This window comes from Bradyrhizobium denitrificans (genome assembly GCF_013179005.1).
In the GTDB taxonomy this organism is placed as follows: domain Bacteria; phylum Pseudomonadota; class Alphaproteobacteria; order Rhizobiales; family Xanthobacteraceae; genus Bradyrhizobium; species Bradyrhizobium denitrificans.
In genome coordinates this window covers 1-55,915 of record NZ_JABFDP010000019.1, presented here as the reverse complement: position 1 = coordinate 55,915, position 55,915 = coordinate 1, and the positions used below count along the sequence as shown (strand labels likewise).

54 protein-coding genes and 1 pseudogene are annotated in these 55,915 nt (G+C 65.6%); 36 read left to right on the top strand and 19 right to left on the bottom strand.

The genetic code is table 11. The features are described 5' to 3' along the window. Window positions 1-244 precede the first annotated feature (244 nt). Together HL671_RS21605 and ftsH are read left to right on the top strand one after the other, a co-directional pair. Window positions 245-1,198: a lipid kinase gene (locus HL671_RS21605; RefSeq protein ID WP_172238371.1), complete on the top strand. Its 954-nt coding sequence runs from the start codon at window positions 245-247 to the stop codon at window positions 1,196-1,198. Between the two features lie 63 nt (window positions 1,199-1,261). After that, window positions 1,262-3,109 (top strand): ATP-dependent zinc metalloprotease FtsH, encoded by a 1,848-nt coding sequence (gene ftsH, locus HL671_RS21600; protein ID WP_012045299.1) that lies wholly within the window; start codon window positions 1,262-1,264, stop codon window positions 3,107-3,109. A 127-nt stretch (window positions 3,110-3,236) separates the two neighbouring features. Here the strand turns inward: ftsH and HL671_RS21595 are convergent, their stop codons facing one another. Further along, window positions 3,237-3,779, bottom strand: a complete 543-nt coding sequence (locus HL671_RS21595; protein ID WP_172238368.1) for a cytochrome b — start codon at window positions 3,777-3,779, stop codon at window positions 3,237-3,239. A gap of 309 nt (window positions 3,780-4,088) precedes the next feature. Here HL671_RS21595 and HL671_RS21590 point away from each other — a divergent pair, with 309 nt between their 5' ends. Then, window positions 4,089-6,527 (top strand): DUF2235 domain-containing protein, encoded by a 2,439-nt coding sequence (locus HL671_RS21590; RefSeq protein WP_148221499.1) that lies wholly within the window; start codon window positions 4,089-4,091, stop codon window positions 6,525-6,527. Window positions 6,528-6,532: 5 nt separating this feature from the next. Here HL671_RS21590 and purB read toward each other — a convergent pair whose 3' ends face one another. Further along, on the bottom strand, window positions 6,533-7,840 hold the full coding sequence (gene purB / locus HL671_RS21585) for an adenylosuccinate lyase (RefSeq protein ID WP_012045296.1): 1,308 nt from the start codon (window positions 7,838-7,840) through the stop codon (window positions 6,533-6,535). A gap of 272 nt (window positions 7,841-8,112) precedes the next feature. Between purB and HL671_RS21580 the strand changes: the two genes are divergently transcribed. Further along, complete coding sequence (locus HL671_RS21580; protein ID WP_012045295.1) at window positions 8,113-8,286, top strand: hypothetical protein; 174 nt, start codon at window positions 8,113-8,115, stop codon at window positions 8,284-8,286. Further along, on the top strand, window positions 8,283-8,870 hold the full coding sequence (locus tag HL671_RS21575; RefSeq protein ID WP_012045294.1) for a TetR/AcrR family transcriptional regulator: 588 nt from the start codon (window positions 8,283-8,285) through the stop codon (window positions 8,868-8,870). Before HL671_RS21580 ends, HL671_RS21575 begins: the two co-directional genes overlap by 4 nt. 218 nt (window positions 8,871-9,088) lie before the next feature. Here HL671_RS21575 and HL671_RS21570 read toward each other — a convergent pair whose 3' ends face one another. Continuing rightward, window positions 9,089-9,736, bottom strand: coding sequence for a response regulator (locus tag HL671_RS21570; protein ID WP_012045293.1), 648 nt, complete (start codon window positions 9,734-9,736; stop codon window positions 9,089-9,091). Window positions 9,737-9,745: 9 nt separating this feature from the next. Further along, complete coding sequence (locus HL671_RS21565; protein WP_012045292.1) at window positions 9,746-11,104, bottom strand: sensor histidine kinase; 1,359 nt, start codon at window positions 11,102-11,104, stop codon at window positions 9,746-9,748. A gap of 196 nt (window positions 11,105-11,300) precedes the next feature. On the opposite strand from HL671_RS21565, the gene HL671_RS21560 reads away from it, so the two are divergent. From HL671_RS21560 to HL671_RS21550, 3 genes are read left to right on the top strand one after another with little or no spacing between them, the layout of a single operon-like run. Then, window positions 11,301-12,080, top strand: a complete 780-nt coding sequence (locus tag HL671_RS21560; protein ID WP_012045291.1) for a MotA/TolQ/ExbB proton channel family protein — start codon at window positions 11,301-11,303, stop codon at window positions 12,078-12,080. Continuing rightward, complete coding sequence (locus HL671_RS21555; RefSeq protein ID WP_012045290.1) at window positions 12,077-12,748, top strand: hypothetical protein; 672 nt, start codon at window positions 12,077-12,079, stop codon at window positions 12,746-12,748. The genes HL671_RS21560 and HL671_RS21555 overlap by 4 nt, the downstream gene beginning before the upstream one ends. Then, a complete protein-coding gene (locus tag HL671_RS21550) occupies window positions 12,745-13,353 on the top strand; it encodes a hypothetical protein (protein ID WP_012045289.1) in 609 nt (202 codons plus the stop codon). The genes HL671_RS21555 and HL671_RS21550 overlap by 4 nt, the downstream gene beginning before the upstream one ends. 79 nt (window positions 13,354-13,432) lie before the next feature. Here the strand turns inward: HL671_RS21550 and HL671_RS21545 are convergent, their stop codons facing one another. Next, window positions 13,433-14,029 (bottom strand): TetR/AcrR family transcriptional regulator, encoded by a 597-nt coding sequence (locus HL671_RS21545; RefSeq protein ID WP_012045288.1) that lies wholly within the window; start codon window positions 14,027-14,029, stop codon window positions 13,433-13,435. A gap of 93 nt (window positions 14,030-14,122) precedes the next feature. On the opposite strand from HL671_RS21545, the gene HL671_RS21540 reads away from it, so the two are divergent. Together HL671_RS21540 and HL671_RS21535 are read left to right on the top strand one after the other, a co-directional pair. Further along, on the top strand, window positions 14,123-15,076 hold the full coding sequence (locus HL671_RS21540; protein ID WP_210264009.1) for an alpha/beta fold hydrolase: 954 nt from the start codon (window positions 14,123-14,125) through the stop codon (window positions 15,074-15,076). A 335-nt stretch (window positions 15,077-15,411) separates the two neighbouring features. After that, a complete protein-coding gene (locus HL671_RS21535) occupies window positions 15,412-16,350 on the top strand; it encodes a S1/P1 nuclease (RefSeq protein WP_172238365.1) in 939 nt (312 codons plus the stop codon). A gap of 382 nt (window positions 16,351-16,732) precedes the next feature. On the opposite strand, the gene HL671_RS38410 is transcribed toward HL671_RS21535, so the two are convergent. Continuing rightward, a complete protein-coding gene (locus HL671_RS38410; RefSeq protein WP_246579548.1) occupies window positions 16,733-16,975 on the bottom strand; it encodes a hypothetical protein in 243 nt (80 codons plus the stop codon). Between the two features lie 699 nt (window positions 16,976-17,674). On the opposite strand from HL671_RS38410, the gene HL671_RS21525 reads away from it, so the two are divergent. From HL671_RS21525 to HL671_RS21510, 4 genes are all read left to right on the top strand, one after another. Next, complete coding sequence (locus HL671_RS21525; RefSeq protein ID WP_246579555.1) at window positions 17,675-18,220, top strand: DUF2846 domain-containing protein; 546 nt, start codon at window positions 17,675-17,677, stop codon at window positions 18,218-18,220. A 330-nt stretch (window positions 18,221-18,550) separates the two neighbouring features. Beyond that, a complete protein-coding gene (locus tag HL671_RS21520) occupies window positions 18,551-19,291 on the top strand; it encodes a metallophosphoesterase family protein (RefSeq protein WP_172238356.1) in 741 nt (246 codons plus the stop codon). A 3-nt stretch (window positions 19,292-19,294) separates the two neighbouring features. After that, window positions 19,295-20,752 carry a serine/threonine protein kinase gene (locus HL671_RS21515; protein WP_172238353.1) on the top strand — a complete coding sequence of 486 codons (1,458 nt, stop codon included), beginning with the start codon at window positions 19,295-19,297 and terminating at the stop codon, window positions 20,750-20,752. Between the two features lie 325 nt (window positions 20,753-21,077). After that, complete coding sequence (locus HL671_RS21510) at window positions 21,078-22,409, top strand: dicarboxylate/amino acid:cation symporter (RefSeq protein ID WP_172238350.1); 1,332 nt, start codon at window positions 21,078-21,080, stop codon at window positions 22,407-22,409. A 122-nt stretch (window positions 22,410-22,531) separates the two neighbouring features. On the opposite strand, the gene HL671_RS21505 is transcribed toward HL671_RS21510, so the two are convergent. From HL671_RS21505 to rpe, 3 genes are read right to left on the bottom strand one after another with little or no spacing between them, the layout of a single operon-like run. Next, the gene (locus HL671_RS21505) at window positions 22,532-23,362 is read right to left on the bottom strand and encodes a bifunctional allantoicase/(S)-ureidoglycine aminohydrolase (protein WP_172238550.1); all 831 of its coding nucleotides are present in this window, start codon (window positions 23,360-23,362) and stop codon (window positions 22,532-22,534) included. A 53-nt stretch (window positions 23,363-23,415) separates the two neighbouring features. Continuing rightward, window positions 23,416-23,901, bottom strand: coding sequence for an ureidoglycolate lyase (locus HL671_RS21500; RefSeq protein ID WP_012045278.1), 486 nt, complete (start codon window positions 23,899-23,901; stop codon window positions 23,416-23,418). A gap of 15 nt (window positions 23,902-23,916) precedes the next feature. Next, window positions 23,917-24,618: a ribulose-phosphate 3-epimerase gene (rpe, locus tag HL671_RS21495; RefSeq protein ID WP_012045277.1), complete on the bottom strand. Its 702-nt coding sequence runs from the start codon at window positions 24,616-24,618 to the stop codon at window positions 23,917-23,919. A 227-nt stretch (window positions 24,619-24,845) separates the two neighbouring features. Here rpe and HL671_RS21490 point away from each other — a divergent pair, with 227 nt between their 5' ends. Then, window positions 24,846-25,616 carry an EF-hand domain-containing protein gene (locus HL671_RS21490; protein WP_172238347.1) on the top strand — a complete coding sequence of 257 codons (771 nt, stop codon included), beginning with the start codon at window positions 24,846-24,848 and terminating at the stop codon, window positions 25,614-25,616. Window positions 25,617-25,619: 3 nt separating this feature from the next. Here the strand turns inward: HL671_RS21490 and HL671_RS21485 are convergent, their stop codons facing one another. Together HL671_RS21485 and HL671_RS21480 are read right to left on the bottom strand one after the other, a co-directional pair. After that, entirely contained in the window at window positions 25,620-26,618 is a 999-nt protein-coding gene (locus tag HL671_RS21485; RefSeq protein ID WP_172238344.1) for a P1 family peptidase, read from the bottom strand. A 135-nt stretch (window positions 26,619-26,753) separates the two neighbouring features. After that, complete coding sequence (locus HL671_RS21480; RefSeq protein WP_172238341.1) at window positions 26,754-29,564, bottom strand: PAS domain S-box protein; 2,811 nt, start codon at window positions 29,562-29,564, stop codon at window positions 26,754-26,756. A 236-nt stretch (window positions 29,565-29,800) separates the two neighbouring features. Here HL671_RS21480 and HL671_RS21475 point away from each other — a divergent pair, with 236 nt between their 5' ends. Beyond that, window positions 29,801-30,202 carry a response regulator gene (locus HL671_RS21475; protein ID WP_012045273.1) on the top strand — a complete coding sequence of 134 codons (402 nt, stop codon included), beginning with the start codon at window positions 29,801-29,803 and terminating at the stop codon, window positions 30,200-30,202. Between the two features lie 109 nt (window positions 30,203-30,311). On the opposite strand, the gene HL671_RS21470 is transcribed toward HL671_RS21475, so the two are convergent. The 5 genes from HL671_RS21470 to HL671_RS21450 form a co-directional block, all read right to left on the bottom strand. Next, the gene (locus HL671_RS21470; RefSeq protein WP_012045272.1) at window positions 30,312-31,430 is read right to left on the bottom strand and encodes a branched-chain amino acid ABC transporter substrate-binding protein; all 1,119 of its coding nucleotides are present in this window, start codon (window positions 31,428-31,430) and stop codon (window positions 30,312-30,314) included. 156 nt (window positions 31,431-31,586) lie between these two features. Continuing rightward, the gene (locus HL671_RS21465; RefSeq protein ID WP_172238338.1) at window positions 31,587-32,318 is read right to left on the bottom strand and encodes an ABC transporter ATP-binding protein; all 732 of its coding nucleotides are present in this window, start codon (window positions 32,316-32,318) and stop codon (window positions 31,587-31,589) included. Beyond that, window positions 32,315-33,148: an ABC transporter ATP-binding protein gene (locus tag HL671_RS21460; protein WP_012045270.1), complete on the bottom strand. Its 834-nt coding sequence runs from the start codon at window positions 33,146-33,148 to the stop codon at window positions 32,315-32,317. The genes HL671_RS21465 and HL671_RS21460 overlap by 4 nt, the downstream gene beginning before the upstream one ends. Further along, window positions 33,145-34,485, bottom strand: coding sequence for a high-affinity branched-chain amino acid ABC transporter permease LivM (gene livM / locus HL671_RS21455; protein ID WP_012045269.1), 1,341 nt, complete (start codon window positions 34,483-34,485; stop codon window positions 33,145-33,147). Before livM ends, HL671_RS21460 begins: the two co-directional genes overlap by 4 nt. Before the next feature lie 13 nt (window positions 34,486-34,498). Beyond that, window positions 34,499-35,416: an ABC transporter permease subunit gene (locus HL671_RS21450; RefSeq protein ID WP_012045268.1), complete on the bottom strand. Its 918-nt coding sequence runs from the start codon at window positions 35,414-35,416 to the stop codon at window positions 34,499-34,501. A gap of 319 nt (window positions 35,417-35,735) precedes the next feature. Between HL671_RS21450 and HL671_RS21445 the strand changes: the two genes are divergently transcribed. Beyond that, the gene (locus HL671_RS21445) at window positions 35,736-35,897 is read left to right on the top strand and encodes a hypothetical protein (RefSeq protein ID WP_168167917.1); all 162 of its coding nucleotides are present in this window, start codon (window positions 35,736-35,738) and stop codon (window positions 35,895-35,897) included. 267 nt (window positions 35,898-36,164) lie between these two features. After that, on the top strand, window positions 36,165-36,719 hold the full coding sequence (locus HL671_RS21440; RefSeq protein ID WP_012045267.1) for a hypothetical protein: 555 nt from the start codon (window positions 36,165-36,167) through the stop codon (window positions 36,717-36,719). A gap of 12 nt (window positions 36,720-36,731) precedes the next feature. Here the strand turns inward: HL671_RS21440 and pcaD are convergent, their stop codons facing one another. Further along, complete coding sequence (gene pcaD, locus HL671_RS21435; RefSeq protein ID WP_012045266.1) at window positions 36,732-37,514, bottom strand: 3-oxoadipate enol-lactonase; 783 nt, start codon at window positions 37,512-37,514, stop codon at window positions 36,732-36,734. A 232-nt stretch (window positions 37,515-37,746) separates the two neighbouring features. Between pcaD and HL671_RS21430 the strand changes: the two genes are divergently transcribed. The 17 genes and pseudogenes from HL671_RS21430 (at window position 37,747) to HL671_RS21350 (ending at window position 54,183) form a co-directional block, all read left to right on the top strand. Further along, entirely contained in the window at window positions 37,747-38,193 is a 447-nt protein-coding gene (locus HL671_RS21430; protein ID WP_012045265.1) for an SRPBCC family protein, read from the top strand. A 129-nt stretch (window positions 38,194-38,322) separates the two neighbouring features. After that, a complete protein-coding gene (locus tag HL671_RS21425) occupies window positions 38,323-38,808 on the top strand; it encodes a (2Fe-2S)-binding protein (protein WP_012045264.1) in 486 nt (161 codons plus the stop codon). A 27-nt stretch (window positions 38,809-38,835) separates the two neighbouring features. After that, window positions 38,836-39,705, top strand: coding sequence for an FAD binding domain-containing protein (locus HL671_RS21420; RefSeq protein WP_012045263.1), 870 nt, complete (start codon window positions 38,836-38,838; stop codon window positions 39,703-39,705). A gap of 34 nt (window positions 39,706-39,739) precedes the next feature. Further along, window positions 39,740-40,648 (top strand): AAA family ATPase, encoded by a 909-nt coding sequence (locus HL671_RS21415; RefSeq protein ID WP_012045262.1) that lies wholly within the window; start codon window positions 39,740-39,742, stop codon window positions 40,646-40,648. Between the two features lie 215 nt (window positions 40,649-40,863). Beyond that, window positions 40,864-42,069, top strand: a complete 1,206-nt coding sequence (locus HL671_RS21410) for a vWA domain-containing protein (RefSeq protein ID WP_012045261.1) — start codon at window positions 40,864-40,866, stop codon at window positions 42,067-42,069. A gap of 26 nt (window positions 42,070-42,095) precedes the next feature. Next, complete coding sequence (locus tag HL671_RS21405) at window positions 42,096-42,419, top strand: XdhC family protein (RefSeq protein ID WP_012045260.1); 324 nt, start codon at window positions 42,096-42,098, stop codon at window positions 42,417-42,419. Between the two features lie 3 nt (window positions 42,420-42,422). Then, window positions 42,423-43,124, top strand: a complete 702-nt coding sequence (locus tag HL671_RS21400; protein WP_012045259.1) for an XdhC family protein — start codon at window positions 42,423-42,425, stop codon at window positions 43,122-43,124. Further along, window positions 43,121-44,725 (top strand): NTP transferase domain-containing protein, encoded by a 1,605-nt coding sequence (locus HL671_RS21395; protein ID WP_172238335.1) that lies wholly within the window; start codon window positions 43,121-43,123, stop codon window positions 44,723-44,725. Before HL671_RS21400 ends, HL671_RS21395 begins: the two co-directional genes overlap by 4 nt. A gap of 250 nt (window positions 44,726-44,975) precedes the next feature. After that, window positions 44,976-45,380 carry a DUF4189 domain-containing protein gene (locus HL671_RS21390; protein WP_041750876.1) on the top strand — a complete coding sequence of 135 codons (405 nt, stop codon included), beginning with the start codon at window positions 44,976-44,978 and terminating at the stop codon, window positions 45,378-45,380. Between the two features lie 122 nt (window positions 45,381-45,502). Beyond that, window positions 45,503-45,916, top strand: a pseudogene (locus HL671_RS21385) (DUF2000 family protein). A gap of 135 nt (window positions 45,917-46,051) precedes the next feature. Beyond that, window positions 46,052-47,077 carry an alcohol dehydrogenase AdhP gene (adhP, locus tag HL671_RS21380; protein ID WP_012045254.1) on the top strand — a complete coding sequence of 342 codons (1,026 nt, stop codon included), beginning with the start codon at window positions 46,052-46,054 and terminating at the stop codon, window positions 47,075-47,077. 341 nt (window positions 47,078-47,418) lie between these two features. Beyond that, on the top strand, window positions 47,419-48,078 hold the full coding sequence (locus HL671_RS21375) for a TetR/AcrR family transcriptional regulator (RefSeq protein WP_172238332.1): 660 nt from the start codon (window positions 47,419-47,421) through the stop codon (window positions 48,076-48,078). Then, window positions 48,075-48,851, top strand: a complete 777-nt coding sequence (locus HL671_RS21370; protein WP_012045252.1) for an HlyD family secretion protein — start codon at window positions 48,075-48,077, stop codon at window positions 48,849-48,851. Before HL671_RS21375 ends, HL671_RS21370 begins: the two co-directional genes overlap by 4 nt. Then, window positions 48,848-49,783 carry an ABC transporter ATP-binding protein gene (locus HL671_RS21365; RefSeq protein ID WP_012045251.1) on the top strand — a complete coding sequence of 312 codons (936 nt, stop codon included), beginning with the start codon at window positions 48,848-48,850 and terminating at the stop codon, window positions 49,781-49,783. The genes HL671_RS21370 and HL671_RS21365 overlap by 4 nt, the downstream gene beginning before the upstream one ends. Further along, window positions 49,780-50,937, top strand: a complete 1,158-nt coding sequence (locus tag HL671_RS21360; RefSeq protein ID WP_012045250.1) for an ABC transporter permease — start codon at window positions 49,780-49,782, stop codon at window positions 50,935-50,937. The genes HL671_RS21365 and HL671_RS21360 overlap by 4 nt, the downstream gene beginning before the upstream one ends. 55 nt (window positions 50,938-50,992) lie before the next feature. Continuing rightward, window positions 50,993-52,288 carry an adenylate/guanylate cyclase domain-containing protein gene (locus HL671_RS21355; protein WP_012045249.1) on the top strand — a complete coding sequence of 432 codons (1,296 nt, stop codon included), beginning with the start codon at window positions 50,993-50,995 and terminating at the stop codon, window positions 52,286-52,288. A 215-nt stretch (window positions 52,289-52,503) separates the two neighbouring features. Continuing rightward, a complete protein-coding gene (locus HL671_RS21350) occupies window positions 52,504-54,183 on the top strand; it encodes a tannase/feruloyl esterase family alpha/beta hydrolase (RefSeq protein WP_172238329.1) in 1,680 nt (559 codons plus the stop codon). Window positions 54,184-54,195: 12 nt separating this feature from the next. Here the strand turns inward: HL671_RS21350 and HL671_RS21345 are convergent, their stop codons facing one another. Together HL671_RS21345 and HL671_RS21340 are read right to left on the bottom strand one after the other, a co-directional pair. Further along, window positions 54,196-54,696, bottom strand: a complete 501-nt coding sequence (locus HL671_RS21345) for a DUF488 domain-containing protein (RefSeq protein ID WP_172238326.1) — start codon at window positions 54,694-54,696, stop codon at window positions 54,196-54,198. Window positions 54,697-54,704: 8 nt separating this feature from the next. Then, window positions 54,705-55,529 carry a DUF72 domain-containing protein gene (locus tag HL671_RS21340; RefSeq protein ID WP_172238323.1) on the bottom strand — a complete coding sequence of 275 codons (825 nt, stop codon included), beginning with the start codon at window positions 55,527-55,529 and terminating at the stop codon, window positions 54,705-54,707. A gap of 149 nt (window positions 55,530-55,678) precedes the next feature. Here HL671_RS21340 and HL671_RS21335 point away from each other — a divergent pair, with 149 nt between their 5' ends. Then, on the top strand, window positions 55,679-55,879 hold the full coding sequence (locus HL671_RS21335; protein ID WP_172238320.1) for a hypothetical protein: 201 nt from the start codon (window positions 55,679-55,681) through the stop codon (window positions 55,877-55,879). Window positions 55,880-55,915: the final 36 nt, after the last annotated feature.

Sequence of the window (55,915 nt, the reverse complement as noted above, 5' to 3'; positions counted from 1 at the left end):
GCTCTTCGGAGCGCAAATGGGAGTTTGATGAGATGCGGCCACACGTGTCGCTTGTGACCATGGACCTTTGCTGCTCTTGCTCTCCGTATGCTTCGACCAACGCATCTTGTAACGTCGCACGACCGTCGCCGGATCGGGGCACCAAGGCCGATCGTGATGGAACCCGAACGGCTGCTCGCCGCTTTGTGAGGCAATCGCGCCTGGATACCCGGGCGTGCTGGTATGTGGTGTACGGGAGCAGGTCGTGACGGCGGGGGATGAGAAGGTATTGGTTGCGACGGCGCCACCGTCCCGACCGCCGGTCGCAACGCGCCGACTGCTGGTGATCATCAACCGCGGCAGCCGCTCCGGCGGCACGGCGGCCGGAGTGGCCGTGTCGCGGCTGAGCGGGGCGGGCTACGATCTCGTGATCTCGGCGCCGCATAGTCCGCGCGAGGTCGCGCCGTGGATCGAAGCCCATGCCGACGGTGCGCACGCCGTCGTCATCGCCGGCGGTGATGGCAGCCTCAACGCCGCCGCACCCGCGCTGGTGAAGACCGGGCTGCCGCTCGGCATCATTCCCGCCGGCACCGCCAATGATCTCGCGCGCACGCTCGGCCTGCCCGAGGACATGGAAGCGGCGGCCGACGTGATCGCGGCCGGCCATCGCCGCAATATCGATCTCGGCGACGTCAACGGGCACCCGTTCTTCAACGTCGCGAGCCTCGGCCTCAGCGCCGATCTCGCGCGCCAGCTGACCAAGGAGACCAAGCGCCGGTTCGGACGGCTCGGCTACGCGATCACGGCGCTCAAGGTGCTCACCAATGCGCGGCCGTTTCGCGCCATGATCGTGTCCTCGGATGGCGCGGTGCGCGTGAAGACATTGCAGATCGCGGTCGGCAACGGCCGTTATTATGGCGGCGGCATGGCCGTCGAGCACAGTGCGGAGATCGACGATTCTCATCTCGATCTCTATTCGCTGGAGATCGGCCGCGTCTGGAAGCTGCTGGCCATGGCCTATGACTTCCGCAAGGGCCGCCACGGGCTGTGGCAGGAGGTGCGGGCCTCGCGTGACACCGCGTTCGAGATCCGCACCCGGCGGCCGCGTCCGATCAACGCCGATGGCGAACTCGTCACCTTCACTCCGGCACGCTTCAACGTGCTGCCGCGCGCGGTCACCGTGTTCGTGCCCGAGACGCCATCCCACGACCGCAACTGACCGCCGGCCAATCCGCAGCCTGCGGTCACGCGTTACTTATTCGTTCACTCCGTTGAGAGACCCATGACCAAGCAGACCCGCTTCAATCTCTGGTATGCGATCATTGCGATCTTCGTCGCGATGATGATCCACAATGCGTGGACGAGCTATCGCCAGGTCGCCGTGATTCCCTACAGCCAGTTCCAGGACCTCCTGGCCGCCGGCAAGGTGAAGGAGGTCGGCGTTTCCGAGAACTATCTCGAAGGGACGTTAAAGGAGCCGCTGCCCAGCGGGCAGACGCGCTTTGCGACAACGCGCGTGGACCAAGAGTTCGCCAAGGAGCTTGCCAAGGCCAACGTCACCTTCACCGGCCGGGTCGAGAGCAACATTCTCGGCGACATTCTCTCGCTGGTGATGCCGATCGCGCTGTTCTTCGGCGTCTGGTACTGGCTGTCGCGGCGGATGATGGGCGGCGCAGGTGGGCTCGGCGGCGGCCTGATGCAGATCGGCAAGAGCAAGGCCAAGGTCTATGTCGAGGCCAATACCGGTGTGCGCTTCGAGGACGTCGCCGGCGTCGACGAGGCCAAGGACGAGCTGCGCGAGATTGTCGCCTTCCTGAAGGATCCGAAATCCTATGGCCGTCTCGGCGGCCGCATGCCGAAGGGCGTGCTGCTGGTCGGCCCGCCCGGCACCGGCAAGACCTTGCTCGCCAAGGCGGTCGCGGGCGAGGCCGGTGTGCCGTTCTTCTCGATCTCGGGCTCGGAGTTCGTCGAGATGTTCGTCGGCGTCGGTGCGGCGCGCGTGCGCGACCTGTTCGAGCAGGCGCGCGCCAAGGCGCCCGCGATCATCTTCATCGACGAGCTCGATGCGTTGGGGCGCGCCCGCGGCATGGGCCCGTTCGCCGGCGGCCATGACGAGAAGGAGCAGACCCTGAACCAGCTGCTGGTCGAGCTCGACGGCTTCGACTCCTCGGTCGGCCTTGTGCTGCTGGCGGCGACCAACCGCCCTGAGATTCTCGATCCGGCGCTGCTGCGCGCCGGCCGCTTCGACCGCCAGGTGCTGGTCGATCGTCCGGACAAGCCGGGCCGCATCCAGATCCTCAACGTGCATCTGAAAAAGGCCAAGCTCGCCGCCGACGTCGATCCGGAGAAGGTGGCGGCGCTGACGCCGGGCTTCACCGGCGCCGATCTCGCCAATCTCGTCAACGAGGCGACCTTGCTGGCGACGCGGCGCGGCGCCGATGAGGTCACGCTCGACGACTTCAACAATGCGATCGAGCGCATCGTGGCCGGCCTGGAGAAGCGCAACCGGCTGCTCAATCCGAAGGAGCGCGAGATCGTCGCCTATCACGAGATGGGCCATGCCATCGTCGCGATGAGCTTGCCGGGCACCGATCCCGTGCACAAGGTCTCGATCATTCCGCGCGGCGTCGGCGCGCTCGGCTACACGATCCAGCGGCCGACCGAGGATCGCTTCCTGATGACGCGGGAGGAGTTGGAGAACAAGATGGCGGTGCTGCTCGGCGGCCGCGCCGCGGAGCTCGTGGTCTATGGCCATCTGTCGACGGGGGCGGCCGACGATCTGCGCCGCGTCACCGACATCGCGCGCTCGATGGTGACGCGCTACGGCATGTCGGAGCAACTCGGCTCGGTGGCCTATGAGCGCGACAACCAGTCGTTCCTGGCGCCCGGCACCTCGCGCAGCGCCGACTATGGCGAGGCCGCCGGCGACGCGATCGACGCCGAGGTGCGCGCGATCGTGACATCGGCGCTGGAGCGCACCCGCAAGCTGCTGCAGGACAAGCGCGACGTGCTCGAGCGCGCCGCCCGCCGCCTGCTGGTCAAGGAGACGCTCGACGAAAGCGAGCTCGCCGCGCTCCTGAAGCAGGACCAGCGCGCCGGCGACCTCGTCGCGGCGGCGCAGCCGGTGTAGGTTCGTCGTCTGCATGAGCGATAGCCGACGCCCGGAGGGCGTCGGCGACAGCGACATGCAGGGTCTCACGCGGTGCTGCGATGACCCCCGGATGTCGCTGCGCTCATCCGGGCTACAGCACCTCCTTTCACCGCCGCGGCCACATCCGGGCCAGTGTCTCGTCCTTGACGATGAACGCGTGCCAGAGCGTCGCCGCAATGTGCAGGCCGACCACGAGATAGACCAGATAGGCCAACGTATCATGCGCGATCTCGCCGGCATGGGCGATCGCCTTGTCGCCGGCGAACATGCGCGGCCAGCTGAAGGTCCAGAAATAGCGCAGCGAGTAGCCGCCGGCCGACGAGAACATGTAGCCGGTCACCGGCATGATCAGCAGCAGCGCATAGAGCGCCCAATGATTGAGCTGTGAGAGCGCCCGGACGAGCGGACCGAATGTGGCAGGCGCTGGCGGTGCCGTGGTTCTCGACCTCACGACCACGCGAAGCAGCGCCAGCAGAAACAGCGTGATGCCGAGCGATTTGTGGATCTCCAGCAATTCGCGGCGCGGCGACGTTCCTGCGGGCTGCAGGCCGCAATACAGCCCGATCAGCATGGCCATGATGAACAGCACGGCTGTGACCCAATGGATCCATCGTAGCAGGGGATCATAGGCTTTATTCGTTTCAGTCACGATTGCATCTCGCCTGGACAAAGCAGGCGCCTGGATAGAGCGACGCGTCCACGTTGTCGAAGGACCAGAGGTCGACGGCGCGCGGCGCGGCAACTGGATGAGGAGGTCTTGCGATCATTTTTGGGTGATGCGCCTGGCATGGGTCGTCTCGGCAGAGGGCTCGCATGATCCGCCCTTGCGGCGGGCGCGATTGGGAGGCGCGCCGGCGGTGGCCGCTCATGACGGTGTCGCCCCTCGCTCAATGATTGTGACTTGCTTTTCCTGCAATTGGGGACCAAGCTCGACACGACATTCTGGTCGGGGGGCCTCATGTCCAACGCTGCGCCGAGAAATATCGTGCTGCTGTCGGATGGGACCGGCAACAGCGCCAAGGCTGTGTTCAAGACCAATGTCTGGCGGCTGTTCCAGCTCCTGGACCTGCGTGATCCGGGCCGGCAGATTGCATTCTATGATGACGGCGTCGGTACGTCGTCGTTCAAGCTGTTCGCGGCGCTTGGCGGCATCTTCGGCTTCGGCCTGAAGCGCAACGTGATCGCGCTCTACAGCTTCTGCTGCCGCAACTACCGTCCCGGCGATCGCATCTACTGCTTCGGCTTCAGCCGCGGCGCCTTCACCATCCGCATCGTGGCGGCGATGATCGCGGGGCAGGGGCTTGTCGACTACAACAACAACGAGGCCGATCTGGCGCGCTTCGCCGGCGATGCCTATCGCCGCTACCGCCAACGCTACAACAGCGGCATCCTGAAATATCTCGGCAAGATCGGACTCGATCTGCGCGGCATTCGAGACTGGGGCATCCGGGAGCTCCGCAGCTGGCGCGGTCTGTTGCCCGAGCCGCCGCCGATCGAGGTGGAGAGCGTGCACTTCGTCGGCATCTGGGACACGGTCGATGCCTATGGCGGACCGATCGAGGAAATGATCCGGGCGATCGACTACTGGGTCTGGCCGCTCTCGATGCCCGACCGGTTCATGAGCGCCAAGATCCATCGGGCCTGCCATGCGCTCGCATTGGAGGAGGAGCGTGACGCGTTCCGGCCGGTGATCTGGGACGAGCGCTATGTGCGCGCCCGGGCCGTCGTTGACGGCAGGCCCGACAAGACCGACTGGCTGTTCGACATCGACCATGATCCGCGCAGCGCGGCGGCGAAGCTTGCCGAGCCGGCGCCGCGGCTGCGCACCGATTTGCCGCCGCGCGACCGCGAGCGCATCAGCCAGGTCTGGTTCACCGGCGTGCATTCCGACATCGGCGGCGGCTATCCGCAGGATGGGCTGTCCTATGTGACGCTCGACTGGATGCTCGACCGCGCCAAGGCGTATGGCCTGATCTATCTCGACGAACGACGCCGGGTGCTCTACGACCCCGAGATTGACGCCAACGACAAGCTCAACAATTCGCGCGAGGGGCTCGCGGCCTATTACCGCTATAAGCCGCGCAATCTTCTGGAGATCTATGCGGCGCCGCCGTACAAATTGTCGTTTCGTGCCGACGTCAAGCGCGTCTGGCGCCTGATCAGGAAACAGCCCGATCCGCAGGTCGAGATTCTCGCCGATCTGCATCCCAGCATGTCGCAGACGGTGCTGCCGCCGCCAAAGCCGACGATCCATCGCACCGTGTTCGAACGCATCGCAACGGGCACCGATCGCTACGTTCCGGTGGTGGTGCCGAAGACCTACCGCGTCACCGACGCGACCGACACGCCGGTCGATACATTGCACCCGGCGGACCCGGGCGCCGCGCGATCGAAGGTGCAGGACGACGTCTGGAACTGGGTCTGGCTGCGGCGCGTGGTCTATTTCTCGACGATGTTCGCGCTGCTGTTCGTAGCGGCGATTCCCCTGTTCGTGATCTATGCGCCACGCTTCGGCCACGACACCTTCGGTCCCTATGTGAATCCGATCGTCAATGCCGCGGCGTCGTTCCTGCCGAAGCTGCTTGATCCCTGGTTCGTGGCGTTCCGCGACGGCCCGGGGTTCGTTCTGATCGGTGTCATCGTGCTCGCCGTGCTGAGCCTGTGGGGCACGAGGCTGCAGCAATCGCTGCGCGACGTCGCGCGCATCGCCTGGCATGAGCCTCACACTTTTCCGGCGCTCAGCGGCTGGCACAGCGCGGTCTATCGCCTGCGACGGCTTGGCATCTACAAGGCGTTCTTCTACGTGCTCACGCATTGGATCTTTCCAACCGCGATCATGTGGTGGCTGTTCTGGTGGCTCGCATTCGGCACCGCCAACACGCTCGGCCTGTTCTGCAAGGGGACGGGCGAAGGCATTGAGGTCGGTGATACGCCGATCGAGGCCAGGAAGAGCGTGCGCTACAAGAATGGCTTCGAGACCAGCCAGCTCTGCTACGCGACCGGACTGAGCGTTGCCCAGGACGAGACTTATGTGATCACGCTGGATGTCGCGACGCCGTGGTCGGATGCCGAGATTCCGGCGTCACCCACCGGCTTCGGATACGGGACGCTGGCCCAGGTGCCGGGCATCCCGTTCAAGCGGCTGATCTGGTCGAACTGGTTCGCGCCGATCGTCCGGGTCGGCGGCACCGGGCTGGAGGAGCATCTGCCGGAATTCAAGCAGGATCCGGCGAACGCCAGTCGCTGGACCGCCGAGTTCATCGCCCGCAGCAACGGCGAGGTGTTCGTCTATGTCAACGACACCTCGATCTTCCTGCCGTGGTTCTGGCACGCGTTCTACGACAACAACCACGGCAGCGCTACGGTGTCGCTGCGCCGGAAGGCGACCGAGCAATAGGCTCTTCAGCCTTCGCCGAACACGCGGCGGAAGATCGTGTCGACGTGCTTGAGGTGGTAGCCGAGGTCGAACTGCTCGTCGATCTCGGCGTCCGTGAGATATTTCTTCACGTCGGCATCGGCCTTCAGCAAGGTCTTGAAGTCACCTTCGCCGCGCCACACCGGCATCGCGTTGCGCTGGACCAGCTTGTAGGAGTCCTCGCGGCTGGCGCCCTTTTGCGTCAGCGCGATCAAGAGGCGCTGCGAGTGGACCAGGCCGCCGAGCCTGTCGAGGTTCTTTGCCATGTTGGCGGGATAGACCAGGAGCTTCTCGACCAGGCCGGCGAGGCGCACCAGCGCGAAATCGAGCGTCACCGTGGCGTCGGGGCCGATCATGCGCTCGACCGAGGAATGCGAGATGTCGCGCTCGTGCCAGAGCACGACGTTCTCCATCGCCGGCGTCACATAGGCGCGCACCATGCGGGCGAGGCCGGTGAGATTCTCCGACAGCACCGGGTTGCGCTTGTGCGGCATCGCGGAGGAGCCCTTCTGCCCCTCGGAGAAGAACTCCTCGGCTTCCAGCACTTCCGTGCGCTGCAGGTGGCGGACCTCGGTGGCGAAGCGTTCGACCGAGGAGGCGATCACGCCGAGCGTGGCGAAGAACATCGCGTGGCGGTCGCGCGGGATGACCTGCGTCGAGATCGGCTCGGGGCTGAGGCCCATCGCCTTGGCGACGTGCTCCTCGACGCGCGGGTCAATCTGGGCGAAGGTGCCGACGGCGCCGGAAATGGCGCAGGTCGCGACCTCCTTGCGGGCCGCGACCAGGCGCTCGCGGGCGCGGCTGAACTCGGCATAGGCATAAGCGAGCTTGAGGCCGAAGGTGACCGGCTCGGCATGGATGCCGTGCGAGCGGCCGATGGTCGGCGTCATCTTGTGCTCGAAGGCGCGCGTCTTGAGCGCGGCCAGCACGCGGTCGAGATCGGCCAGCAGCAGGTCGGCGGCGCGCGTCAGCTGCACGTTCAGGCAGGTGTCGAGCACGTCCGACGACGTCATGCCCTGGTGCACGAAGCGCGCCTCAGGGCCGACGATCTCGGCGAGATGGGTGAGGAAGGCGATGACGTCGTGCTTGGTCTCGCGCTCGATCTCGTCGATGCGGGCGACGTCGAAAGTGGCGTCCTTGGCCTTGGCCCAGATCGTCTTGGCGGCGTCCTTCGGGATCACGCCGAACTCGGCCAGCGCGTCCGCCGCATGCGCCTCGATCTCGAACCAGATCTTGAACCGGGTCTGCGGCTCCCAGATCGAGGCCATTTCGGGGCGGGTATAGCGGGGGATCATCGATGGCGCTCCAGGCGGGAGGGAAGGCGGGCCGGAAGCGGCCAAAGCGGCCCCGGCAGCGTTTTACGCCGTGCCTTAGCAGAGGGATGTTCGCGACACAAACGGTGGGTGACGGCGGGGTGGGGTGGCTGAAAACGGGATTGTGATACCAATTTTTGAGAATCTCGCTGACAGATATTGAAATCTGTCAGCGAGACGGTGTATGTTGATCTCAGCGAAGGATTACTGTCTGACCATGGGTTCAGCGGTTTGAACTGCGAAGGACCGCTTCGATGAAGATTGAAAAGCGACTATTGCACACCCAATTCCAGGACTGGTTGAATCAGCAGATCGCCCGTCATCTGGAGGCCCAGGCGGCCCGGTTGGGGGCTGATCCGGCCACCGCGACGGCTAAGCCGATCCAGATCAAAGCGCATCCGGCGGATGCCGATATGGTGCACGCATGAATGAGGCCGTGGTTCTGACATCCGAGCGCATCCTCGAAGTCACCGAGGACGTGTTGCGCCGTTACGGGCTCGCCAAAGCGACGGTCGTCGACGTCGCAAGGGCGCTCGATGTCAGCCACGGCTCCGTCTACCGTCATTTTCCGAGCAAGGCGTCGCTGCGTGAGGCAGTGGCGAAACGCTGGCTCGAGCGCGTCAGCAAGCCGCTGGCGCAGATCGCCGCCGAGCCGGGGCCGGCCCCGGCCAAGCTGGAGCGCTGGCTGCGCGAGCTGTTCGGCGCCAAGCACAAGCGGGTCTGCGAAGACCCCGAGATGTTCGCCACCTATCTGACCCTGGCGCGCGAGGCGTGTTCGGTGGTCAAGGCGCACAAGCAGGATCTGATCGCCCAGGTCGAGGGCATCATTGCCGAAGGCGTCGCCCAGGGCGCGTTCGAGGTCGCCGATCCGAAAACTGCGGCCGCTGCGATCTTCGACGCGACCAGGAGCTTCCATCATCCGGCTCACGCCGACGAGTGGGGCGAATGCACCTGCTCGGCCCGGGTCGATGCCGTTCTGACCCTGTTGTTGCGCGGATTGCAGGCGCGATAGCCGACGGGCACGAGACCTGTCGGTGAGCGCTCGCTGCAGGCGTCCGATGTCCGTGTGGCGACACTCTCCTTACAACGTCATTGCGCGCGCAGCGACGCAATCCAAGGGGTGTCCAAGGGGTGGGCGTGACTCTCGATTGCTTGGCTGCGCCGCTGCGCTCGCAATGACGGGTTGAGAAACGTCGCCTGCCAACGACCGGCGTGCTAGGATGAACTCCGCTACAGATCCGTCAGGCCGCTGGTCACCGCCAGCCGCACGAGTTGCGCGTCGGTCTGCAGCCCGGTCTTGGCCTTCACCAGATAATGATAGTTCTGCACCGTCTTGACGCTGAGGTGCAGATTGGTGGCGATCTGTTCGGTGGTCAGCCCCGAGGCGAGCTGGCGCAGGATCTCGATCTCGCGCTCACCCAAGCGGTCGAGCACCGTCTGCATCGGATCGAGGCTGTCGGCTGCCAGGACATGAGCGACGTCGTCGCTGAGCGCGCGCTCGCCGCTGATCACCATGCGGATGGCGCGGACCAGGGCGGAGGGTTCGCTGCTCTTGGTCACGAAGCCGCTCGCGCCGGCCGCAAACGCCGCCTTCACCAGCGGCGCCTCGCCATGCATCGAGAACACCAGGATGCAGGCGCGGTTGTCGCGGGCGCGGATGTTGCGGATCGCCTCCAGCCCGCTGGCGCCCTTCATCGAGATGTCGAGCACGACCACGTCAGGCGCATGGACCTTGAACGCGGCATAGGCTGCGGCGGCGCTGTCGGCCTCGGCGATCACGCGAAAACCGTCCTGGCTTTCCAGCACACGGCGATAGCCCTGGCGCACCACCGGATGGTCGTCGACCAGCAGAATTGAAATTGCTGTCGGCTCGGCCATTCAGTGACCTCAGGCCGCGAGCGGGATGGTCGCCGACACGCTGAGCCCGCGGGCGGCCGGCGCGATCGACAGCGAGCCGCCGACGGCGGCGATACGCTCGCGAATGCCGGTGAGGCCGAAGCCGGAGGATTGCGCCAGCTGCGTGGCGTCGCCGCCGCCATCATCCTCGATCGAGATCAGCAGCGCGCTGTCAGGGCCGGGGCGCCGCTCGACCCGCAGCGACACCTCGCTGGCATCGGTGTGACGCAAGGCGTTGGTCAGGCATTCCTGCGCCATGCGATAGGCGGTCACCGCGACCGGACCCTGGATGTCGGCGAGATCGCCGTGCAGGTCGAGCCGGATCGCGGGGCGTGCCGCGTGCTGGTAGTTCTGCGTCAGCGCCACCAGGCCGGCTTCGAGGCCGAGCTCCTCGGCGAGCGGCCGGCGCAGCCGGCTCAAGGTGCCGCGCAGGCAGGCCATCAGATGGGTGACGGACTGCGTGATCATGCGCGCATCCTGCGCCATCTGGTCGTTGCGGTCCTTGCCGGCGCTTTCGATCGTCGAGGCGAAAGCGAGGATGGCGGTGAGGTTCTGGCCGAACTCGTCATGCAGCTCGCGGGCGAGCGCGCGCCGCTCCTCGTCGCGGATGTCGAGCAGGCGCTCGGTCAACGCCGCGCGCTGCTCATTGGCCTGCGCCAGCCGGTCGCCGAGCTCGCAGACCGCGCGGCCGATCATCGCGAGCTCCATCGAGCGGAAGCGCGGCAGCGCCGGGCGGTGCTCGCCCTCGGCCAGACGCCGCAACGCCTGCACGATGCTGCGCGCGGGCGCCAGCGCATGGGCGATCGCCAGCGACGCGAGCACACCGATGGCAACCGCCATCGCCAGCGCCACGCCGAAACTGTCCTGGATGCGCAGCCAGGCGAGCTGGATCGCGGCATCAGGATCGGCCACGGCCGACACGGTTCCCGCCGTCGTCGCCCGTGCGCTGATTGCTTGCGCCACCGCCGCGTGATCGCCGAGGATCGTCTCGACCAGCCCTGAGAACCAGCGCGGCGGCACCGCGCCGAGGCCCTTGCTCTGGCCACACAGCGGCTTTTCGAAGGCGGCTTCCGGCTTGAACTGCACGCAGATGCCGGGCGCGATCAGCTTCATCGTCTCGGTCGTGCGCCAGTCCGGCACCGGCAGCAGATGGTCGCGCGTCCGGTTGCTGCGCAGCAGCAGCTCGCGCCAATACAGCGCCTCCAGCGCCTGTGAGACGCGTTCGGCGGAGGCCGTGGTGGCGCGATCGACGCTGCGATAGGCGTCGACGGTGACCCAGATGGCTGCGGCCGCCAGGCAGAGCAGAACGATCAGCGCCAGGCGGGCGATGAGCTGGAGCACGAGACGCATGCGATCTCTCCACGGCTTCGGCCGCAGCGTAACAACGTGCCGCTGCGCCGCCAAGCAAATGCACTGCAGCAAGCGCAAGCTTGGGAAATTTTCCCAAGGGCAGCGAGGCAGATGTCTTTGGACGCTGTTCCGCCGCTCTGCTTAACTTCGCTGTCAAGGCGCCGGCCGTCACGGCGTGTCACCGGGGAGTTCATGCATGAGCGTGGTCAGCAGTGCCGACAGAGTGGAACCTGCGCGGGACGCAGCCGAGCGCGGTCCGCTGCTGCTCTGGATGATCTTTACCGGGCTCACCGTGTTCGCCGCCGTGGTGCTGGCGCGCTACGGCTATTTCCATCTGATGGTCGCCTCCGACCGTACCTACATCTCCAGCGTCGTCGCCGTGCTCTATCTCGTGACCTGCTGTCACTGCTTCTGGCGGACGAGGGCGATCGCGCGCGAGGCGGATGCGGCGCGGCGCTGCCGTGCGGTCTTGATCGGGGCCGATGCCGAGCGCGCGCTCGAACCCGATGCGCAATTGCTGCCCAAAGGGCTCGTCACCAACCACATTTACAGCCTCGTCACCAAGGCGCGGACGCAAGGGGCAGGGCGGCTCGACCAGACACTGCTGTTGCGCACGCTGGCCGACCGGCTGCGCGGCTCCAACGGCTTCGGCGGCTTCGCCTCGGATACTTTGATGAAGCTCGGCCTGCTCGGCACCATCATCGGCTTCATCATCATGCTGGCGCCGATCGCCGGCCTCGACGTCAACGACAAGCTGGCGATGAAATCGTCGATGGGGCTGATGAGCGACGGCATGGCGGTGGCGATGTACACGACGCTGGCCGGCCTCGTCGGCTCGATCCTGGTGCGTATCCAGTACTACATGCTGGACGCGGCGACGGGGCGCGTGTTCTCCGATGCCGTGATGCTGACGGAAACGCGGGTGACGCCGCGGCTCGAGCGCGCGATGGACCGCGCCGCGGAGCAGGGCGCATGATGGACGATTTCGGACTCTTTCCGCGCGAGGAGCAGTTCGACCCGTTCAGCGTGATGCTGTTCAAGGCGCTGCAGATCGTCGCGTTCTTCTTCTTCATCGCGGTGCTCGCGATCTCGCCCGACGCCAAGGACGGCAAGGTCGACTCGAAGGCCGAGTTCCTGATCACGATGGACTGGCCGGACAACCACCCCGACGATCTCGACCTGTTCGTGCAGGACCCTGTCGGCAACATCGCCTGGTACAGGCATCGCGAGGCCGGCTTTCTCACCCTCGACCGCGATGATCGCGGCGGCGCCAACGACTTCATCCTGGTCAACGGCCTCAAGATCCCGTCGCCGATCCGCGAGGAGATCGTGACGATCCGCGGCATCGTCGCCGGCGAATACACCGTCAACATCTCGCATTTCCAGAATGTCAGCGGCGCGCCGGTCGAGGCCAAGGTGAAGGTGCAGAAGCTCAACCCGACCGCGCAGGTGATCTTCGACGACAAGGTCGTGCTCGATCATTCCGGCGATGAGAAGACGGCGCTGCGCTTCAAGCTCGACGCGACCGGCAAGGTGATCGACGTGCAGCGCCGGCCGAAATCGCTCTTGGAGACGTTCCGCAATGTCCGCGCCAACGGCGCCGATATCGATCCCAAGACCGGCGTCAGGATGATCAGCCGATGATGAGCCATTTGCAGACCGTCATCGTCACGCTCTCCGTGTGCTATGCGCTGATCGGCGCGCTGCTGCTGCTGGTCTTGGTCTATGCGCGGCTGCCCTGGCAGGCCAAGGCGGCTGCGGTGATCGTCACCAGCGCGTTCTATGTCGGCAGCTTCGTCGGCGCCCGCGGCCTGCTCGGCTGGGCCAGCATCGACCGGCTGCCGAAGACCTTCAAGGTGCTGCAGGTGCGCATCGTCGATCCGCACACACTCGATGGCGATCCCGGCGCGGTCTATCTGTGGGTCGAGGCGCTCGACGCCGACAACCGGCCAAGCGGCGTGCCGCGCGCCTACAGGATTCCCTACAGCGATGCGCTCGCGGAGAAGGCCCAGCACGCCGCCGACCAGATCGCCGCCGGCCATCCGCAAGGCGGCCGTGCCGCCGATTTCGGCACCGGCGACGGCGGGGTCATCGATGCCGCGCGCGAATACATCCTGCCCAAGACCATCATCGAGACGGCCGGCGGCGATCCCTCGACCGGCGAGTTCAAGGCCGCGCTGAAGGCCGGCGACGGCGTCTCCTTCACGCCATTGCTGCCGCCGCGCATGCCGCCGAAGGATGAGCAGTGATGCGGCCGGCGCGGTGGTCTCCCGCGTTTGCGCGCGTCACTCCGTTCGGCGCGAACGACGCCAAGCCGCTATTGCAACATCAACGTGCGCTTTTGGGCCATTGGCTGAGCGCGATCGCCGCGACGCGGCGCAGCTCCGCGTGGCTGGCGCCGCCGACGGACTGCACCGCCATGCCGTAGATCACCACCGAGAGATAGCGCGCAAGATCTGACGGACTTGCATTGGGCGGCAGGTCGCCCTCGGCCTTGGCCCGCGTCAGACGCCGGCGGATGGCCGCCTCCCCGGCGATGCGATGCGCGCTCATGTCGCGGCGGATCATGGCGGCCTCGTCGCTGCAGGCCAGCGCGCCGTGCACGCCGAGGCAACCGACCGGATTTGCCTTGTCGCCGTGGAGCTCCGCTGCGCCTTCCAGGAGTTGCCGCGCGACCTCAAGGGCCGTCGGCGCCTTGAGCGCCTTGGTGCGGTAGGCGCCTGCCTTCGCCTCGTAGCGTTGCAGTACCAGGCGGAACAAGGCTTCCTTGTTGCCGAAGGCGGCGTAGAGGCTCGGCCGCGTGATGCCCAGCGTCTCGGTCAGATCGGAGAGCGATGTTCCTTCGTAGCCCTTTTGCCAGAACAGCGAGGTCGCCAGTTCAAGGGCCCTTTCAGTGTCGAATTCGCGCGGCCGTCCGGTCGGCATGGAGAAGGTTCCTCATCGATATTCAGCTTGACTTCGCCCGTCCACTGCGGAGACTAATATACCGATCGATATAGAACGATGCGAGGGTCGAACATGAGCTGTATTAGCATATCCGGGACCCGCAAGTGGGCCACGGAATTGGCGTATGTCCTGCTGACGTCCCTCGCGGCGATGCTCGGCGCGTCGCCGGCGTTTGCCATCGAGCCGTTTCCAGCGGAGTTCAAGACCCAGAGCATCGCGGTGAACGGCGCCACACTGCATGTCCGCGTCGGCGGCAAGGGCCCCGCCGTGGTGCTGCTGCACGGCTTCGCCGACACCGGCGATATGTGGGCGCCGCTCGCCAGGGCGCTCGACAAGGACCACACCGTCATCGTTCCCGACCTGCGCGGGATGGGTCTGTCGTCGCAGCCGGCCGGCGGCTACGACAAGAAGACGCAAGGCGTCGACATCGCCATGGTGATGGACAAGCTCAACGTCCAGAAGGCCGATCTGGTGACGCACGACATCGGCAACATGGTCGGCTACGCGCTCGCTGCGCAATATCCCGATCGTATCACCAAATGGGTGGTGATCGATGCGCCACTGCCCGGTATCGGTCCGTGGGACGAGATCCTGAAGAGCCCGTTGCTGTGGCATTTCAATTTCCGCGGGCCCGATGTCGACCGGCTCGTCAAAGGCCGTGAGCGGATCTATCTCGATCGCTTCTACAATGAGCTGTCGGCGGACCCGAAGAAGATCGACGAGGCGACGCGCAGGCATTATGCAAAGCTCTATGCGCGGCCGGGCAACATGCATTATGCCTTCGAGCAGTTCGCCGCGTTCGGTCAGGATGCCAAGGACAACAAGGTCTTTGCCGAGAAGAAGCTGCCGATGCCGATCCTGGCCCTCGGCGCCGAGAAATCGTTCGGCGATCAGGAGGCGGCGGTCATTCGCAACGTCGGCAGCAACGTCCAGGGCGGCATCATCACCGGCTCAGGGCATTGGATCATGGAAGAACAACCGGCGCAGACCGTGGAGAAGGTGCGCGCCTTTCTCGAGGGCAAATGAGCGGCCGTCGCCAGGACGCCGATCCATGAGGATCATACGTCGACGCCCGGTTGCGGCTGTTCCGTGGAGTTGTCAATTATCCCAGAACGCCGTCACCCAGCGGGAGACATCGCCTCCGGCTATGCGGACTGGCAATGGCGCGCCACCGCGCTGAATGCGGCCGACCGGTGAGCGATCGGCAGGCGAGGGCGCGGCGCGGCATGTGACCCGGTGACCACGTTCAGCCTCTCGTACGGCGAAATTGCCAAGTGCCCCCGTTCGCGTTAGCCTGCGGATCATTTGCTGATTGCATGAAATTCGTTGTTCGTTTGATTGGATAGTGAGGGAGCGTTGCGATGCGCAGGCTGACGATCGCATTGGCCGCTGCGTTGCTGTGGCCGGCCGGACAGGCGCTCGCCTGGTGGGACGAAGGCCATATGCAGATTGCCTATGTGGCCTACAAGAAGCTGACACCCGCGGCGCGGGACAGGGCGGATGCGCTGCTCAAGCTCAACCCCGACTATTCCAGCTGGATCGCTGGCGCGCCGGCGGGCCAGGAGAAGCTGTACGCCTTCGTCCACGCGGCGACCTGGCCCGACGACATCAAGATGAAGACGGACTATTATGACGATCAGGTGACGGATTCGACGGCCAGGCAGCTGGTTCCCTATGGCCACCTCAAGCACGCTTATTGGCACTACAAGGATACGCTGTTGTCGGCGGACGAGACGCCGCTGCCGCGCCCGGATCCGGTCGACGCGGTGTCGCAGCTCAAGCTGATGATCGCCAAGCTGCCCGCGAACAGCGACGCCTCCGATGCCCTGCGCTCATATAGTCTGAGCTGGATGATCCACCTGGTCGGGGATCTGCACCAGCCGCTGCACGCCATCGCCCGCTATTCGGCCGCCTTGCCGGACAAGGGCGGCGACCGCGGCGGCAACGAAGTGCAGGTCGTCGCCGCCAACGGCGAGAAGCTACCGCTACACTTTTATTGGGACAGGATCTTTGGCGGCTATTCCTCCGTGTTCGGCGCGATCCGTGACGCCGACCAGGACAGCGGCCTGTCCGCGGTCGCGCCGGATGCCGGAAAGGCCCAGATCGTCGATCCCGCGACATGGGCGCAGGAGAGTTTTGAGCTCGCCAAGACCGTCGCCTACGCCCCGCCTGTGCGCGCCGACAAGCAGCCGGCCGAGCTGACCCGCGAGTACGAGACCAACGCCCGCGAGACGGCGCGCAAGCAGGCCGCGCTCGCCGCCGCACGGCTTGCCAATCTGCTCGAGGCGTTGCTGCGGTAGGCGGGCGAGGGGGCCGAAGAGAAGTATGACGGCTTGAGGAGATCTGTTCGTCTCCGTCCGTCGGCAGCGTGACCGGCTGATGCCGTCGGCTTGGCGCCTAGTCTGATCTGCCGGGCGGCGCTCCGATCAATGTGATCGCCAGTCCGCACGACCGCATGCGATCGATGCTCATCGAATTCACCCAACAACGCTCGATTTGATCCGCGCGTCTCGTGACAAACAAACCAAATCGATGCCGTGGTGTTGTTATTCGATTTCGGTGACAGTGCGTTCCACTTCAAACGCCGAGCAGGTGGCTGCCACACGGGTCAATTGCACGATCACCGAAATCCTGAATCCGGCTGCTGCGGCGTGTCCGCGCGCAGCCAAGGCGAGGGCCGGGTTAGTTCGGACGCTTTGATCGCCTGGCTTCGGCGACCTTGACCTGGAACTTGTTGCCGGCCGAGAGGCTGCTGCAGATCCAGTAGGCTCGGTTGCTGTACTCGCCCAGGAACACCTTGGTCTCGACGCAATCCACGTAGGATTTGTAGGTGAGGCTGTCCCGGCACGTCGGCGAGAACGGTGCATTTGTCTGTCCGCCGCCGGACTCGCTGCAGCCGACCCAGGGATCCTTGCCGTGTGGCATGCTGGATTCGCAGCCGCCGTTGCAATTGCTCGCGACTTTCTCGTACTTCGCAATCCTGCCCAACACGGTGTCTGGCGCCGGCGACGCTGTCCGCGCGGCTGACGACGACATGCGCGTGGTCGACGACGTCCGGCGGGACGTCCGTGTGTCTGTGCCACGCTCCACCCGGTGTGGCCTTGCCGCCGGCTTCGGTGCATCGACCGTGACCGGGGGCAGCGTGGCAGCGGAGCCTGTTGGAACTTGCGATACGGCTGGGCTGCTGAGCAACACGGCAGACACGACAACGATGGCGGACGACGCGACAAAGCTCGACGACAATCTCATGCGCCGTGTCCTCCCAAGGCCGGAACGGTGGTCCCGGCCGATGAACGATAACAGACATCCATGGACGAACAACCTTCGATTGCGGCAGTGCCCGGCGCATGACACGTCGTCGTCGAGCTGTCAGCTCAGCGATGTACGAGCTGTCGTCACGACATATGGGGCGGGTTGATGGACCAAGCGCAGCCGTGACAGCCTTCATTGTCGTCGTCTAACATGTGGCGATGATCCAGCAGGCGATACGAACCGCCACGACGAGTGCCGAACATGTTCGCCGCTTCGCCAAGGGGCGCACTCATCAAGCCTTGCGATCATTGCCTTGTAGACCCCTCCTGATTATTGAAAGAGTTCCGGGGGAACGAGGATTGGGGGGGCGTGATGTTCAGGCTTTGGGCGGGGCTGTGTTTGACCGCAGTGCTGTTATCAGGATGCGCGACCGACAAGGTCGTGACGGATGTTGCGGCCACGATGCAGCGAGTTGGACAGCCGGCGGCGGGAAAATCCCGTGTCGTCGTGCTAGCCGCACAGAAAAGGGGCCTTCTTTTCCAGGGGACCGTCTGTGATGTGACGCTTGATGGGGCGCCGCTTGGGGAGCTCAAGATCGGCACTTATATGCACATTGATGTTCCCGCCGGACGTCATCAACTCGGAGCGACGCAGACCCTGTTTGCGGGGCAGACTCAGACCGACCTGACAACCCAGGCTGGTCGAGCCTATTACTTCCGTGTCCAGCCCAGCCAGCGCTCCAAGGCCATTTCGGCAGGCGCGATGGTTGGTGGTGTTGCCGGTGCGCTGGTCACCTCGGCGGCCTCATCCGGAAGCGACAACCCCGGACCCGTCGATTTTGTGCCGCTGGACGAAGCGGCGGCCCGGGCCATGATCGAAGAATTCCAATTGGTGGATGCAGAAGGCAGGGGCGGGTGAGCCAGAGGCGGGCTGCCCCGTCGGGCCCCGCTTGAGTCACGGGTCTCGCCTATTCGCGCGTGAACGATCAAACGCCCGCGACAGGGCGAATAGCGTCGCGCCTGCTTCTTCCCCCGCAGCACCCAAGCAGCCTGTCCGGCGATACGGCCTGCAGGCGCTGGTGTACGGCGCGCACGGGCAAAGGCGGTCGACGCTGACGGGACGCTTCACGTCGGCTCTTTCACTCCTCGTCGTGCCTGCCCGCAAAAACCGCTTGCTCCGGCGCGTCCGGTTTGATGTTGCTCAAATTCCGTGCGAAGCCGGCTTGTACGGTGCAACCGGGAGGACAGGGTGCTGCTGGCGATATTCACCGACATCCATGCCAACCGGCAGGCCTTTGCGGCCTGCCTGGAGGCGGCGCGCGCCCGGGGCGCCGACCGCCTGATCTGCCTCGGGGATATCGTCGGCTATGGCGCCGATCCGGAATGGTCTGTCGACACCGTGATGGAGATGGTCGCCGCTGGCGGGCTCGCCGTGCGCGGCAACCATGACAACGCCGTCTCCACCGCGAGCGAGACCATGAATGCCGAGGCACAGGCGGCGATGGAGTGGACGCGCGGCCGGCTCAGCGCGGAGCAGCGGCGCTTTCTCGCCGAGCTGCCGATGAGCATCGGTGACGACGACCGGCTGTTCGTGCACGCGGAGGCGTCGAGCCCGCCGCGCTGGCGCTATGTGCAGAGCTCGGCCGATGCCGCGCGCAGCATGATCGCGACCGAGGCGCAGGTGACGTTCTGCGGCCACATCCACCGTCCTGCGCTGTACTCGATGTCTGCCACCGCCAAGATGACGAGCTTCACGCCGACGGCCAACATGCCGATCCAGCTCTTGCGCGGCCGGCAATGGCTGGCCGTGGTCGGTTCGGTCGGCCAGCCGCGCGACGGCGATCCGGCGGCGTCCTTCGTGACGTTCGACACGAAAAGCCGCGAGCTGACCTATTGCCGCGTGCCCTATGACGTCGAGGCGGCGGCGCAGCGCATCCGCGACAACGGCCTGCCGCCCTGGCTGGCGCAGCGGCTGTCGATGGGGCGCTAGCGCATGCCGAGATCAAAGCTCCAGCCGGGCGTTGTCATCGACGGTTTCACGGTCGGCGAATGCGTCCATTCCGGCGGCATGGCGACGTTGTGGAGCGTCACCCGGCCGGACATCGACCGCCCCGTCCTGATGAAGGTGCCGCGCGTCTCCGAGGGCGAGGATCCCGCGGCGATCGTCAGCTTCGAGATGGAGCAGATGATCCTGCCAAAACTGTCCGGCCCGCATGTGCCGGCCTGTTTCGGCACCGGCGATTTCGCCACGCAAGCCTATGTCGTGATCGAGCAGATTCCGGGCGAGACGCTGTACAAGCGGCTGCCCGAGCTGCCGCTGGGTTATGAGGAGGCGCGGGGGCTGGTCGCGAAGATCGCCACCGCGCTCGCCGACATTCACCGGCAGCATGTCATCCATCACGACATCAAGCCGTCGAGCATCATGTTCCGTCCCACGGGCGAGGCGGTGCTGATCGACTACGGCCTGTCCTGCCACAAGCATCTGCCGGACCTGCTGCAGGAGGAGTTCCGCCTGCCTTATGGCACCGCGCCCTATATGGCGCCGGAGCGCATGATGGGCACGCGCAGCGATCCGCGCAGCGATCTGTTTTCACTCGGCGTGCTCTTGTACTTCTTCACGACCGGGGTGCGGCCGTTCGGCGAGACCGAAACCCTGCGCGGCATGCGCCGGCGTCTCTGGCGCGATCCTTATCCGCCGCGCCAGTTGAAGCCGGACTATCCACCATGGCTGCAGGAGATCGTGCTGCGTTGCCTGGAGATCGAGCCGGTCTGGCGCTATCCGACCGCGGCGCAACTCGCCTTCGATCTCGGCCATCCCGACCAGGTCAAGCTCACCGCGCGCGCCGAGAAGGTCAATCGTGATCCGATCACGACCGTCTGGCGCCGCCGCTTCAATCGTGGCCTGGTACAGCCGGAGCAGAAGACATCGGACGTCGCGCTGCAGATCGCCTCGAGCCCGATCGTGGCGGTGGCGATCGACACCTCGGAAGGCGGTGAGGAGCTCAACGGCGCGCTGCGTCTGACCGCCCAGCGTATTCTCGCCACGCTCCCCGCGGCCCGGCTCGCCTGCGTCAACGTGCTGAAGCTCGGCCGCCTGACCATCGACCGGACCCTGGACGAGGAGGGCAACAACAAGCATATCGACCGCATGGTGGCGCTGAAGCACTGGGCGACGCCGCTCAAGCTCGACGCCGGCCGGCTGACGGTGCACGTGCTCGAAGCCGTCGATCCGGCCGCCGCCATCATCGAATTCGCCGAGGTCAACCAGATCGATCACATCATCATCGGCGCCCGCCGCGACTCGGTGCTGCGCTCGCTGCTCGGCAGCGTGTCGGCGAAGGTGGCCGCCGAAGCCGGCTGCACGGTGACCGTGGTGCGCACGCGCCACGCGGCGCGCGAGGCGGAAGACGACGATGATGACGTGCCGGCGAAGGTCGTGTCGGGCGAATGAAGGAGACGACTTGTCCTCTCCATGAGGGGCAAAAGCCGAGGCACTGCTCACCTCGTGGTTTGTATGCAGCGCCAGTTGGCGCACGCGACTCATGGTGAGGAGCGCCGCTGGCACGTCTCGAACCATCAGGCCGATCCTGGCCGCGCCTTCCGAGACGCCCGCCTTCATCGGATCGATTCTTTCACCTTTCAACCATGACGTCCGAAGCGGCATCTCCCGCATGAATTTGAGGCGCAGCTGCGATTGCCTTTCCCAAGTTCCGCCGCCACAGTGACATTGTGACGCGCGTCGGGCGCGCCGTTTCTGTTTGACGAGGGGGAGATCGATGGCGGCAACGGATGTGAGCATGGCGGGGACAGCTGCGCCGAAGCGAGGCCTGTTCGGCTCGCTGTTCTTCCAGGTCGTGGCTGCGCTTGTGCTCGGCATCCTGATCGGCGTCTTGGCACCCGAGACTGCACAGAGTCTCAGATTCTTCAGCGACGCGTTCCTGCGCCTGATCGCCATGGTGGTGGCGCCGATCGTGTTCTGCGTCGTCGTGCACGGCATTGCGAGCGCCGGCGATCTCAGGAAAGTCGGCCGCGTCGGCGTCAAGTCGCTGGTCTATTTCGAGGGCATGACCACGATCGCGCTGGCCTTCGGCCTGGTGCTGGCGCTGGTCTTCGGCCCCGGCCACGGCATGGACATCGACGTCGCCAAGCTCGACGCCAAGCAGCTCGCGAGCTTCGCCGACAACGCCCACAAGCTGCAGGGCGGCGGCTTCGGCGGCTTCATCCTCAACATCATTCCGCCGACGGCGTTCGACGCCTTCGCCCGCAACGACGTGCTGCAGGTGCTGTTCTTCGCGGTGATCTTCGGCGTCAGCCTGGCGCTGGTCGGCGAGCCCGGCAAGCCCGTGGTCGACCTGATCGAGTCCATCGCCAAGGTGCTGTTCAAGGCGATGGGGCTGATCGTGCGCGTGGCGCCGCTCGGCGTGCTCGGCGCCATCGGCTTCACTGTCGGCAAATACGGCGTCGGCTCGCTCAAGCAGCTTCTGGCGCTGGTCGTGCTGTTCTACGTCGCGGTGGCGCTGTTCGTGGTCATCGCGCTCGGCCTCGTGATGCGCATGGCCGGGCTCAGCCTGTTCAAGTTCCTGCGCTACTTGAAGGAGGAGCTGCTGATCGTGCTGGCGACGGCGTCGTCCGACTCCGTGCTGCCGCAGATCATGCGCAAGCTCGAGGCGATGGGCGTCAAGCAGGAGGTCGTCGGCCTGGTCATCCCGACCGGCTATTCCTTCAACCTCGATGCGTTCTCGATCTACCTGACGCTCGCCGTCGTCTTCATCGCCCAGGCGACCAACACGCCGCTGTCGGTCAGCGACCTCTTGCTGGTGCTCGGCGTGTCGCTGGTCACGTCGAAGGGCGCGCATGGCGTGCCGGGCTCGGCCATCGTCATCCTCGCCGCGACCCTCGGCGCGGTGCCGGCGATCCCCGCCATCGGTCTCGTGCTGGTGCTGTCGGTCGACTGGTTCGTCGGCATCGCGCGCGCTGTCGGCAATCTGATCGGCAATTGCGTCGCCACCGTCGTGGTGGCCGCGTGGGAGGACGATCTCGACCTCGCCAAGGCCAAGGTCGTGCTCGACCGCGGCACGGCGGAAGAGGTGGAGTATCAGGGAGCGTGATTGCTCCACGCGTCATTGCGAGCGAAGCGGAAGCAATCCAGAGCTACGCCAGACGACTCTGGATTGCTTCGTCGCTACGCTTCTCGCAATGACGGAGCAACAGGACCGCCCCGCTTCTCATCTCACCGGAACGGCCGCAGCTTCATGTGGCGGTTGGAGTCCTTGTAGAGCAGGTAGCGGAAGCGGCCGGGGCCGCCGGCGTAGCAGGCCTGCGGGCAGAAGGCGCGCAGCCACATGAAGTCGCCGGCCTCCACCTCGACCCAGTCGCGGTTGAGCTTGTAGACCGCCTTGCCTTCGAGCACGTAGAGGCCGTGCTCCATCACATGGGTCTCCAGGAACGGGATGACAGCACCCGGCTCGAAGGTGACGATGTTGACATGCATGTCGTGGCGGACGTCGAGCGGATCGACGAAGCGGGTGGTGGCCCAGCGGCCATCGGTGCCCGGCATCCCGACAGGCGCGATCGCCGCCTCGTTGGTGACGAAGGCGTCCGGCGCGGGGATGCCGGGGATGGCTTCATAGGCCTTGCGGATCCAGTGGAAGGTCGCGGGCGCCGCGCCGTCGTTCGTCAGCGTCCATTTGCAGCCCGGCGGCAGGAAGGCGTAGCCGCCTTTGCCAAGGCGATGCGCGGTGCCGGCGATGGTCAGCGCGATCTCGCCTGACACCACGAACAGCACGCCTTCGGCCTCCGGATCGGGCTCGGGCTCGGTGCTGCCGCCGCCGGGCGAGACCTCGACGATGTATTGCGAGAACGTCTCGGCGAAGCCCGATAGGGGACGCGCGATCACCCAGGTCCGGGTCTTGTCCCAGAACGGCAGCACCGACGTCACGATGTCGCGCATCACGCCCTTGGGAATGACGGCATAGGCCTCGGTGAACACGGCGCGCCCGGTGAGCAGATCGGTCTGCGGCGGATGGCCGCCCTGCGGCACGAAGTAGTTCGGCTTGTCCATCATCGTCTCTCCAAAACGCGCGCGAATCGTTCCATCGGGCGCGCCGTCAGTCGTCAGGGAATGCTCAAGACCAGCGGTCGCTCGAGCCACACTTCCTCAAGATTGTCGGAGGTCATGCGATCGACGACCATGAAGCGCGAGGCCTCGTCGAACACCAGCAGCGGATGGTGCCAGACGTTGCGGGCGTAGTTCACGCCCTGTCGCCCGGTGGCCGTGAAAGCCTGATAGCTCGCGGCATCGCGCGGATCGTGGCAGACGAGCACCAGCCAGGGCCGGTCCTGCAGCGGCATGAACAGCTGGCTGCCGAGCGGGTGCCGCTCCATCAGCTTGATCTCGATCGGCAGCGGGCGGGGCTTCGCCTCGAATAGGCTGATGTTCACAGCGGCGCCGCCCGAGGTCACGTCGATATTGGCGAGGCCGTTGCAGCGGCGGGCAAAACCCTGGTTGATCTCGATCGGCGCGGCGCCGTCGGTTTCGACAACGTCGCCGAAGGCAGCGAAGGCTGCCTTCGTCAGCGGTTGCGGCGTGAGGGAGGGCATCCGTCGTCGCGCGTCTCAGATCGCTTCGCCGCGCGCCGACGCCGCGGCGCTGCGGATGGCGGAAATGTTGCCGCGATAGGCCTCCATCGTGCCACCCTTGAACACGGCGGAGCCGGCGACGAAGGCATTGGCGCCAGCCGCGGCGAGCGCGCCGGCATTGTCGCGGCCGACGCCGCCATCGACCTCGATATCGATCGGCCGGCCCGCGGTCATCGCGCGCAGATCCTGGATCTTGCCGATTGCCGAGGGGATGAAGGCCTGGCCGCCGAAGCCGGGGTTGACCGACATGATCAGCACGAGGTCGACCAGGTCGAGCACATACTCGATCACGTTGAGCGGGGTCGACGGGTTGAGCGACACGCCGGCCTTCTTGCCGAGCGCGCGGATCGCCTGCAGCGAGCGATGCAGATGCGGGCCGGCCTCGGCATGCACCGTGATGTGGTCGCAGCCGGCCTTGGCGAAGGCTTCGAGGTAGGGATCGCACGGCGTGATCATCAGATGTGCGTCGAAGATCTTCGTGGTGTGCGGGCGCAGCGCCTTGATCACATCGGGGCCGTAGGAAATGTTCGGCACGAAATGGCCGTCCATCACATCGAGATGGATCCAGTCGGCGCCGGCGGCATCGACGGCGCGCACCTCCTCGCCAAGCTTGGAAAAATCGGACGCCAGGATCGATGGCGCGATGACGAGCGGACGCGGCGTGAAGGACTGGGTCATGGGCAAGCTGTTCCAGTGCGATCGGGTCTGTCGCCGTATCATGCAGGGGCGGCTGCGGCAACGCGAGCGGGAAAAATCTGCCGGGCGCGGCATGAATTGCCCGGCTCTTGCGACCGCAACATCGCGAAATATCCGGACATATCAGCACGTTGGTGCTGGCACGGCGATTGCGAGCGTCGTGGGGAGAAGGTTTGCCGCGCAAGTTGCGGCATTGCAGGAGTTTCGCCATGTGGTTTGCGCTGGGGGCCGCCTCGTCGGTCCTGGATGGCCTGCAGTCGTTGGGATCGACCAAGTCGGGATCCGGCAAGTCGGGAACCGGCGGAGGCCTGTTCGGCCTGAATGCCGGCGGCTCCGGCAGCTCGGGCCAGGTCAGTCCGTGGTCGAGCTCGTCGAGCAGCGGTTCCGGACAGATTGCGCCGGAGACGATGAATGCGCTGCTCGCGGCGCAGAGCCAGTCCGGTACGTCATCCAGTGCAGGCGCGGCCGATCCGCTGCAGGACCTGTTCTCGCTGATCGACGGAGATGGTGATGGCAAGATCACCAAGTCCGAATTCGAGTCTGCCCTCGGCGCCGGCGGCACCAATCTGGCCAATGCCGACAAGGTGTTCGGAAAGCTGGACCGCGACGGCGACGGCAATGTCAGCTTCAACGAGCTGGGGTCGGCGCTGAAGGGCGGCCATCACGGCCGCCGTCACCAGGCGGGCAATGCGGGTGCGGGCACCGGCGCGAGTTCGTCCGTGGGCGGGTCCAGCAGTGCGGGCGCCGATGCGCTGATGCAAGCGCTCTCGGGCGCATCAAGCTCGTCGTCCACCAACAGCGACGGCTCGACAACCACCACCATCACCTATGCCGATGGGTCCAAGACGACGCTGATTACGCCTGCGGCAACCACCGGGTCGAATGCCGCGATCTCGTCGTACAATATGATCGAGCAGCTGATGCAGCGGCAGCCCAAGCTGCGGGGCTCCGCCACATCGACGACGTCGGTGACCGCGTAACGTTCAGCCGCCGAAGCGGTCCTGCCAGGAGGGCAGGGCGTCTGCGAACGGCAGCCGCTTGGCGTGATAGACACCGCGCGCGATCGCCCGCGCCAGCACGTTGGCCGCCACCATACCGAGTTCGCTCAGCTCGACCAGCGGCTCGATCGGCCTGGCGCAGGTCGCCGCCGCGAACACGATATCGCCGTCGAGCGGCAGATGGACCGGATAGATGGCGCGCGCCATGCCGGTCTGCGCCATCATCGCGAGCCGCTTGGCCTGAGCCTTGGTCAGGACGGCATCGGTCACGACCAGGCTGATCGTCGTATTCTCCGCGCTCGATGCGGCCGGACCGCCCTTGATGCGCATCGCCAGCATGTCCGGCGTGAACGCCGCCGGCAGGCCGCGGCCACCGAACTCGCCATCCACCTCATAGGGCGCGGCCCAGAACCACGGACCATCGCCGACGGTGACGCTGCCGACCGCATTGACCACGGCGATCGCCGCGACCTTGACGCCTTTGGTGGTCGTGGCCGATGCCGAGCCGAGGCCGCCCTGCAGGCTGGCGGTGGTGGCGCCGAGCCCGGCGCCGACGCTGCCCAGCGCGAAGCTGGGGCCGGCGGCGGCCGCCGCCCGATAGCCGAGCTCGCGATACGGCGCATAGCGGCCCCAGGCCTTGTTGCCGCCATTGAGCAGGTCGAACACGATCGCGCCGGGCACGATCGGGATCAGCGCATCGCGCACCGCAAAGCCGCGGCCCTGCTCGGCAAGCCAGGCCTGGATGCCGCTCGCGGCCTCCAGCCCGAATGCCGAGCCGCCTGACAGCGCAACGGCGTCGATCCGCTCCACCGTGTTGGCGGGATCGAGCAGGGCATCCTCGCGCACGCCCGGCCCGCCACCGCGAATGTCGATCGCGGCCACCGCGGGCTGATCGAACAGGATGGCGGTCACGCCGGAGGCAAGCGCGGCATCATCGGCGTGGCCGACGCGGACGCCTGCGATATCGGTGAGGAGGTTCTGCACGGTCGACCTCGGCAGCAGATGATGATGCCGAATGGATAGCGCGGCCGGCGCAGCGTCTCAATGCCGCGCGCACGCGATGGCCAGCCTGGTGCAGCTGTGGGGAGTGCCGCGCGAGCCTCCGCCGCCCCTGCGGCCTCACGCGTCCAGGGCGATGCGGATCATGCGGGCGAGTTCCGGCTTGCGATAGGGCTTGGCGAGCAGCAGCACGCCGGCGTCGAGGCGGCCGTGATGCACGATCGCATTCTCGGTATAGCCGGACGTGAAGAGCGTTTTCAGGCTGCGCCGCTGCTTCTGGGCCGCCTCGGCGAGCTGCCGCCCGTTCATGGCGCCGGGCATGATGACGTCCGTGAACAACAGGTCGATCTCCGGATGGCGCTCCAGCACGTCGAGCGCCTCGGCCGCGTTGCCTGCCGCCAGGGTGCGGTAGCCGAGGCTCGTGACCTGGGCGATGACGTGTTGCCGGACCAGCGGGTCATCCTCGACCACCAGGACCGTTTCGTCGCCGCCGCGATAATCCGGCGTGTCATGACGGGCAGTGGCGGCCGTTGAGGACGCGGCCGAGCGCGGCAGATAGAGCTTGATCGACGTGCCGTGGCCGACCTCGCTGTAGATCTTGATATGGCCGCCGGATTGCTTGACGAAGCCGAACACCATGCTGAGGCCGAGTCCGGTGCCCTTGCCGACGCCCTTGGTCGAGAAGAACGGATCGAACACCTTGTCGAGATAGGCCGGCGGAATGCCGCAGCCGGTGTCGCTGACCGCGATCATGACGTAGTCGCCGATCGCGACCTCGCTATTGGCATTGGCGTAATCCTGATCGAGCGCGACACTGGCGGTCTCCAGGGTGAGCTTGCCGCCTTGCGGCATCGCGTCGCGGGCATTGAGCGCAAGATTGACGATCGCCGTGGCAAGCTGGTCCGGATCGGCCAGCGCCGTGCACGGATCGTCCGCTAGGATGCGTTCGATCTCGATCTGCTCGCCGAGTGTCGGTCGCAGCAAATCGGCCGTCTCGACCAGAAGCGCATTCACGTCGATATCTGCTGGCTGCAGCGGCTGCTTGCGTGCGAAGGCCAGCAATTGCTGCGTGAGGCGGGCGCCGCGGTCGGCGGAGTCGTCGATCAGCTTCGCCAGCGACGCCAGCTCCGGGCGATCGGCGACGGACTCGGCAAGGATGCCGATACTGCCGGTGATCACGGTCAGGATGTTGTTGAAGTCGTGGGCGACGCCGCCGGTGAGTTGACCCACCGCTTCCATCTTCTGGGCCTGGCGAAACTGCGCTTCGGCGGCCCGCTTCTCCGTGAGGTCGCGCCCGATGAAGAAATGGCGTTGCACCGGCTCGGACCAGCTCGCCATCCAATTCAGGATGACCGCACGGCCTTCCTTGTGCAGGAACTGGGCCTCGAAATTGTGGATGTCGTGTCCGCCCCGACAGGCAAGCATCTGGCTGCGAAACGACTCCAGCTCGGGCGGATAGACGAAGTCGCCGGCGTCGCGACCGACCATCTCCTCGGGCCGATAGCCAAGGATGGCGTTCGCGCTCGGGCTCACCTGGATCAATGTACCCTGCGCATCGGCAATCAGGATGAGATCCTGCGACGTCTCGAAGATGCGCCGTCGTTCCTCGGTTTCGCGGCTCAGCGCGTGACGAGTCCGCTTGCTCTCGGTGATATCACGGGCAACCTTGGAGGCGCCGATCACGGTGCCCCGTGCGTCGAGAACAGGAGAGACGCTCAACGACACGTCGAGCTCGTGGCCATCCTTGTGACTGCGCATGGTCTCGTGATGCTCGATCTTCTCGCCCCGGCCAATGCGTTCGAGGAGTCGATCGACCTCGCCGCGCCGCTCGGTAGGCACGATCAGCCCGATGTCGCTGCCCAGCGCCTCGCTGCCGTCATATCCGAACAGCTGCTCCGCGGCGCGATTCCACGACGTGATCTTGCCGTGCAGGGTCAGCGTGATGATCGCGTCGTTGGACGATTCGACGACGGCGCTGAGCAGCCTTTCGCGGGCGATGAAATGCGCCCGCTCGTTCTGGCTTTGTCGGTGCTGCTGCTGCAAGAGGCGGGTGAGCTTCGACTGCAGTCCGACATTGTCGGCGAGCAGAACGCCCAGCACGAAGCTCGCTGCCAGCAGCCCATAGAGCCGGCCGGCATAATAGCCGAGATCGAACCGCGCGGCGTTGAGCAGCGAGGACAGCGCGAGATCGAACAGCCAGGCGCAGAGCACGACCATCACCCAGAGATCGAGGATGGTGTAGGGCCGTCGCTGAGCGAGCAGCAGCAGCGCGGCCAGGGTCACGCACCAGGTCGCGCCGACCACGACCTTCAAGGCAAAATTGGCGGTTCCGCCGCTGATGAGCGCGGGAAGCGCGGCCTCATAGGTGATCACGAACCAGACCAGGGTCGTCAGCGCGATCGAGACCCCGACAATCGCGAGCAGCAGCGATCTCGACACCGACGCGACTTGGAACGAGCGCTTGATCGAGTCTTGGACCGACTCGTGGATCGAGCGGTGGCTGTGCAGCGCATAGGCGGCGACGAACAAGGGAAAGCCGCCGTGCCAGATCATGTAGATCCACACCGCCGTCTGCGGTCCGGAGCCCATCAGGCCGGTCGGCGAAAACAGTCCAGGAAATGCCAGCGTGTGCAGAAACGCAGCCGGCGCGGTGAACAGATAGCCGCTGGCGAGCCAGAGAAGGGCCCGCGAGCGCAGCAGGACGAATTGAGAGAACAGCAGAAGCGCCGTGATCAGATCGTTCAGCGCCAGCGCCGATTGATAGCTCGCCACGAATGCAGGCATCGCCGCGAGCTGCACCTTGGCAAAGGGAGCGGCGGCAACGAACAGGCTTGCGGAAATCGCGACAGCGGCGAGGGCAACGAATTGGTCACGGCGCGTCGCAGGGCTTGCTGATAGAAAAATCTCCCGCGTATCTTCGACGTTCTGCATCTACAGGGCCCCGCGCGACAGGCATCAACGTGCGAGCCGTAGCTCTGACGCAGCGCTTGCGCGAAAAAAGATTATTCAAATAGAGGTTGCATAATACCCCGCATGGAACCGCGGTGGTCCGACTCGAAAACTGAAGTAACTGTACCTTTACTGCAAAAGGGATAAATATACCGGTAGTTGTAGCTGATTTCTTTTTATGTTGTAGGCTGTCCAACGAGAAAGTTTTGGAGAAGTTGATGTCGCGGATTCTGGTGGTCGACGATCAGAAGGATGTGCGGGCCATGATCAGCATGGTGCTCCGCGTCAATCAGTTCGAGGTGGTCGAGGCGGGAACCGCGACCGCTGGGTTGCAGCTGTTCCGCGACCAGGCCTTCGATGCCGTGATCGTCGACATTTACCTCGATGATTCGAATGGTCTCGATCTGGTCAGCGGGATGCGGGCCCTGGTTCCCGATGTGCCGGTCGTGGCCGTCTCCGGCATGAGTGCATTCGATGGGGCGGCAATGTCGGAGGAACTGACCCGTGTGGTCTATCTGCAGAAGCCATTCCGGCCGAACGAACTGATGCGCGCTGTCGAGACGGCGCGCAAAGCGGTGCGGGACAGGCCTGCAGCGACGCTCGCTGCCTGCGCGGGCTGATCACGCTGGCGCCAAGCAGGCGATCGCGATCCAACTCATCTCAGCAGAACGCCCCGGTCGATGACCGGGGCGTTTGCATTTGCGTGGGTGACCGGGCAACAATCAGGGATCAGGAGCCCTTGCTGCCGAGCTCGGCGTAGCCGCCCTTGGCGTCCCACTTGTAGACGACGTAGTCGATCTGCTTGATGTCGCCCTTGGCGTCGAAGCCGAGCTTGCCGAGCACCGTGTCCCACTCGCCGGCCTTGATGGTGTCCATCACCTTCTTGGCGTCGGTGGTGTTGGCCTTCTTCACGGCCTGCGACCAGACCTGGATGGCGGCGTAGGTGTAGAGCGTGTAGCCCTCGGGGTCGATGTTCTTGGCCTTGAACTTGTCGACGATCGCCTTCGCGGTCGGCTTGTTGCGCGGTTCGGGGCCGAAGGTGAACAGCGTGCCTTCGGCGGCCGGGCCGGTGATCGACGCGAATTCCTTGTCGTTCATCGCATCGCCCGCCATCAGGATGGTCTTGAGGCCCTGATCGCGCATCTGGCGCAGGATCAAGCCGGCTTCCTGATGATAGCCGCCGACATAGACGAGGTCGATGTTCTCACGCTTCAGGCGCGACACGATCGCGTTGAAGTCCTTGTCGCCCTTGTTGTACGACTCGAACATCTTCTCGGTGACGCCGGCCTTGTTGAGCGCCTTCTTGGTCTCGTCGGCGAGACCCTTGCCGTAGGTGGTCTTGTCGTTGAGGATCGCGATGTTCTTGCCCTTGAAGTTCTTCGCGATGTAGTTGGCGGCGACGAGGCCCTGCTGATCGTCACGGCCGCAGACGCGCGCCACGTTCCACAGCTTGCGCTCGGTGAACAGCGGGTTGGTCGAAGCCGGGGTGATCTGCAGCACGTTGCTGTCGGCATAGGCCTCGGAGGCCGGGATCGACGACGACGAGCAGAAATGGCCGGCGACGAACGGAATGCCGGAGCCGGCGAGCTTCTCGGCGACCGAGCGGGCCTGCTTCGGATCGCAGGCGTCGTCACCCACCTGCAAAGCGAGCTTCTTGCCGAGCACGCCGCCTGCAGCATTGAGATCGGCGATCGCCATCTCGGCGCCGTTCTGCATCTGGCGGCCGAAGGCCGACTCGCCGCCGGTCATCGGGCCGGCCACGGCGATGGTGATGTCTTCGGCGTAGGCGGCGGTCGAGAGCGCAAGCGACGCGCCCAGCGCCAGACCAATGAGTTTGAGTGGTTTCATGAGAAATCCTCGCGGGGGTAGGTCGACACGGAACGGCCCGAACGGCGGGCCGCAGACCGCGCGCATTGTGGCTGATTTTCCGCCGAAGTCACCGGCATTTTTCGGGCAGATCGACGAAGGGCTAAGGCCATTTCGGCCGGAATGCGAGGGCCCGCCTCAGTGGCGGCCGCCCTCGAGATAGGCGGCGCGGATCTCCGGGCGCTGCAGCAGCTCGGCGCCGCTGCCCGACAGCGTGATCAGTCCGTTGACCAGCACATAGCCGCGATGGGCGAGCTTCAGCGCGTGATTGGCGTTCTGCTCGACGATCAGCACCGTCAATCCATCCTGCCGATTGAGCGTCCGAATGGCGTCAAAAATCTGTCGCGCGATCAGCGGCGCGAGCCCGAGCGAGGGCTCGTCGAGCAGCAGGAGCCGCGGCCGGCTCATCAGGGCCCGCCCGATCGCCAGCATCTGCTGCTCGCCGCCGGACAGCGTGCCGCCGCGCTGCTCGAAACGCTCCTTCAACCGCGGGAACAGCGCGAACACGCGCTCCAGCGTCTCGGCGCGCTGCGCTTCGGTGGTGGCGCCGGCGTCCGCGCCCATCTGCAGATTTTCCGCAACGCTCATGCGCGGGAAGATGCGGCGGCCCTCCGGCGATTGCGCGATCCTGAGCCGGGCGATCTGATGCGTCGGCACCTGCGTGATGTCGCTGCCATCATAGACGATGTGTCCGGAGCTGGCGCGCGGCCGGCCGAAGATCGACATCATCAAGGTCGATTTGCCGGCGCCGTTGGCGCCGATCAGCGCGACGATTTCCCCGGCCTTGATGTCGAGATCAACGCCCTTGAGCGCTTCGATCTTGCCGTAGGAGGCGCGCAGATTGCGAATCTGGAGCAGGGACGCGCTCACGCCTCGGCCTCCAGGACGGCTGCGGCCTCTTCCTCGTCGGTGCCGAGATAGGCGGCAATGACCTTGGGATCATCACGGATGTCGCGCGGCGTGCCTTCGGCGATCTTGACGCCGTAATCCATCACCACGATGCGGTCGGAGATTTCCATCACGACGCTCATGTCATGCTCGATCAGGAGGATCGACGTGCCGTGATCGCTGCGGATCGACAGCAGCAGCTCGCTCAGCGCGGCGCTCTCGCGCGCGTTCAGGCCGGCGGCGGGCTCGTCGAGGCAGAGCAGGGCGGGTCCGGTGCACATCGCGCGTGCGATCTCCAGCCGCCGCTGATCGCCGTAAGCAAGATTGCCGGCGGCATCGTCGGCGCGGTCGAGCAGGCCGACGCGCTTCAGCCAGAACACAGCATTGTCGATCGCGCTCTGCTCGGCCGTGCGCCACGAGGGGACGCCGAGCAGTCCGAGCAGCGTCAGGCCGGAAGCGCGCATCAGCGCGTTGTGCTGCGCCACCATCAGGTTCTCCAGCGCCGTCATGCCGGGAAACAGCCGGATGTTCTGGAAGGTGCGCGCCACCTTGGCCTGCTTGGAGATGTTGAAGTCCTTCAGCTTCTGCATCTCGTATTGCGTGCCGTCATCGTGCGTCAGGCGGATCACACCCGACGTCGGCTTGTAGAAGCCGGTGATGCAGTTGAATACGGTGGTCTTGCCGGCGCCGTTGGGGCCGATCAGCGCCGTGATCTGCTTGCGCTGGGCGGAAAACGACAGCGCATTGACGGCGACGATGCCGCCGAAGCGCATGGTGAGGTTCTCGAGCGCGAGAATGGGAGCGGAGCTCATCCGTGGCCTTCCTTGACGAGGTCCGAAGAGATGCTCTTGGATTTTTCGAGGAACACGGTCGGCGAGCGATGGCCGACGATGCCGCGCGGACGCCAGATCATCACCAGCACCATGGCCAGACCGAACACCAGCATGCGGTAGACCTCGAGGCTTCGGAACAGTTCGAAGCCGCCGATCATGGCGAGCGCCGCCAGCGCCACGCCGAGCTGCGACCCCATGCCGCCGAGCACGACGATCGCGAGCACCAGCGCCGATTCCTGGAAGGTGAAGGACTCGGGACTGATGAAGCCCTGGCGGGTGGCGAAGAAGGCGCCGGCGAAGCCGCCGAACATGGCGCCGGTGGCGAACGCCGTCAGCTTGGTGGTGGTGATGTTGATGCCGAGCGCGCGGCAGGCAACCTCGTCCTCGCGCAGCGCTTCCCAGGCGCGGCCGATCGGCAGCCGGCGCAGCCGGATCGTGACCCAGTTGGTGAGCAGCGCCAGCGCCAGGATCAGATAGAACAGGAACACGATGCGATGCGTCGGCGAGAACGGAATGCCGAGCATCGCGGCGAGTCCATCGGGGCCGGGCGTCAGCGGAATGCCGAACAGGCTCGGGCGCGGAATGCCGGAGATGCCGTTGGGGCCGCCGGTGACGTCCTGCCAGTTGATCAGCACCAGGCGGATGATTTCGCCGAATGCGAGGGTGACGATCGCCAGATAGTCACCGCGCAGGCGCAGCACGGGGAAGCCGAGCAGCACGCCCCAGAACGCGGCGAGGATGCCGGCGAGCGGCAGGCAGATCCAGAACGACAGGCCGAACGTGGTCGAGAGCAGCCCGTAGGAATAGGCACCGACCGCGTAGAACGCGACATAACCGAGGTCGAGCAGGCCGGCGAGGCCGACCACGACATTGAGGCCCCAGCCCAGCATCACATAGGTCAGGACAAGGATGCCGAGGTCGAGAATGTAGCGCTGATTGTAGAAGATCACCGGCACTAGCAAGGTGAAGATCAGCAGCGCCGGGGCGAGGTAGCGGCCGGCGACCGACAGGCCGCTCTGCACGGAGGCGGGCACAAAACTGCCGAGGCCGCCGCGCGGGCCGAGCCACAGCCGCAGCAGCTCGACCACGATCGAGCCGACGAAGACAGCGCCGACCAGGCTCGCGAGCTCGCCGAAGCGGGTCCAATATTCGAGCTGCCCGCTCTGGCCGGCCTCGGTACGGACGCCGACCATCAGCGAGAACAGGCCGAGCGCGACGAGCGCGCTGAGGACGGCCTTTTTGAGGATGAAGCCGGCTCCGACCGGTTCGGAGCCATTCGAGGCGGGGGGCGAAGAGGCTGGAAGGGACGCGCTCACACGGGCTCCGTCGTCAGACTTTTTCGACTTCGGGACGGCCCAAGAGGCCGGTCGGCATGAAGATCAGCACCACGATGAGGATCGAGAACGCCGCCACGTCCTTGTACTCGACCGAGAAATAGGCCGACCAGAACGTCTCGATCAGGCCGATCGCGAGACCACCGAGCATCGCGCCGGGCAGCGAGCCGATGCCGCCGAGCACGGCGGCTGTGAAGGCCTTGATGCCGGCGACGAAGCCCATGAAGAAATCGACCAGGCCATAATATAACAGGTACATCATGCCGGCGACGGCGGCGAGCGCCGCACCGATCACGAAGGTCATCGAGATGGTGCGGTCGACGTCGACGCCGAGCAGTGCCGCCATCGTCTGGTCCTGCTCGCAGGCGCGCATGTCGCGGCCGAGCCGGGTGCGCGACACCAGCCAGGTGAACAGGCCGAGCAGCACGATCGTAGTGATCACCACGACGATCTGGATGTTGGACAGCTGGACGACAAAGCCGCTCTCGCCCTCGTGCAGCGTGTAGCCGCCTGTGACGATCGGCGGGACCGGCTTGACGCGCGCGCCCTGCGACACCTGCGAGAAATTCGTCAGCACGAACGACATGCCGATCGCCGACAGCATCGGCGCCAGCCGGAAGGAGTGGCGCAGCGGACGATAGGCGATGCGCTCGATGGTCCAGCCATAGAGCGCGGTGATCGCCATCGAGACCAGCAGCACGATCAGCAGAATGACCGGCACTGCGGTGAGCCCGACCGACACCAGGACCAGGAACGAGATCAGCGCGATGAAGCCGCCGATCATGAACACGTCGCCATGGGCGAAATTGATCATGCCGACGATGCCGTAAACCATGGTGTAGCCGATGGCGATCAGGCCGTAGATCGAGCCGAGGACGAGGCCGTTGATGAGCTGCTGGGCGAAATAATCCATGAACTGCCGTGACTGAGAAGAGCTGGAACGTCCGAGACTGGTTCGCAACGCGGCGGGGGCCTTCCGGTCGAGTGCTGGCTGGCCATACACCCGCGACGGGAGGCGACGCGTCTTGCAGTACTAACAGCTAGGAACCGGGTGCCGCAACAGCGTGCAGTGCCGCAATTGCGGGCTTATCCCGCCTGCTTTGATGGCGTGGTTCCATTGCCATGATTGAGGCAGACGACCGCGAGCGAATCCAGGCCGAGCGTGCGCGGCCCTGCAACACCGCACCCTGTTCCCGCATTGGTTGTGACTGCGATCACCCAGGGAGCCTCGCATGAGCAGCCTTACCGACAAGAATCAGGGTCACCAAAATCCGGGACAGAATCAGCAGGGCCAGACCCAGGGCAAGGCGATCCGCCAGGACGAGGGTCAGGCGCCTGATCCACAGCGGCACGATCCACAAGGCGGGGAGTGTGGCAGCACGTCGCGCGGTTGAGCCGCTGCCGGCGCGGGCAGGGCGCAAAGCGGCGGCGACGTCGGGGTGCATCGCGGCGGGGCATGAGACCCCGCATGTCGCGTTCGCCTTCGCCCTTTCGGGCTGCGGCTGTCGCTCATGCGGGCTGCGGGCTTCGGCTCCGGAACCACCGGCGCGTCACGGCCGCCCATTAAGGTAAACAAAGGGTTTAAATTGCCCGGTGCGTTTGCCGCGCGTTAGCTCGTCAGGAACCAGCCCGAGGGGCGGGAGCGTGACGCGGGGCGTGACATGATCAAGATCGACGCGATCAGGAACTGGCGGCTGAGCTGCGTCAACGGTGTGCTGCTGGCGCTCTATTTCATTCCGGTCTGGACCATCATTGCCTTCCACATCATGGTCGCGCCGGTCCAGGGATTGTTCGAGCGGCCCAACATCGCGGTCGCTCTGTTCATCAGCGATCACCTGCATCTATCGGCCATCGACACGGTCCGTGCCGCCTGGTTGCTGGCGCTGGCGCGGCTGACGGTCGCAGGCTTCTTCGCGATGTTCCTGGTTCTGATCCTTGTGCCGCAGGTGCGAAGGGTGGCGGGCTATGTCGAGGCGCTGTCGATCGGGCTTGGTCTGGGCAGCGCGCTGAGCTTCTTCAGCATGATCATGGCGGCACAGATCGGGGAGGCACAGGCGTTGCGCCTGCATGCCACCGAGCTCCTGATGCTGTTGGGCACGGCCATCGTCCTCTTGGTGGAGAAGCCGGTCAGTCAGTCCATGCCGGCCTCTGCAATCGTCCCCGCGAAGTCGCTGCAGCCGACCGCGGCGCATGGCACCGCCGGCGCCAAGGCCTGATCCCGGCAGCGCTCAGCGCTGCGTCAGAAAGCCCAGCACGGCGTCGTTGAACGGACCTGCCGCCTCGACATTGGAAATATGCGCGGCGTCGACGATCGTCATGCTGGCGCCGGGGATCCGACTGCGAATCGCTTCGGCCATCGCGATCGGCGTCGATTTGTCGTAGCGGCCGGCGACGACGAGCGTCGGGCTTTTGATCCCAGGCAGGTCCTCCCGCAGATCGAGCGCCCGCAACGCCTCGCAGCAGGCGAGGTAACCTTCCACCGGTGTCGCCACCAGCATCGCTTTCATGCGATCGGCAACGTCCGGATTACGGTCGCGGAACTCTTGGGTCAGCCAGCCTGCGATCACCATGTCGGCGATGCCGGCGAGCCCTGTCTCCTGAACAGCCTTGATGCGCGCACCCCAGATCGCCGGATCCGGGTAGTAGCAGGTGGTGTTGGCCAGCACGAGCTTGCCGATCCGCCCGGGGGCGTGGGCCGCGAGCCATTGCCCGACCATGCCGCCCATCGAGACGCCGCACCAATGCACCTTCTCGATGTTGAGATCGTCCAGAATGGCCAGCGCATCGCGGCCGAATCGTTCGATGGAGTAGGGGCCGGGCGGCACCTGCGATTTGCCATGGCCGCGCCGATCATAGCGGATGACGCGAAACACCTGGGTGAAGGCGCGCATCTGCGGCTCCCACATCTGCAGGGTCGAGCCGAGTGAGTTCGACAGCATCAGGGTCGGCCCGCCGTCGCGGCCCTCGACGGTGACATTCAGCAGGCAACCGTCGGCATCGATCATCGGCATGGGCGTGATCCTTCGTCGCAGGCGGCCGCGCCGCCGGAGGAATCGTGCAGATTTGAGGGCGAACTAACCACTGCCGCAGCCGTCTGCCAATCAAAACCCTGGGGCGACGGACCCGCAATGCTGCGGTGCTCCTGCGAATCTGCAACGCTTCCTGGCGCTGCTTGCCCTTCCTTTTGGGCCCCCGGTGCTTTACTTGAATGCCTCTAACCGCGCCAATCGGGGGGAGATGCACATGGCAATGACGATGACGGGCGAGGTCCAGCTGGCGGCTCCGCGAGAGTCGGTCTGGGCCAAGCTGAACGACCCGGAGGTGCTCAAGGCCTGCATTCCCGGCTGTGAGGAACTGGAAAAGACCGAAGACGGCGGCTTCCGCGCCGTCGCCAAGATGAAGGTCGGGCCGGTGTCCGCGCGCTTCAAGGGCAAGGTCACCTTGAGCGATCTCGATCCGCCGAACGGCTACAAGATCTCCGGCGAGGGCGAGGGCGGCGTGGCCGGATTCGCCAAGGGCGGCGCAGTCGTCGCGCTGGCGGAGAAGGACGGCGGCACGCTTCTGACCTACAATGTCGAGGCCCAGATCGGCGGCAAGCTCGCGCAGCTCGGCCAGCGCCTGATCAACGGCACCGCCAAAAAGCTCGCCGACGAGTTCTTTGCGAACTTCGCCAAGGCCGTCCAGGGCTGACCGCAGACCTCAGGCGCGTCCGGTGGCCAGGTTGCCGGCTGCCGGGAGCGCCCATATGATGGTTTTCGAATGATTTTGCTGGGCTGCGCTGCAGTGCAACGCTGTGGCGCGGATAATAGAGAGTCCTGAATGGCCAAGATTTCCATGATTGTGAACGGTAATCCCGTCACGGCGAATGTCGATCCGCGGACGCTGCTCGTGCAGTTCTTGCGCGAGAATCTGCGCCTCACCGGCACGCATGTCGGCTGCGACACGTCGCAATGCGGCGCCTGTGTCGTGCATCTCGACGGCAAGGCGGTGAAGTCCTGCACCACCCTCGCGGTGATGGCCGATGGTCATGAGGTCAGGACCATCGAAGGGCTGGCAGCCGACGGCGCGCCGCTGCATCCGATGCAGGAGGCCTTCCGCGAGCACCACGGCCTGCAATGCGGTTTCTGCACGCCGGGCATGATCATGACGGCAGTCGACCTCGTTCACCGCAAGGGTCACGATCTCAGCGAAGAGGTCATCCGCGAAGAGCTCGAGGGTAATCTCTGCCGCTGCACCGGGTATCAGAACATCGTGCAATCGATCGCCGCCGGCGCCAAGGCCATGGCGAAGTCGGACCTCGCCTAAGCCGCCCGCCGCGCACAGGACATCCCCATGTACGAATTCAAATATCACCGGCCGGCCACCGTGCGCCAGGCCGCCAATCTCCTGACCAAGAACGAGGATGCCAAGCTGGTCGCGGGCGGCCACACGCTGGTGCCGGTCATGAAGCAGCGGCTCGCCAGCCCGCCGCATCTGGTCGATCTGTCGCATATCGAGGGGCTCGATACGATCGAGCTGAAGGGGCGCAACCTGGTGATCGGCGCGATGGCGCGTCACGCCGATGTGGCGAACTCCGCCACGGTCGGCGAGGCGATCCCCGCGCTCGCGCATCTGGCGGGCCTGATCGGCGATCCTGCCGTGCGCCATCGCGGCACCATCGGCGGCTCGATCGCCAACAATGATCCGACGGCGGACTATCCGGCGGCCTGCCTCGCGCTCGGTGCCACCATCGTCACCAACAAGCGCAAGCTGAAAGCCGAGGAGTTCTTTCTCGGCCTGTTCACCACCGCGCTGGAGCCGGACGAGATCATCACCAAGGTCAGCTTCCCGCTGGCGAAGAAGGCGGCCTATGTGAAGTTCCGCAACCAGGCCTCGCGCTACGCGCTGGTCGGCGTATTCGTGGCGCGCCGCCCGTCGGATGTGCGCGTCGCCGTGACCGGCGCCGGCGGCAATGGCGTGTTCCGCGTCACCGCCTTCGAGGAGGCGCTGCAGAAGCGCTTCTCGCCGAAGGTGCTGGAAGGCATCCACGTCTCGCCGGAAGGTCTCAACAGCGACATCCACGGCAGCGCCGAATATCGCGCCCATCTGATCGGCGTGCTTGCGCGTCGCGCTGTCGATGCGGCCAATGCCGAAGCCAAGGCCTCGACCGGATCGGACGCCACCGAATCCGATTCGGCTGCGCCCGAGGCTCCGGCGTCGTGACGGGCGAGGGCGGTCAAGGAAGGCGGTCTCGCTCATGAGTGCTGCAGCGCTGCCGGCATCGGTCGATGCGATGCTCGAATTGTTGTCGTCGCGCGGCTATCTGGCCGAGCGATCGCTGGCGACGGTGACCTATCTGTCGCTGCGGATGGGCCGGCCGCTGTTTCTCGAAGGCGAGGCCGGCGTCGGCAAGACCGAGATCGCCAAGGTGCTGTCGGCGGCGCTTGGCCGCAAGCTGATCCGGCTGCAATGCTATGAGGGCCTCGACGTCGCCTCCGCGGTGTATGAGTGGAACTCGGCGGCGCAGATGATCGCGATCCGGCTGGCGGAAGCCGGCGGCGAGGTCGACCGCGACCAGTTGTCGTCTGACATTTTCGCCGACCGTTATCTGATCAAGCGTCCGCTGCTGCAGGCGTTGGAGCCGGATGTCGCGGGCGCCCCCGTGCTGCTGATCGACGAGCTCGACCGCGCCGATGAGGCGTTCGAGGCCTATCTGCTCGAAATTCTCTCCGACTTCCAGGTCACGATCCCCGAGTTCGGCACCGTCAAGGCGCCGCATCCGCCGATCGTCATCATCACCTCGAACCGCACCCGCGAGATTCACGACGCGCTGAAGCGGCGCTGTCTGTATCACTGGGTCGACTACCCATCGGCCGAGCGCGAGCTCGCCATCGTCAAGACGCGGCTGCCCGGCATCTCGCAGCGGCTCTCGCAGCAGATCGTGCGCTTCGTCCAGGCGCTGCGCAGCCAGGACTTCTACAAGTCGCCGGGCGTCGCCGAGACGCTCGACTGGGCCACCGCGCTGACCGAGCTCGACGCGCGCTCGCTGAATGCCGAGGTGGTCGGCGACACGCTCGGCGCATTGCTGAAGTATCAGGACGACATCGCGCGCATGCAGGGCGATGCGTTGCAGAAGGTGATCAAGGACGCGACCAGCGAAACGTAGGTCACGCTGGTGCCCATAGGGGGGCGTGTTGCCGGGGCACAGCGAGGTCGGCCCGTCTTACGCCCTAACAAAAGTCGTCATTGCGGGATGCGCCGCAGGCGCAGGCCCGGAATCCATAGCCACGATCGTGAGTATGGATTCCGGGCTCGCCCTCCGGGCACCCCGGAATGACGAACTCAATTTGAGGCGTGTGCGAAGCGACGAGGGATCAGAACGTGCCCACCAGCATCAATCACCTCGCGCCACCCACCGGCGGCATTGCCGACAACATTGCAGGCTTTGCGCGGGCGCTGCGTGCAGCAGGTCTTCCGGTCGGGCCGGGCGCTGTGATCGATGCCATGACCGCGCTCGAGGTCATCGACATCGGCAAGCGCGCGGACGTCTTCACCACGCTGGAATCGATCTTCGTCAAGCGCCATGAGCACGCGCTGATCTTCGCCCAGGCCTTCGACCTGTTCTTCCGACCCGCCGAGGAGTGGAAGTCGATGCTCGATTCCGTGCCGCTGCCGGATCACGCCAAGAAGAAGCCGCCGCCGGCGTCGCGCCGGGTGCAGGAGGCGATGGCCCAGCCGCAGATGCATGAGGAGCCGAAGGCGCAGGAGCAGGATCTGCGGCTGTCGGTGTCCGACCGCGAGGTGCTGCAGAAGAAGGATTTTGCCCAGATGAGCGCGGCCGAGATCGCCGAGGTCGCGCGTGCCATTGCCAAGATGCGGCTGCCGCAGGCCGAGCTGAAGACGCGCCGCCACACCACAGATCCCCGCGGCCACCGCATCGACATGCGCAAGACCTTGCGGCAGGCGCTGCGCACCGAGGGCGAGATCATCAACTTCCATCGCCTGGGACGGATCGAGAAACCGGCGCCGATCGTGGCGCTGCTCGATATCTCCGGCTCGATGAGCGAATACACCCGCCTGTTTCTGCATTTCCTGCACGCCATCACCGACGCCCGCAAGCGCGTGTCGGTGTTCCTGTTCGGCACCAGGCTGACCAACGTGACGCGGGCGCTGCGGCAGCGCGATCCGGACGAGGCGCTGGCGAGTTGCTCGGCCAATGTCGAGGACTGGGCCGGCGGCACCAGGATCGCCACCTCGCTGCAGACCTTCAACAAGCAATGGGCGCGGCGCGTGCTCGGGCAGGGCGCGATCGTGCTCCTGATCTCTGACGGGCTCGAGCGCGAGGCCGACAGCAAGCTCGCCTTCGAGATGGACCGCCTGCACCGCTCCTGCCGCCGCCTGATCTGGCTCAACCCGCTGCTGCGCTATTCCGGCTTCGAGGCCAAGGCGCAGGGCATCAAAACCATGCTGCCCCACGTTGACGAATTCCGCCCCGTACATAACTTGACCTCGATCGAGACGCTGATCTCGGCGCTGTCATCGCCGCTCCCGCCGCACATCAGCCGCGTGATCCGGCCCGCCGCCTGAGACCCGTCTTTCCGAAGGAGACAGCCATGCTGAACCGCGACGAAGACATCCTCAAGGCCGCCGAGGACTGGCGCACATCCGGCCATGGCGTGGCGCTCGCCACCGTGGTCGAGACCTGGGGCTCGGCGCCGCGGCCAGTCGGCTCCAATCTGGTTATCAATGACGATGGCACGTTCCTGGGCTCGGTATCTGGCGGCTGCGTCGAGGGCGCCGTCGTCACCGAGGCGCTCGACGTGATCTCCAGCGGCCAGCCGAAGATGCTGGAGTTCGGCGTCGCCGACGAGACTGCCTGGAATGTCGGACTGTCCTGCGGCGGCACCATCCGCGTGTTCGTCGAGAAGGTGGGCTGAGAGATGCAGCTTTCAACGCTCGCCGAACTCAACGCCGAGCGCGCCGCGCGCCGCCCGGCCATCCTCGTGACCGACATCGCCTCCGGCGAGCAGCGCCTGGTCAAGGCCGCCGACATCGCGGCTGATCCCCTGCGCAACGAGCTCGCCACGCATCTGCGCATGGGCAAGAGCGGCATGGTCGAGGCCCAGGGCAAGCGGCTGTTCCTGAACGTCTACGCACCGACGGCGAAGCTCGTCATCGTTGGCGCGGTCCATATCAGCCAGGCCTTGGCGCCGATCGCCAAATCGCTCGGCTATGACGTCACGGTCGTCGATCCGCGCACCGCCTTCGCCAGTCCCGAGCGCTTTCCCGATGTGCCGCTGATTGCCGAATGGCCCGACGTGGCGCTGCCGCCGCTGAATGTCGATCACTACACGGCGTTCGTGGCGCTGACGCATGATCCGAAGATCGACGATCCGGCGCTGCTGCACGCCTTCTCGCGCGACTGCTTCTATATTGGCGCGCTCGGCTCGCGGAAGACCCATGCCAAGCGCGGCGACCGGCTGCGGGCGCAGGGCGCCAGCGACGCCGACATCGCCCGCATCCATGCGCCGATCGGGCTGGCCATCGGCGCGGTGTCGCCGTCGGAGATCGCGGTGTCGATCATGGCCGAGATCACCGCCACGTTGCGGCTGCCGGCCAAGGAAAAAGAGCAGGCGGCATGAAATTCGGTCCTGCCAGTCCGGCTGAGGCGATCGGCGGGGTGACCGTGCACACCCTGCGCAAGGGATCATTGGTGCTCAAGAAGGGCACCTTGATCGGCCCCACCGAGGTCGAGGCGCTGGTCAGGGAAGGCGTCAAGGAGATCGTCGTCGTGAGGCTCGAGGCTGGCGACGTCTCAGAGGACGAGGCCGCCGCTGACGTCGCCAAGGTGGTGGCGGGCGAGGGCATTCATGTCGATCGCGCCTTCACCGGGCGCGCCAATCTGTTTGCGGCGCAGGCCGGCGTGCTGGTCGTCGACCGCGCCGCCGTCGATCGCATCAACGAGGTCGATGAGGCGATCACCTTCGCGACCCTGCCGGCGTTCAAGCCGGTGGTCGAAGGCGAGATGGTCGGCACCGTCAAGCTCATTCCATTCGGCGTCGAGGGCCGCCTGCGCGATGCCGCCGTGGCGGCGGCCGGAAAGGGTGCGCTGAGGGTCGCGCCCTATGTCGTCAAGCGCGTCGGCGTCGTGTCGACCATCTTGCCCGGGCTGGCTCCGAAGGTCATCGACAAGACGCTGCGGGTCACCGCTGAGCGTCTGGCGCCGGCGGGCGCGGCCATCATCGCCGAGCGCCGCGTGCCGCATGAGCAGGCCCCGCTGGCCGCTGCCATCAAGGACCTGCTCGGCCTTGGCGCCGAGCTCGTCATCGTGTTCGGCGCCTCGGCGATCGCCGACCGCCGCGACGTGATCCCGGCGGCCATCACCGGCATCGGGGGGGCCATCGCGCATTTCGGCATGCCGGTCGATCCCGGCAATCTGCTGCTGATTGGCAGCGCCGCTGGCGTGCCGGTGCTGGGCGCCCCCGGCTGCGCCCGCTCACCAGCCGAGAACGGCTTCGATTGGGTGCTGATGCGGCTGCTCGCCGGGATCAAGGTGACGCGGGCGGAGCTGACGGCGATGGGCGTCGGCGGCCTGCTGATGGAGATTGTGACGCGGCCGCAGCCGCGCGCCAAGCCGGAGGTCGAGGGCGAGCGCAAGGTCGCCGCCATCGTGCTCGCGGCCGGGCGCTCGACCCGAATGGGCGGACCGAACAAGCTTCTGGCCGAGCTCGACGGCAAGAAGCTGGTGCGGATCGTCACCGAGCAGGCGCTGGCCTCGAAGGCCTGCGAGGTCATCGTCGTCACCGGGCATCAGGCCGAGCTGGTCGAGCAGGCGCTGTCGGATCTCGACGTCCGCTTCGTCCGCAATCCCGATTTTGCCGGCGGTCTTGCCAGCTCGGTGAAAGCCGGCATCGCCGCGGTGCCCGATACGGTTGATGGCGCGGTGGTCTGTCTCGGCGACATGCCGATGGTGTCGTCGGGCCTGCTCGACCGCCTGATAGCCGCCTTTGCACCGGATCGCGGCAATTTGATCGTCGTGCCCGTGTCCGAGGGGCGTCGCGGCAATCCCGTATTGTGGTCGCGACGCTTCTTCGCCGAACTGATGACCCTCGATGGCGATGTCGGCGCGCGGCATCTGATCGCCAAGCACACCGAGGCCGTCGCCGAGGTGCCCGTCGACGGCGACAGCGCCTTCCTCGACATCGACACGCCGCAGGCCCTGGAAGCCGCGCGACGCGGCTGAATCGTGTAGCCCGGATGAGCCGCGGCCGGCGCCCGCTAGGGCGCAAGGCTGTGGCGAATCCGGGTTTACACGAGGAACTCGTGAGACCCCGCATGTCGCTTTCGCCGGCGCTCTGTTGAGCGCCGGCTGACGCTCATGCGGGCTACGGACCTCGTCACCGAGACTCGCGCTCGCCCCTCAACCTCTCATTCACCAAGTCTCAACGACCCCCGGCTAGATTTGCCGACATTGGGCCTCGGGGGAGGAGAGAGTGATCGTTTCGACGGCCGCGCGACGTTTCGCGCTGTTTGCATTTGGATTGACCGTGATCGTCGGTGCCGCACGCATTGTGAGCGACGCCGCCATCAGCCCGGCGCATGCCGCCGGCGCCTTTGCCATCGGCCGCTGTGCCGCCTTTGGCCAGGCCTTCGACTATCCGGCCGAGCATCTCGCCAAGGCCGCGGCGCTCAAGCAATGCAAGGGCGAATGCACCGCCGTGACGATGAAGAAGGCCTGTGCGGCGTTCGCCGTCGACCTGACCAATCCCTGCGGTCCACACGGCTATGCGGTCCGGCCGAAGATCTCGGCCTCGCTCAACGACGCGACGCGCGAATGCTACAAATATGGTGGCAAGGAATGCGTGATCCGCGCCTGGGTCTGCGACGCCAAGGGCTGATCCAGGCGCTGCCGGCCGGGGACTATCAAGTTCCACGGCCATCGCTTGCATTGTCGATGCTTCACGCCCGGAATCGCTCGGCTATTCTGGGCGTTTGCGCATATCGAACCCTTGGAAGTGACATGCAATTCGATACGAAGATCGCACTCATCATCCGCAACGACCTTGCGGCCTGGCAGAAGTTGAACGTGGCGGCGTTCCTCGCCAGCGGCATCGCCGCTGCCTTTCCCTAGTGTATCGGCGCGCCCTATGAAGATGGCTCTGCGACGAACTATCACGCGCTGATCGGACAGCCGATTCTCATCTATGGCGCGCCTGATCGCGCGGCGTTGGCGCGAGCTCTGGATCGCGCATTGGCGCGCGAGGTGAAGCCGGCGCTCTACACCGAAGACATGTTCACGACCACGCATGATGAGGCCAACCGGGCTGCCGTGAAGGCGGTGGCGCGGATGGATCTCAACCTGGTGGGACTGGCATTCCGCGCCGAGCGCAAGGTGGTGGACAAGATCGTCGACGGGCTGAAATTTCACGCCTGAGATCGCCGGCCGCACGGTGGCGCTGTCATGAGATTGTTACATGCTGCGCATCAAAGCAGCACCGTCTTTTGATACCGATCAAGACCGCGACAGGTCGGCTTGGATAGTTTGCGCCTCAACATGAGGAGCAGACAGATGCAGACCATGAAAGCCGCCGTCGTCAAAGCCTTCGGCAAGCCGCTCGTCATCGAGGACGTCCCCGTTCCTGTGCCGGGGCCGGGCGAGTTGCTGGTGAAGCTGAAAGCCTGCGGCGTGTGTCATACCGATCTTCACGCGGCCTCCGGCGATTGGCCGGTCAAGCCGGTGCCGCCGTTCATTCCTGGCCATGAGGCCGCCGGCGTGGTGGCAGCACTTGGCCCGGGCGTGACTGATTTCAAGATCGGCGACGCCGTCGGCGTGGCGTGGCTGCACGATGCCTGCCTGCGCTGCGAATATTGCGAGACCGGCTGGGAAACGCTGTGCGAGCATCAGCACAACACCGGCTACAGCGTGAATGGCGGCTTTGCGGAATATGTCATCGCCTCGGCGGCCTTCGCGGCGCGCCTGCCGGCGAATGTGAACTTCGCCAAGATCGCGCCGATCCTCTGCGCCGGCGTCACCACCTACAAGGGCCTGAAGGAGACGGATACCCGTCCGGGCGAATGGGTGGTGATTTCCGGCGTCGGCGGTCTTGGTCACGTCGCGATCCAATATGCAAAGGCGATGGGGCTGAAAGCGATCGGTCTCGACATTGCCGAGGACAAGCTGAAGCTGGCGCTGGAGGCAGGCGCCGATCACGCCGTCAACGCGCTGGACAAGGATGCCGTCGAGCGGGTCATCGCCTTCACCGGCGGCGGAGCCCATGGCGTGCTGGTGACGGCGGTGTCGACGCCCGCTTTCGCGCAGGCGCTGAAGATGGTCCGTCGCAAAGGCACGGTCAGTCTGGTGGGGCTGCCGCCGGGTGAGTTCCCGACGCCGATCTTCGATGTCGTGCTCAAGCGCATCACCGTGCGCGGCTCGATCGTCGGCACGCGACGCGATCTCGATGAGGCCGTGGCCTTCGCCGCAGAAGGCAAGGTGAAGGCCGAAATCACGACAGCGCCGCTGTCGGAGATCAACACCATCTTCGATCGCATGAAGGCCGGCAAGATCGACGGGCGCGTGGTGCTGGATTTCACCTGAGACGAGGTGCGTGGCCCGGTTGCGCCGGCGCCTGCGAAGGCGGAAGTGCATCCGGGCCACTGCCACAGCAGCGTCCTCGTTGACGGGCTCTCGCGACGCGTCATGCGAGCGCCGTGACGCAATCCAGCTATTGCCGATGTGGAATTGCCGATGGCTTCGCTGCGATCGTGACCCCGCATGGAGGCAAAGTAGCGATCGTCGTCGGCCGTGTGGGCGGCGCGCGTGCAATTGCGCTCGGAGCCAAAGCCGGACCGATCGTGGACATGCCCGATCCGAGGAGGGAGTCCCGCAGCGTTCCAAGCTTCCTTGACAATGACTGACTAGTCAGTCATATTTTTTTCATGTCGGACTCCTCACCATCAATCAAGCGGCGGGGGCGCGCTGCGGCTGGCTCCGCCGCCTCGCGCGCCGATCGCGCGGCCGAGCGACGCGCGGCGATCGTCCAGGCGGCGATGGACGAGTTCATCGCCCGCGGCTTTGCGGCGACCCGGCTCGACGACATCGCCAGGCGCGCCGGCGTCGCCAAGGGCACGATCTACCTGCACTTCAAGGACAAGGAATCGATGTTCGAGGAATTGATCCGGACCGCGATCGTGCCCTTCGTCAGCCGTCTCACCACACCGCCGGCGCCGGGCGGCTCGGTGCGCGACATGGTCGAGGCGCTGGCGAAGATGTTCCTTCAGGAGGTCGCGGGCACGCGGCGCGCCGATCTCGTCCGGCTGATCATCGCGGAGGGGCCGCGCTTCCAGGCGATTGCCGACTTCTACTATCGTGAGGTCGTCTCGCGCGGTCTCGCCGCGATGCGCGCGCTGATCCAACTCGCGATCACGCGCGGGGAAATCCGCGAGCCAAACCTCGTCGCGTATCCGCAATTGATGATCGCACCGATGATGGTCGCGGTGCTCTGGAAGAGTCTGTTCGAGCGCCATGCGCCGCTCGATGCGGAAGCGATGCTGCAGACCCATCTCGATCTGATCTTTGGCGCAAGGAGGCCGCAATGAGCCTGCTGCACTGCCTCGCCGTGCTTGTCACGGCCTTCACCTTCAACGGCTGCAAGGAGACGCGCGACCCTGGTTATCAGGGCTGGGTCGAGGCTGACATGATCTTCGTCAGTCCTGACGAGGCGGGGCGCGTGACCAGGCTGAACGTCCGCGAGGGCGACGAGGTCAAGGTCGGCGATCCCCTGTATGCGGTCGACGACGATCTGCAGCAGGCCGATCTCAACCAGACCAAGGCCACGCTCGCCAACGCGCAGCAGACCTATGATCGCGCCGCCGCCTTGAGCAAGACGGGAGCCGGCACGCAGGCCACGCTGGATTCCGCGGTCTCGGCCCTGCGCGTGGCCGAGGCTCATGTCGTGACCTCGCAGACGCGACTGGCGCGGCGCAAGGGCGTTGCGCCCGTCGCCGGGACCATCCAGCAGATCTATTTCCGCGAAGGCGAGATGGTCGCGGCGCAGCGCCCCGTGCTGTCGATCATGCCGCCCGGCAACATGAAGCTGCGCTTCTACGTGCCGGAGACGGAGCTGCCGAAATTCGCCATCGGCGACGAGGTCCGCGTCACCTGCGACAATTGCGCCGCCGATCTCACCGCGCGGGTCTATTTCCTGGCGACGACGGCGGAGTATACGCCGCCGGTCATCTACAGCCTCGATGAGCGCAACAAGCTCGTCTATCTGATCCAGGCCCGGCCATCGCGGCCGGATGCGCTGCGCGTCGGCCAGCCGGTCAGTATCTATCCCAATCCGAAGACCCCGGTGGCGGACCAGCGATGACCGAAGCGGCGGCCGAGATCGCGATCGACGTCAAGGGACTGAGCAAGTCCTTCGACGGTCGCGAGGTCGTGCATGATCTGTCGATGCAGGTGAAGCGGGGATCGATCTATGGCTTCCTCGGTCCGAACGGCTCGGGCAAGACGACAACGATCCGGATGCTGTGCGGGCTGCTGACCCCCGATAGCGGCGAGGGCACCTGTCTCGGCTTCGACATCCGCCGCGATGCCGACAAGATCAAGCGCCGCGTCGGTTACATGACGCAACGTTTCAGCCTCTACCAGGATCTCTCGGTGCGGGAGAATCTCGAATTCGTCGCGCGTCTCTACGGAATGCCGAATCCGCATCAGGTGGCGCGCGACATGGTACAGCGGCTTGGCCTCGGCGGACGCGAGCGGCAGCTCGCCGGCGAATTGTCGGGCGGCTGGAAGCAGCGGCTCGCGCTCGGCGCCTGCACCTTGCCGAATCCGCAATTGCTGTTGCTGGACGAGCCCACCGCCGGCGTCGATCCCAAGGCGCGGCGCGACTTCTGGAACGAGATCCATGCGCTGGCGGGCGAGGGGCTGACGGTGCTGGTCTCGACCCACTACATGGACGAGGCCGAACGCTGTCACGAGATCGCCTACATCGCCTATGGCCATCTGTTGGCGCATGGCACGGTCCCCGAGGTGATCGCGCAATCGGCGCTGGCGACATACACGGTCAGCGGCAATGACCTGCGCGACCTCGCGGCCGATCTCGCCGGCAAGCCGGGCATCGACATGGTGGCGCCGTTCGGCACCAGCCTGCATGTCTCCGGGCGCGACCATTCGGCGCTGGAGGCTTCGATCGCGCCCTGGCGCGAGAAGCCGGGATTGCACTGGCAGTCCGCCGCGCCCTCGCTCGAGGACGTCTTCATCGATCTGATGAACCGCTCGCGGGACAATTTCCGATGAAGGGCGCGTCCGTCCAGCATCGCTTCTCCGAGCCGCGCTTCGGCTTCTGGCGCCGGACCTATGCGATGCTGGTCAAGGAGTTCATCCAGCTCAGGCGCGACCGGGTGTCGTTCGCCATGATCGTGATGCTGCCGGTGATGCAGCTGATGCTGTTCGGCTACGCGATCAACACCACGCCGCACCATCTTCCCGCGGCAGTGCTTCTGCAGGAGGACAGCGATCTCGGCCGTTCGATCCTCAAGGCCATGGAGAACACCGCCTATTTCCGCTTCACCCGCGAGGTGCATGACGTTGCCGAGTTCGACGATCTGCTGCTCTCGGGCAAGGTGCTGTTCGGCGTCGAGATCCCGCGCGGCTTCGAGCGCGCGGTCCGCCGCGGCGATCGTCCGGCGCTGCTGGTGGCGGCCGATGCCACCGATCCCGTCGCCGCATCCTCGGCGCTGTCCTCACTCGGCATGATCGTGCAGACCGCGCTGGCGCATGATCTCTACACCGGGGACCCGGTCTCGGCGCCGTTCGAGATCCGGGCTCATGCCCGCTACAACCCAGCCGCGTCGTCGCGGCTCAACATTGTGCCGGGCCTGGTCGGCACCATCCTGACCATGACCATGCTGATCTTCACCGCGCTCTCGGTGACGCGGGAGATCGAGCGCGGCACGATGGAGAGTCTGTTGTCGATGCCGATCACGCCGGTCGAGGTGATGCTGGGTAAGATCATCCCCTACGTGCTGGTCGGCTTCCTGCAGGCCTCGATCATCATCGGCATCGGCGTGTTCCTGTTCGGCGTGCCGGTGATGGGCAGTCTGCTGCTGCTCGCGCTGCTGTCCACGCTGTTCATCGCGACCAATCTCTCGATCGGCTACACGTTCTCCACCTTGGCGCAGAACCAACTGCAGGCGATGCAACTGTCGATGATGTTCTTCCTGCCAAGCATTCTGCTGTCCGGCTTCATGTTCCCGTTTCTGGGCATGCCGCAATGGGCGCAGATCGTCGGTGAATGCCTGCCGCTGACGCACTACCTGCGGATCGTCCGCGCCATCATGCTGAAGGGCTCGACTCTGGCGAACCTGCAGCACGATACGATCGCCCTGTTCGGCCTCATGCTGTTCGCCATGACCGTGGCCGTCCTGCGCTTCCGCCGCACCCTCGATTGAGGCACTATGCCCCGGAGGAGCAGGGGGCGCCGGGGGCATGATTCGGATCCGAGGAATGGCAGAGGCCGCAGGGCCTGCGGACGCGTCGGCCGAGTTCAACGCTGCGCTGATGCGCCAGACGTTGAACACCGAGCTGTTGCGGGTGAAGGCCCTGATCGCGACGGCGCTGATCTTCCTGGCGATATCGGCCGTCACGGACGTCTTCGAGCCGCGGATCGTACAATGGATCTGGCCGAGCACCGTCGGCGTGCTCGCCGTCTACGGGATCATTGCGGCGTTCGTCGCGTTCGAGACGCTCGTCCTGTTCAGGATCAAATCCGACATCCGTCATGGCCGCGACGTGCCGATCGTCTGGCGCTATGTCAGCGTGCTGGTCGAGACGTCGCTGCCGACCTTGGTCCTGATGATGCAGATCGAGGGGATCGGACCGGACAAGGCGCTCGGATTCGGTGCGCCGCTGGTCTACTTCATCTTCATCATTCTTTCGACGCTTCGCCTGGATTTCTGGCTGTCGAGCTTCACGGGCCTGGTCGCGGCGGCGGAATTGCTGACGGTGGCGCTTTTGGACCGGCCGTCGATCGATGTCAGCCAGAATCCCGAGATCTATTATCATGGCGAGCGCAGCTTCATCATTTTCCTGGGTGGCATCCTGGCGGGAGCCGTCGGCGTGCAACTGCGGCGCCAGTTCGCGGCGAGCATCGCGGCCGCCTCGGCGCGCGACCGCGTGACCGATCTGTTTGGTCAGCACGTCTCGCCCCAGGTCGTCGAACGACTGATGAAGGAGGGGACCGCGGAAGCGCGCGACATCCGCGAGGTCGCGGTCATGTTCGTCGATTTCCGCGGCTTCACCGCGGCCTCGCGCTCGAAGACGCCGCAGGAGATCGTCGAGCGGCTCGACGGCGCCTTCGCCGTGCTGGTCGACATCCTCGAGCGCCATGGCGGCATCGTGAACAAGTTTCTCGGCGACGGGTTCCTGGCGCTGTTCGGTGCACCGTTCGAGACCCGCGATGCGGCGCCGCAGGCGGTCGCCGCTGCGCGCGAGATGGTCGAGGCGATGGATCGCGTGAACGTCACATCGTCCTGGCCGCTGCGGATCGGGATCGGCATTCATCTTGGCGAGGTGGTGGCCGGCAGCGTCGGCTCGCCGCGGCGCAAGGAATACACCGTGATCGGCGACACCGTGAACTTCGCCTCGCGGCTGGAAGCGCTCAACAAGGAGTTCGGCTCGCATCTCCTGATCTCGCGCGAGGTGCGGGACGCGGCCGGCGATGGCGCGCGCGATGCGGTCTTCCACGGCGAGGTGGCGGTGCGCGGCTACGACCGCAGGTTCGAGGTCTGGCAATTGCAATGATGAAATAGCTTTCTGGAAAAATCGGGCAACAGAACAGGCGGCCGAGCGAGCGTGAAGCGGACCAGCGGAGATCGATTCCAGCGAACCATCACGATTCCTGTCCGCGGCGCGCGGTCGATCCGGGCGGGCGCGTGTCATGCCTGTTCGCCGATTTACATCGTCGCGGCTTCGGGCTTAATTGCCGGCAACGAACAGGAAGGACAGGGGGAGACGGCATGATCCGAACTGGGGCGTGGGTGTTGGCGGGATTGAGCCTGATCGGCACTGCGACGACGGCTCGGGCCGAGGAGGGCGGCTGCAGCAAGGTGACTGCGGAAGCGCTCAACATGCCCGGCCTGACCTTGACCGGATCGAAGCTGCAGGAGGCGGGCGACGGCCTGCCGCGGCACTGCATCCTCTCCGGCAAGGTCAACGAGCGCACGGGTCTCGACGGCCATGCTTATGCGATCCAATTCGAGATCCGCCTGCCCGAAAGCTGGAACGGTCGCTTCCTGCATCAGGTCAATGGCGGCAATGACGGCGTCGTGCTGCCGGCTCTCGGCGACAAGGCGGACGGCTTGGTGAGCGGTGGCGTGACGCCGCTCGCCCGCGGCTTCGCCGTGCTATCCTCCGACAGCGGTCATTCCGGCAACGATCCCGCCAACAAGCCGCGCGGGCTCGCAGCCGGCTCGGCCTTCGGGCTCGATCCGCAGGCGCGGCGCGACTATGGCTATGCCGCCGACATGACGCTTGCCCCGATCGCCAAGGCGATCATCGCCGCGCATTACGGCAAGAAGCCCGATTATTCCTACATCGCGGGATGCTCCAATGGCGGGCGTCACACGATGGTGGCGGCCGAGCGCATGCCCGAACAATATGACGGTTTCCTGGTCGGCAATCCCGGCTTCAACCTGCCGCGTGCGGCCGTGCAGCACGCCTGGGACGTGCAGGCGCTGACCAAGGTCGATGCCGACATCCGCAAATCGATCACCCGCGAGGACGCCAAGCTGATCTCGTCCAAGATCATCGAGGCCTGCGACGGGCTCGACGGCGCCAGGGACGGGCTCACGGCAAACCTGAAGGCGTGCCAGAAGACGTTCAGTTTCGACAGCCTGCGCTGTGTGGCCGGCAGCACCGAAGCGTGCCTGCCGTCCGCCAAGGTCGATGCCTTGAAGAAGGTCTTCGCCGGGCCGCAAAATTCGAAGGGCGAGGCGCTCTATTCGGATTGGCCGGTCGATGGCGGCGTCGGCACCGGCAATTGGCGCGCCTGGAAGGTCGAGAGCCCGGTCGCGCCTTGGAACAATCTGCCGATCATCGCCACCATGGGCGGGGCCTCGCTCAACTACATCTTCTCGACGCCGCCGGTCGAGGTCGAAGGCTCGCCCGACAAGCTCGTAGAGAAGCTGCAGAGCTACGACTTCGACAAGGATGCGCCGAAGATCTTCGCGAAGGAAGGGCCGTTCACGGAGTCGGCGATGGAGTTCATGGCGCCGCCTGCGGTCGACAATCCGACCCTGCCGGCGTTCCAGGGCGGTGCGCGCAAGATGCTGATCTATCACGGCCAGGCCGATCCGGTGTTCTCGGTCAACGACACGATTCGCTGGTATGAAAAGCTGAATGCCAATGTGGCGGGCAAGGCCGACGGCTTCGCCCGCTTGTTTGCATTGCCGGGCGAGACGCATTGTGGTGGCGGCGTCACCTTGGAAAAGTTCGACGCGCTCGGCGCGTTGATGGACTGGGTCGAGAAGGGCAAGGCGCCAGAGGCGATCACGGCCTCGGTCAGTGCCGCCAACAAGGAGCTGCCTGCGGGCTGGAGCCCGCAGCGGACGCGGCCTCTGTGCCCGTGGCCGAAATTCGCCAAATATACGGGCGGTGATGTCGAGCAGGCGTCGTCCTTCACCTGCGCCATGGAGTAGGGCGGTGGCGCATCAAACCTGCGGCGCGACCAGATTCTCGACCCGGACCTGATCGCGGTCCTCGATGATCTCCGCAATCCATTGCCGGTGGCAATGGGCATGGTCGCGCTCATAGCACAGCAGGCACACCGGGCCCGCGCTCTTCACAAGCGCGGCCAGCTCGTCCATCTGCTCCCTGGCCTGTGGCGTCTTCAGATGCGCGCTGTAGATCTTGTGCAGCGTGTCGTATTGGCCGCTGCGGGCGGCCTCGCGGCCTTCCTTCGGCGTGCCGAGCCCGCGCAGATGGACATAGGCGATGCCGCGCTCGTCGAGCCCCGCGGCCAGTTGGCTCTTGGAGAAGCCCGGCCGGCGCGACGCCGCCACCGCGCGCACATCGACCAGCAGCTTGACGCCGGCCGCCTGCAACTCGTCCAGCACGGCCTTGGCGGGGGTGTGCTCATAGCCGATCGTGAAGAGAGTTTTGGCCGCGCTCTTGGTCGCCGTCCTGGTCGCAGCCTTGGCCTTGGTCATCATGGTGCACCTCAGCTGACACGTTCGATCAATTCCATCGCGCCGGCCGGCGCGCGCACCTTTCCTTCGTGAATGACATAGGCGAAGACATCGCGCGGCGTCTTCTTCGCCGGCGTGTCGTCGACCCGCGGCAGATCGTCCGGCTCGCCACCCTCGGCCCACATCTGCAGGCGCTTGGCCCAGGCGTCGAGCTGCTTCGGCGGGTAGCACGTCTTCAACTCGTCATTGCCCTTCTGCAGCCTGACATAGACGAAGTCCCCGGCGACATCCGCGATCGCGGGATATTTGCCGTGCTCGGCGAACACGACCGGCGTTGCAAACTCGCGCAACAATTTCACGAAGCCGGGCACGCAGAAACTGTCGTGCCGGACCTCGACGACATGGCGCAGCTGACGGCCGTCGAGCTCACGCGGCAGGAGCTCCAGAAACTTGCCGAAATCGGCCTCGTCGAACTTCTTGGTCGGCGCGAACTGCCACAACACCGGGCCGAGCCGGTCGCCGAGTTCGAGCACGCCGGTGTCGTAGAAGCGCTTCACGGAATCGCCGGCCTCGGCGAGCACGCGGCGGTTGGTGGCGAAGCGCGGCCCCTTGAGCGAGAAAATGAAGCCGTCGGGCACCTCGCGCGCCCATTTGCGAAAGCTCTCCGGCTTCTGCGAGCCGTAATAGGTGCCGTTGATCTCGATCGATGTCAGTTGCGACGCCGCATACTCCAGCTCCTTCGATTGCGGCAACCTGTCCGGATAGAACACGCCGCGCCAGGGCGCGAAGGTCCAGCCGCCGATGCCGATATAGATGTGGCTTTTGGGATGCGCTGCGCGTGCAGGGGCTTTGCTCACGACCGGTTCCAATGCTGATGCGAAGGGGACGACTGCGACACTAGTCAAGCCGATCGGTTCTGGCCAGTTCGACGCCGCGCGCTGGCACTCTTCCAGCCGCCGAAAGGCTCGTGTATCCAGGGAACAGGGCCGGGTGAGGAGATCAGCACATGAGAGCAGAATCGGTTGGTGGCGCGCTGGGCGCGATTGTTGCAGCCGCCGTGCTTGCGGCCGCGTTCTATTATGTTCCCGTTGGGCCGATGGCGCGCCCGGTCCAGCCCACCAGGGTCGAGGTGCCGCCGACGCAGGTGCAGACGGTTCCGGTGGCGCCGGCGCCGCGTGGACCTGTCGTCCGCGAGGTTCCGAACTAGGGCGTGGACTCATAAACCCTGGTCCAGAGGCGGGTT

Excerpts from the sequence above, each read along its gene's own strand:
- ftsH (WP_012045299.1), top strand. The coding sequence starts at position 1,262 with ATGACCAAGCAGACCCGCTTCAATCTCTGGTATGCGATCATTGCGATC.
- HL671_RS21590 (WP_148221499.1), top strand. The coding sequence starts at position 4,089 with ATGTCCAACGCTGCGCCGAGAAATATCGTGCTGCTGTCGGATGGGACC.
- purB (WP_012045296.1), bottom strand. The coding sequence starts at position 7,840 with ATGATCCCCCGCTATACCCGCCCCGAAATGGCCTCGATCTGGGAGCCG.
- HL671_RS21580 (WP_012045295.1), top strand. The coding sequence starts at position 8,113 with ATGAAGATTGAAAAGCGACTATTGCACACCCAATTCCAGGACTGGTTG.
- HL671_RS21575 (WP_012045294.1), top strand. The coding sequence starts at position 8,283 with ATGAATGAGGCCGTGGTTCTGACATCCGAGCGCATCCTCGAAGTCACC.
- HL671_RS21570 (WP_012045293.1), bottom strand. The coding sequence starts at position 9,736 with ATGGCCGAGCCGACAGCAATTTCAATTCTGCTGGTCGACGACCATCCG.
- HL671_RS21565 (WP_012045292.1), bottom strand. The coding sequence starts at position 11,104 with ATGCGTCTCGTGCTCCAGCTCATCGCCCGCCTGGCGCTGATCGTTCTG.
- HL671_RS21560 (WP_012045291.1), top strand. The coding sequence starts at position 11,301 with ATGAGCGTGGTCAGCAGTGCCGACAGAGTGGAACCTGCGCGGGACGCA.
- HL671_RS21555 (WP_012045290.1), top strand. The coding sequence starts at position 12,077 with ATGATGGACGATTTCGGACTCTTTCCGCGCGAGGAGCAGTTCGACCCG.
- HL671_RS21550 (WP_012045289.1), top strand. The coding sequence starts at position 12,745 with ATGATGAGCCATTTGCAGACCGTCATCGTCACGCTCTCCGTGTGCTAT.
- HL671_RS21545 (WP_012045288.1), bottom strand. The coding sequence starts at position 14,029 with ATGCCGACCGGACGGCCGCGCGAATTCGACACTGAAAGGGCCCTTGAA.
- HL671_RS21540 (WP_210264009.1), top strand. The coding sequence starts at position 14,123 with ATGAGCTGTATTAGCATATCCGGGACCCGCAAGTGGGCCACGGAATTG.
- HL671_RS21535 (WP_172238365.1), top strand. The coding sequence starts at position 15,412 with ATGCGCAGGCTGACGATCGCATTGGCCGCTGCGTTGCTGTGGCCGGCC.
- HL671_RS38410 (WP_246579548.1), bottom strand. The coding sequence starts at position 16,975 with ATGCCACACGGCAAGGATCCCTGGGTCGGCTGCAGCGAGTCCGGCGGC.
- HL671_RS21525 (WP_246579555.1), top strand. The coding sequence starts at position 17,675 with ATGTTCAGGCTTTGGGCGGGGCTGTGTTTGACCGCAGTGCTGTTATCA.
- HL671_RS21515 (WP_172238353.1), top strand. The coding sequence starts at position 19,295 with ATGCCGAGATCAAAGCTCCAGCCGGGCGTTGTCATCGACGGTTTCACG.
- HL671_RS21510 (WP_172238350.1), top strand. The coding sequence starts at position 21,078 with ATGGCGGCAACGGATGTGAGCATGGCGGGGACAGCTGCGCCGAAGCGA.
- HL671_RS21505 (WP_172238550.1), bottom strand. The coding sequence starts at position 23,362 with ATGGACAAGCCGAACTACTTCGTGCCGCAGGGCGGCCATCCGCCGCAG.
- HL671_RS21500 (WP_012045278.1), bottom strand. The coding sequence starts at position 23,901 with ATGCCCTCCCTCACGCCGCAACCGCTGACGAAGGCAGCCTTCGCTGCC.
- rpe (WP_012045277.1), bottom strand. The coding sequence starts at position 24,618 with ATGACCCAGTCCTTCACGCCGCGTCCGCTCGTCATCGCGCCATCGATC.
- HL671_RS21490 (WP_172238347.1), top strand. The coding sequence starts at position 24,846 with ATGTGGTTTGCGCTGGGGGCCGCCTCGTCGGTCCTGGATGGCCTGCAG.
- HL671_RS21480 (WP_172238341.1), bottom strand. The coding sequence starts at position 29,564 with ATGCAGAACGTCGAAGATACGCGGGAGATTTTTCTATCAGCAAGCCCT.
- HL671_RS21475 (WP_012045273.1), top strand. The coding sequence starts at position 29,801 with ATGTCGCGGATTCTGGTGGTCGACGATCAGAAGGATGTGCGGGCCATG.
- HL671_RS21470 (WP_012045272.1), bottom strand. The coding sequence starts at position 31,430 with ATGAAACCACTCAAACTCATTGGTCTGGCGCTGGGCGCGTCGCTTGCG.
- HL671_RS21460 (WP_012045270.1), bottom strand. The coding sequence starts at position 33,148 with ATGAGCTCCGCTCCCATTCTCGCGCTCGAGAACCTCACCATGCGCTTC.
- HL671_RS21450 (WP_012045268.1), bottom strand. The coding sequence starts at position 35,416 with ATGGATTATTTCGCCCAGCAGCTCATCAACGGCCTCGTCCTCGGCTCG.
- HL671_RS21445 (WP_168167917.1), top strand. The coding sequence starts at position 35,736 with ATGAGCAGCCTTACCGACAAGAATCAGGGTCACCAAAATCCGGGACAG.
- HL671_RS21440 (WP_012045267.1), top strand. The coding sequence starts at position 36,165 with ATGATCAAGATCGACGCGATCAGGAACTGGCGGCTGAGCTGCGTCAAC.
- pcaD (WP_012045266.1), bottom strand. The coding sequence starts at position 37,514 with ATGCCGATGATCGATGCCGACGGTTGCCTGCTGAATGTCACCGTCGAG.
- HL671_RS21430 (WP_012045265.1), top strand. The coding sequence starts at position 37,747 with ATGGCAATGACGATGACGGGCGAGGTCCAGCTGGCGGCTCCGCGAGAG.
- HL671_RS21425 (WP_012045264.1), top strand. The coding sequence starts at position 38,323 with ATGGCCAAGATTTCCATGATTGTGAACGGTAATCCCGTCACGGCGAAT.
- HL671_RS21420 (WP_012045263.1), top strand. The coding sequence starts at position 38,836 with ATGTACGAATTCAAATATCACCGGCCGGCCACCGTGCGCCAGGCCGCC.
- HL671_RS21415 (WP_012045262.1), top strand. The coding sequence starts at position 39,740 with ATGAGTGCTGCAGCGCTGCCGGCATCGGTCGATGCGATGCTCGAATTG.
- HL671_RS21405 (WP_012045260.1), top strand. The coding sequence starts at position 42,096 with ATGCTGAACCGCGACGAAGACATCCTCAAGGCCGCCGAGGACTGGCGC.
- HL671_RS21400 (WP_012045259.1), top strand. The coding sequence starts at position 42,423 with ATGCAGCTTTCAACGCTCGCCGAACTCAACGCCGAGCGCGCCGCGCGC.
- HL671_RS21395 (WP_172238335.1), top strand. The coding sequence starts at position 43,121 with ATGAAATTCGGTCCTGCCAGTCCGGCTGAGGCGATCGGCGGGGTGACC.
- adhP (WP_012045254.1), top strand. The coding sequence starts at position 46,052 with ATGCAGACCATGAAAGCCGCCGTCGTCAAAGCCTTCGGCAAGCCGCTC.
- HL671_RS21375 (WP_172238332.1), top strand. The coding sequence starts at position 47,419 with ATGTCGGACTCCTCACCATCAATCAAGCGGCGGGGGCGCGCTGCGGCT.
- HL671_RS21370 (WP_012045252.1), top strand. The coding sequence starts at position 48,075 with ATGAGCCTGCTGCACTGCCTCGCCGTGCTTGTCACGGCCTTCACCTTC.
- HL671_RS21365 (WP_012045251.1), top strand. The coding sequence starts at position 48,848 with ATGACCGAAGCGGCGGCCGAGATCGCGATCGACGTCAAGGGACTGAGC.
- HL671_RS21360 (WP_012045250.1), top strand. The coding sequence starts at position 49,780 with ATGAAGGGCGCGTCCGTCCAGCATCGCTTCTCCGAGCCGCGCTTCGGC.
- HL671_RS21355 (WP_012045249.1), top strand. The coding sequence starts at position 50,993 with ATGGCAGAGGCCGCAGGGCCTGCGGACGCGTCGGCCGAGTTCAACGCT.
- HL671_RS21350 (WP_172238329.1), top strand. The coding sequence starts at position 52,504 with ATGATCCGAACTGGGGCGTGGGTGTTGGCGGGATTGAGCCTGATCGGC.
- HL671_RS21345 (WP_172238326.1), bottom strand. The coding sequence starts at position 54,696 with ATGATGACCAAGGCCAAGGCTGCGACCAGGACGGCGACCAAGAGCGCG.
- HL671_RS21335 (WP_172238320.1), top strand. The coding sequence starts at position 55,679 with ATGAGAGCAGAATCGGTTGGTGGCGCGCTGGGCGCGATTGTTGCAGCC.